General features: G+C 71.8%; 44 protein-coding genes and 2 pseudogenes (1 of these 46 only partly in view). 25 read left to right on the top strand and 21 right to left on the bottom strand.

Annotated features, from left to right (window positions below; translation table 11 throughout):
• Nucleotides 1-982 carry the 3' portion of an AfsR/SARP family transcriptional regulator gene (locus AC067M_RS33910; RefSeq protein ID WP_478700861.1) on the top strand. 923 nt of this gene lie to the left of the window's left edge, so only the last 982 of its 1,905 coding nucleotides appear in the window; its start codon lies beyond the left edge, outside the window; it ends in the stop codon at nucleotides 980-982.
• 124 nt (nucleotides 983-1,106) lie between these two features.
• Nucleotides 1,107-1,982 carry a helix-turn-helix domain-containing protein gene (locus AC067M_RS33905; protein WP_478700860.1) on the top strand — a complete coding sequence of 292 codons (876 nt, stop codon included), beginning with the start codon at nucleotides 1,107-1,109 and terminating at the stop codon, nucleotides 1,980-1,982.
• Between the two features lie 375 nt (nucleotides 1,983-2,357).
• Here AC067M_RS33905 and AC067M_RS33900 read toward each other — a convergent pair whose 3' ends face one another.
• Nucleotides 2,358-2,735 carry a hypothetical protein gene (locus tag AC067M_RS33900; RefSeq protein ID WP_478700859.1) on the bottom strand — a complete coding sequence of 126 codons (378 nt, stop codon included), beginning with the start codon at nucleotides 2,733-2,735 and terminating at the stop codon, nucleotides 2,358-2,360.
• A 243-nt stretch (nucleotides 2,736-2,978) separates the two neighbouring features.
• Between AC067M_RS33900 and AC067M_RS33895 the strand changes: the two genes are divergently transcribed.
• Nucleotides 2,979-5,831 carry a CHAT domain-containing tetratricopeptide repeat protein gene (locus AC067M_RS33895; RefSeq protein ID WP_478700858.1) on the top strand — a complete coding sequence of 951 codons (2,853 nt, stop codon included), beginning with the start codon at nucleotides 2,979-2,981 and terminating at the stop codon, nucleotides 5,829-5,831.
• 19 nt (nucleotides 5,832-5,850) lie between these two features.
• Here the strand turns inward: AC067M_RS33895 and AC067M_RS33890 are convergent, their stop codons facing one another.
• Nucleotides 5,851-6,585 (bottom strand): YoaK family protein, encoded by a 735-nt coding sequence (locus AC067M_RS33890; RefSeq protein ID WP_478700857.1) that lies wholly within the window; start codon nucleotides 6,583-6,585, stop codon nucleotides 5,851-5,853.
• Entirely contained in the window at nucleotides 6,570-7,589 is a 1,020-nt protein-coding gene (locus AC067M_RS33885) for an amidohydrolase (protein WP_478700856.1), read from the bottom strand. The genes AC067M_RS33890 and AC067M_RS33885 overlap by 16 nt, the downstream gene beginning before the upstream one ends.
• A 258-nt stretch (nucleotides 7,590-7,847) precedes the next feature.
• Between AC067M_RS33885 and AC067M_RS33880 the strand changes: the two genes are divergently transcribed.
• Nucleotides 7,848-8,828: an alpha/beta hydrolase gene (locus AC067M_RS33880; protein ID WP_478700855.1), complete on the top strand. Its 981-nt coding sequence runs from the start codon at nucleotides 7,848-7,850 to the stop codon at nucleotides 8,826-8,828.
• A gap of 36 nt (nucleotides 8,829-8,864) precedes the next feature.
• Entirely contained in the window at nucleotides 8,865-9,581 is a 717-nt protein-coding gene (locus AC067M_RS33875) for an alpha/beta fold hydrolase (protein ID WP_478700854.1), read from the top strand.
• 91 nt (nucleotides 9,582-9,672) lie between these two features.
• Here the strand turns inward: AC067M_RS33875 and AC067M_RS33870 are convergent, their stop codons facing one another.
• A complete protein-coding gene (locus AC067M_RS33870; protein WP_478700853.1) occupies nucleotides 9,673-11,193 on the bottom strand; it encodes a hypothetical protein in 1,521 nt (506 codons plus the stop codon).
• A gap of 191 nt (nucleotides 11,194-11,384) precedes the next feature.
• Here AC067M_RS33870 and AC067M_RS33865 point away from each other — a divergent pair, with 191 nt between their 5' ends.
• Nucleotides 11,385-12,884, top strand: coding sequence for a family 43 glycosylhydrolase (locus tag AC067M_RS33865; protein ID WP_478700852.1), 1,500 nt, complete (start codon nucleotides 11,385-11,387; stop codon nucleotides 12,882-12,884).
• 91 nt (nucleotides 12,885-12,975) lie between these two features.
• Nucleotides 12,976-14,424 (top strand): family 43 glycosylhydrolase, encoded by a 1,449-nt coding sequence (locus AC067M_RS33860; RefSeq protein WP_478700851.1) that lies wholly within the window; start codon nucleotides 12,976-12,978, stop codon nucleotides 14,422-14,424.
• Between the two features lie 42 nt (nucleotides 14,425-14,466).
• Here the strand turns inward: AC067M_RS33860 and AC067M_RS33855 are convergent, their stop codons facing one another.
• The 4 genes and pseudogenes from AC067M_RS33855 to AC067M_RS33840 form a co-directional block, all read right to left on the bottom strand.
• A complete protein-coding gene (locus AC067M_RS33855; protein ID WP_478700850.1) occupies nucleotides 14,467-15,684 on the bottom strand; it encodes a glycosyltransferase in 1,218 nt (405 codons plus the stop codon).
• 28 nt (nucleotides 15,685-15,712) lie between these two features.
• Complete coding sequence (locus tag AC067M_RS33850; protein ID WP_478700849.1) at nucleotides 15,713-16,327, bottom strand: D-glycero-alpha-D-manno-heptose-1,7-bisphosphate 7-phosphatase; 615 nt, start codon at nucleotides 16,325-16,327, stop codon at nucleotides 15,713-15,715.
• Nucleotides 16,324-17,325 (bottom strand): glycosyltransferase family 2 protein, encoded by a 1,002-nt coding sequence (locus AC067M_RS33845; RefSeq protein WP_478700848.1) that lies wholly within the window; start codon nucleotides 17,323-17,325, stop codon nucleotides 16,324-16,326. Before AC067M_RS33845 ends, AC067M_RS33850 begins: the two co-directional genes overlap by 4 nt.
• Nucleotides 17,322-17,555, bottom strand: a pseudogene (locus AC067M_RS33840) (carbamoyltransferase C-terminal domain-containing protein); the annotation flags it as partial. The gene AC067M_RS33845 and the pseudogene AC067M_RS33840, both read right to left, overlap by 4 nt.
• Before the next feature lie 375 nt (nucleotides 17,556-17,930).
• Here AC067M_RS33840 and AC067M_RS33835 point away from each other — a divergent pair.
• Genes AC067M_RS33835 through AC067M_RS33825 form a run of 3 tightly spaced genes read left to right on the top strand, consistent with a single transcriptional unit; the run spans nucleotide 17,931 to nucleotide 19,787 of the window.
• Complete coding sequence (locus AC067M_RS33835; protein WP_478700847.1) at nucleotides 17,931-18,710, top strand: polysaccharide deacetylase family protein; 780 nt, start codon at nucleotides 17,931-17,933, stop codon at nucleotides 18,708-18,710.
• 49 nt (nucleotides 18,711-18,759) lie between these two features.
• Entirely contained in the window at nucleotides 18,760-19,200 is a 441-nt protein-coding gene (locus tag AC067M_RS33830; RefSeq protein WP_478700846.1) for an SRPBCC family protein, read from the top strand.
• Nucleotides 19,200-19,787 (top strand): class I SAM-dependent methyltransferase, encoded by a 588-nt coding sequence (locus AC067M_RS33825; RefSeq protein ID WP_478700845.1) that lies wholly within the window; start codon nucleotides 19,200-19,202, stop codon nucleotides 19,785-19,787. The genes AC067M_RS33830 and AC067M_RS33825 overlap by 1 nt, the downstream gene beginning before the upstream one ends.
• 15 nt (nucleotides 19,788-19,802) lie before the next feature.
• Here the strand turns inward: AC067M_RS33825 and AC067M_RS33820 are convergent, their stop codons facing one another.
• The 4 genes from AC067M_RS33820 to AC067M_RS33805 form a co-directional block, all read right to left on the bottom strand.
• A complete protein-coding gene (locus tag AC067M_RS33820) occupies nucleotides 19,803-21,917 on the bottom strand; it encodes an MMPL family transporter (protein WP_478700844.1) in 2,115 nt (704 codons plus the stop codon).
• 14 nt (nucleotides 21,918-21,931) lie between these two features.
• Nucleotides 21,932-22,855, bottom strand: a complete 924-nt coding sequence (sigJ, locus tag AC067M_RS33815; RefSeq protein WP_478700843.1) for an RNA polymerase sigma factor SigJ — start codon at nucleotides 22,853-22,855, stop codon at nucleotides 21,932-21,934.
• Between the two features lie 121 nt (nucleotides 22,856-22,976).
• The gene (locus tag AC067M_RS33810; RefSeq protein WP_478700842.1) at nucleotides 22,977-23,750 is read right to left on the bottom strand and encodes a hypothetical protein; all 774 of its coding nucleotides are present in this window, start codon (nucleotides 23,748-23,750) and stop codon (nucleotides 22,977-22,979) included.
• A 126-nt stretch (nucleotides 23,751-23,876) separates the two neighbouring features.
• The gene (locus AC067M_RS33805; protein WP_478700841.1) at nucleotides 23,877-25,568 is read right to left on the bottom strand and encodes a PucR family transcriptional regulator; all 1,692 of its coding nucleotides are present in this window, start codon (nucleotides 25,566-25,568) and stop codon (nucleotides 23,877-23,879) included.
• A gap of 280 nt (nucleotides 25,569-25,848) precedes the next feature.
• Here AC067M_RS33805 and AC067M_RS33800 point away from each other — a divergent pair, with 280 nt between their 5' ends.
• From AC067M_RS33800 to AC067M_RS33785, 4 genes are all read left to right on the top strand, one after another.
• Nucleotides 25,849-26,748, top strand: coding sequence for an FAD binding domain-containing protein (locus AC067M_RS33800; RefSeq protein WP_478700840.1), 900 nt, complete (start codon nucleotides 25,849-25,851; stop codon nucleotides 26,746-26,748).
• A complete protein-coding gene (locus AC067M_RS33795; protein ID WP_478700839.1) occupies nucleotides 26,748-27,317 on the top strand; it encodes a (2Fe-2S)-binding protein in 570 nt (189 codons plus the stop codon). The genes AC067M_RS33800 and AC067M_RS33795 overlap by 1 nt, the downstream gene beginning before the upstream one ends.
• Nucleotides 27,318-27,321: 4 nt before the next feature.
• Nucleotides 27,322-29,742 (top strand): xanthine dehydrogenase family protein molybdopterin-binding subunit, encoded by a 2,421-nt coding sequence (locus AC067M_RS33790; protein WP_478700838.1) that lies wholly within the window; start codon nucleotides 27,322-27,324, stop codon nucleotides 29,740-29,742.
• Nucleotides 29,743-30,094: 352 nt separating this feature from the next.
• Nucleotides 30,095-31,246, top strand: coding sequence for an XdhC family protein (locus AC067M_RS33785; protein ID WP_478700837.1), 1,152 nt, complete (start codon nucleotides 30,095-30,097; stop codon nucleotides 31,244-31,246).
• Between the two features lie 123 nt (nucleotides 31,247-31,369).
• On the opposite strand, the gene AC067M_RS33780 is transcribed toward AC067M_RS33785, so the two are convergent.
• Nucleotides 31,370-32,191, bottom strand: a complete 822-nt coding sequence (locus tag AC067M_RS33780; protein ID WP_478700836.1) for a GntR family transcriptional regulator — start codon at nucleotides 32,189-32,191, stop codon at nucleotides 31,370-31,372.
• Between the two features lie 168 nt (nucleotides 32,192-32,359).
• Here AC067M_RS33780 and AC067M_RS33775 point away from each other — a divergent pair, with 168 nt between their 5' ends.
• Nucleotides 32,360-33,199, top strand: coding sequence for a (2Fe-2S)-binding protein (locus tag AC067M_RS33775; RefSeq protein WP_478700835.1), 840 nt, complete (start codon nucleotides 32,360-32,362; stop codon nucleotides 33,197-33,199).
• 302 nt (nucleotides 33,200-33,501) lie between these two features.
• Nucleotides 33,502-34,545, top strand: coding sequence for a DUF2637 domain-containing protein (locus AC067M_RS33770; protein WP_478700834.1), 1,044 nt, complete (start codon nucleotides 33,502-33,504; stop codon nucleotides 34,543-34,545).
• 75 nt (nucleotides 34,546-34,620) lie between these two features.
• Here the strand turns inward: AC067M_RS33770 and AC067M_RS33765 are convergent, their stop codons facing one another.
• The 3 genes from AC067M_RS33765 to AC067M_RS33755 form a co-directional block, all read right to left on the bottom strand.
• On the bottom strand, nucleotides 34,621-35,043 hold the full coding sequence (locus AC067M_RS33765; protein ID WP_478700934.1) for an ATP-binding protein: 423 nt from the start codon (nucleotides 35,041-35,043) through the stop codon (nucleotides 34,621-34,623).
• A 502-nt stretch (nucleotides 35,044-35,545) separates the two neighbouring features.
• Nucleotides 35,546-36,013 carry a hypothetical protein gene (locus AC067M_RS33760; RefSeq protein ID WP_478700833.1) on the bottom strand — a complete coding sequence of 156 codons (468 nt, stop codon included), beginning with the start codon at nucleotides 36,011-36,013 and terminating at the stop codon, nucleotides 35,546-35,548.
• 130 nt (nucleotides 36,014-36,143) lie between these two features.
• Nucleotides 36,144-36,764, bottom strand: coding sequence for a hypothetical protein (locus tag AC067M_RS33755; RefSeq protein ID WP_478700832.1), 621 nt, complete (start codon nucleotides 36,762-36,764; stop codon nucleotides 36,144-36,146).
• Nucleotides 36,765-37,018: 254 nt separating this feature from the next.
• On the opposite strand from AC067M_RS33755, the gene AC067M_RS33750 reads away from it, so the two are divergent.
• Nucleotides 37,019-38,395 carry a helix-turn-helix domain-containing protein gene (locus AC067M_RS33750; protein WP_478700831.1) on the top strand — a complete coding sequence of 459 codons (1,377 nt, stop codon included), beginning with the start codon at nucleotides 37,019-37,021 and terminating at the stop codon, nucleotides 38,393-38,395.
• Nucleotides 38,396-38,624: 229 nt separating this feature from the next.
• On the opposite strand, the gene AC067M_RS33745 is transcribed toward AC067M_RS33750, so the two are convergent.
• Nucleotides 38,625-39,776, bottom strand: coding sequence for a protein phosphatase 2C domain-containing protein (locus tag AC067M_RS33745; protein WP_478700830.1), 1,152 nt, complete (start codon nucleotides 39,774-39,776; stop codon nucleotides 38,625-38,627).
• Between the two features lie 964 nt (nucleotides 39,777-40,740).
• On the opposite strand from AC067M_RS33745, the pseudogene AC067M_RS33740 reads away from it, so the two are divergent.
• Together AC067M_RS33740 and AC067M_RS33735 are read left to right on the top strand one after the other, a co-directional pair.
• Nucleotides 40,741-41,418: pseudogene (locus tag AC067M_RS33740) on the top strand (helix-turn-helix transcriptional regulator); the annotation flags it as partial.
• Between the two features lie 138 nt (nucleotides 41,419-41,556).
• Nucleotides 41,557-42,039 carry a DUF456 domain-containing protein gene (locus tag AC067M_RS33735; protein ID WP_478700829.1) on the top strand — a complete coding sequence of 161 codons (483 nt, stop codon included), beginning with the start codon at nucleotides 41,557-41,559 and terminating at the stop codon, nucleotides 42,037-42,039.
• On the opposite strand, the gene AC067M_RS33730 is transcribed toward AC067M_RS33735, so the two are convergent.
• From AC067M_RS33730 to AC067M_RS33715, 4 genes are all read right to left on the bottom strand, one after another.
• Complete coding sequence (locus tag AC067M_RS33730) at nucleotides 41,987-43,459, bottom strand: DNA-3-methyladenine glycosylase 2 family protein (protein ID WP_478700828.1); 1,473 nt, start codon at nucleotides 43,457-43,459, stop codon at nucleotides 41,987-41,989. The genes AC067M_RS33735 and AC067M_RS33730 overlap by 53 nt on opposite strands.
• A gap of 250 nt (nucleotides 43,460-43,709) precedes the next feature.
• On the bottom strand, nucleotides 43,710-44,801 hold the full coding sequence (rsgA, locus tag AC067M_RS33725; RefSeq protein WP_478700827.1) for a ribosome small subunit-dependent GTPase A: 1,092 nt from the start codon (nucleotides 44,799-44,801) through the stop codon (nucleotides 43,710-43,712).
• Nucleotides 44,802-45,069: 268 nt separating this feature from the next.
• Nucleotides 45,070-46,593, bottom strand: coding sequence for a cellulose binding domain-containing protein (locus AC067M_RS33720; protein ID WP_478700826.1), 1,524 nt, complete (start codon nucleotides 46,591-46,593; stop codon nucleotides 45,070-45,072).
• Nucleotides 46,594-46,802: 209 nt separating this feature from the next.
• Nucleotides 46,803-48,122, bottom strand: coding sequence for a radical SAM protein (locus tag AC067M_RS33715; protein ID WP_478700825.1), 1,320 nt, complete (start codon nucleotides 48,120-48,122; stop codon nucleotides 46,803-46,805).
• Between the two features lie 166 nt (nucleotides 48,123-48,288).
• Between AC067M_RS33715 and AC067M_RS33710 the strand changes: the two genes are divergently transcribed.
• The 6 genes from AC067M_RS33710 to AC067M_RS33685 all read left to right on the top strand — a co-directional run bounded on the left by AC067M_RS33710 (nucleotide 48,289) and on the right by AC067M_RS33685 (nucleotide 57,344).
• Nucleotides 48,289-49,533: a D-arabinono-1,4-lactone oxidase gene (locus AC067M_RS33710; protein WP_478700824.1), complete on the top strand. Its 1,245-nt coding sequence runs from the start codon at nucleotides 48,289-48,291 to the stop codon at nucleotides 49,531-49,533.
• Nucleotides 49,534-49,688: 155 nt separating this feature from the next.
• Nucleotides 49,689-50,933, top strand: coding sequence for an ROK family transcriptional regulator (locus AC067M_RS33705; protein WP_478700823.1), 1,245 nt, complete (start codon nucleotides 49,689-49,691; stop codon nucleotides 50,931-50,933).
• 388 nt (nucleotides 50,934-51,321) lie between these two features.
• Nucleotides 51,322-52,578, top strand: a complete 1,257-nt coding sequence (locus AC067M_RS33700) for an ABC transporter substrate-binding protein (RefSeq protein WP_478700822.1) — start codon at nucleotides 51,322-51,324, stop codon at nucleotides 52,576-52,578.
• Between the two features lie 21 nt (nucleotides 52,579-52,599).
• Complete coding sequence (locus tag AC067M_RS33695; protein ID WP_478700821.1) at nucleotides 52,600-53,565, top strand: carbohydrate ABC transporter permease; 966 nt, start codon at nucleotides 52,600-52,602, stop codon at nucleotides 53,563-53,565.
• Nucleotides 53,562-54,449, top strand: a complete 888-nt coding sequence (locus AC067M_RS33690; protein ID WP_478700820.1) for a carbohydrate ABC transporter permease — start codon at nucleotides 53,562-53,564, stop codon at nucleotides 54,447-54,449. Before AC067M_RS33695 ends, AC067M_RS33690 begins: the two co-directional genes overlap by 4 nt.
• 12 nt (nucleotides 54,450-54,461) lie before the next feature.
• Nucleotides 54,462-57,344 (top strand): glycoside hydrolase family 2 TIM barrel-domain containing protein, encoded by a 2,883-nt coding sequence (locus AC067M_RS33685; RefSeq protein ID WP_478700819.1) that lies wholly within the window; start codon nucleotides 54,462-54,464, stop codon nucleotides 57,342-57,344.
• Nucleotides 57,345-57,537 lie beyond the last annotated feature (193 nt).

The raw sequence follows: 57,537 nt of genomic DNA, 5'->3' as shown, positions 1-57,537 counted from the left end.
CGGGGCGCCCGCGACGGCGCTGATCGGCGGGATGGCGGGCATCGGCAAGACCACGCTCGCGGTGCGCTGGGCGCACGAGGTCGCCGACCGGTTCCCGGACGGTCAGCTCTTCGTCGAGCTGCGGGGGTTCGCCCCGCCCCGGGCACCCTTGGAACCGGCCGAGGCGCTGCGCGGGATGCTCGCCGCGCTCGGGGTGCCCGCCGGTCGGCTCCCGGGGGGCCTGGACGCCCTGGCGGGGCTGTACCGGAGCGTGCTGTCCGGCCGCCGACTGCTCGTCCTGCTGGACGACGCCTGCGACACCGACCAGGTACGGCCGCTGCTGCCCGCGTCGCCGGGCTGTCTGACGCTGGTGACCAGCCGCAACGGCCTGCCCGGACTGGTCGCCTCCGGTGCCCGTCCGCTGCGTCTGGACCTGCCGTCGGCCGCGGACGCGCGGGCCATGCTGTCCCTGCGGACCGGGCCCGAGCGGCTGGCCGCCGAGCCCGCGGCGGCTGACGAGATCGTCGAGCGCTGCGGTCGGCTGCCGCTGGCCCTGGCCATCGTGGCCGCCCGTGTCACCGGCCCCCCGGGCTCTCCGCTCTCGGCGATCGCCGCGGAGCTGCGCGAGTCCCGGGGCAGTCTCGACGCGTTCGCGGGACCGGCGGGGACCGCCGACGCCCGTCTCGCGTTCGACTCCTCCTACCGGTGCCTGCCGCCCGAGAGCGCCCGGCTGTTCCGCCTGATGTCGCTGCATCCCGGCCCGGACCTCACCCCTGACACGGCCGCCGCCCTCGCCGCCGTGCCTGCGCGCACGGCACGGTTGATCCTCGACGACCTCGCCGAGGCCCACCTCGTCACCGAACACACGCCCGGCCGGTACGCGCCCCACGACCTGCTGCGCGTGTTCGCCGCCGAACTCAGCGACATACACGACTCTCTGATGGAGCGTCGGTCAGCCCGGCAGCGGTTGCTCGACCACTTCGCGGGCACGGACCGTGTGTAGTGCGGGCGTGCGGGCGCCGCTGTCACTTCGCCGTCACTTCTTTTGCACATCCGCCCTTCTACGCTCCGTTCGAAGTGAACGTCGATGTGACGGGCGGTTTGTTCGGGTGGCCTCGGAGGCGACGATGATGAACGAGACGGTGTGCCGGATGCCGATGGGTCTGGACGTCGTCGTCACCGGTGCGGATCGGGCACGGCTGCCCGGTGACGGGCCGTGGTTACCGGGCCGTCGGCTGATCGCCCACGCGAGAGGCGAGTACGTCTTCGTCGGCATACGCGGCGGCGGCCGGGCCGTGGACGGGCCGGAGCGCGCGACGGCTCTGCTGGAGCCCGGGGACATCTGCTTCTACGACGCGGACCGGCCGCCCGTGCTGGGCTTCCCCGAGCTCTGCCGACTGAAGGTCTTCCTCGTGTCGCGCGAGTCGCTGGGGCTTCAGGAACGTGACGTACGGCGGATCATGGCGGCCCCGGTGAGCCGGTCGTCCCGGCTGGGCTCGCTGCTGTCGCCGTTCCTGTCGGAGCTCGCGGACACGGTCTCATCGTCAGAGCCGTCGGTCGGCGAGATGCTCGCCTGGAACGCCGTGAACCTGCTCGCCACCCTGGCCGCGGACCAGCTGGGCCAGGACGCGGCGGGCATGCCCGAGGCCCGGTCGCCGCTGCTGTCACGCATCCTGCGGTTCATCGACCTGCATCTGGCCGACGCGGACCTCTCCCCCGAGGTGATCGCCGGGGCCCACCACATCTCGGTGCGCTACCTGCACAAGCTCTTCCAGGACGAGGGCACCACGGTCGGCCGCTGGATCCAGCGCCGCCGGCTGGAGGAGTGCCGTCGCGACCTCGTCAACCGGCTCCGCGGCCAGCAGACCATCGCCGCCGTCGCGGGCCGCTGGGGCTTCCTCAGCGCCACGCACTTCAGCCGCGTCTTCCGCGCCACCTACGGGATGTCCCCCAGCGAGTGGCGGGAGACCGCCGGGCAGGGGGTGCGGGCGCCCGGGCCGTAGCCGAAGTCCATCGATCGGAGACCAAAAAGGGAAACATGCCTCGTTTTACTGATTGTGCGACTAGCCTCACTTTGCGTGCATAGTCAATCAGGAGAGCGAGCACAGTGGCTCGCCGCAGTACAGGCGCGGCTACGACGCATCGCCGCTGGTGATCCCGGGGCGGCACTGGAGCTGCAGGCGTGGAGTGAGGCTCGACGGCTCGCCCCGTTCCTGGCCGACGGCCGGGACCTCGAAGTCGGGCACGCACTCGGCTGGTTGCACTGGTTCCGGTATCAAGCGCTCCCCGGAGGTGAAGGCGACGCGGACTTGGACACCGCGATCGAGTTGTTCGTGCCACCGTTCCTCGCCGGCTTCGACGCGCTCCCGCCGCAGTTGTTACCCCACATCGGCGAAGCCGTTGCGCCGCCGGGCGAGGACCCGCTTCGACAACCGTTTTCCTCTGGCGATCCGGCCCGGCTGTCCGCTGCCGTGGACGTGTGGCGGCGCGTTGTCGTCGGCACTCCCTCCGATCACCCTGACCGAGCGGTCGTTCTGTCCCGCTTGGGGTCCGCGCTGCAGGCTCGATACGAGGCTCTCGGGGATCGAGCGGACCTTGACGAAGCAGTCAGCGCCGACCGCGACGCCTTCCGCACCGCCCGTCCCGGCCACCGAGATCGAGAGACATTCCTCAACAACCTCGCGAACACACTGCGGTTGCGGTTCGAGCGCACCGCGGACCAGGCTGATCTGAACGAGGCCGTCGAGGCTCTGCATGAGGTGGTCCAGGCCACTCCTCCCGACGCGCCCAACCGAGCCGGCCGCCTGAACAACTTGAGTATCGCGCTGCGCCTGCGAGGCGAGCACAACGGGAACCGAGCAGATGCGGAAGCAGCGGTCGAACTCGGCCGGGAGGCAGTCCGGCTCGCTCCCGTCGGCTCTCCCCACCGGGCGCTTCTCCAATCCACCCTGGGGAACGCGCTGGAGGCACGATTCAAGCTCCTCGGCGACCAAAACGACGTGGACGAAGCCATCAGCGTCGGCCGGGAGGCGGTCCAGGGCACTCCCTGCGACTCCCCCAACCGAGCACGGCGCCTGAACCACTTGGCGAACGCGCTGCAGGCACGCTTCAAGCACACCGGCGACCTGGCCGATCTGGACGCAGCCATCGGTGTCCGCCGTGACGTGGTTCAGGCCGCCCTTGCCGACGCACCCAAACGAGCTGGTTACTTGGCGCATCTGGGGAACTCGCTGCAGAGTCGGTTCGACCTGCTCGGAGAACCGGCTGACCTGGACGAAGCCATCAGTCTCAGCCGCGAAGCTGTGCAGACTGCCGAGCCCGGTTACCGCGACCGGGAGACGTTCCTCAACAACCTGGGGAACGCACTGCGAGCTCGGTTCGAACGCACCGGGAACCAGGCAGATCTTGACGAAGCCATCAACTTCGGCCGCGAGGCGGTCCAGGCCACTCCCGCCGACAACCCGCACCGAGCGTGGTACCTGAACAACCTGAGCGGCAAGCTACAGACACGGTTCGAACGCACGGGAGACCAAGCAGACCTGGACGAAGCCATCAGCCTGGGCCGGCAGACGGTACAGGCCGTTCCCGCCGACTCCTCTGACCGGGCGTGGCATCTGAACAACTTGGGTAGCGCGCTGCAGAGACGGTCCCACCGAACCGGAGACCAAGCTGACCTGGACGAAGCCATCAGCATCGGCCGTGACGTCATCCGCGCCACGCCCACCGACGACCCGGACCGAGCAGGCTGCCTCTCCAATCTGGCGATCGCGCTGCGGAGCCGGTTCGAGCGCGGCAGAGACCGAGCTGACCTGGACGAAGCCATCAACGTCGGCCGTGACGTCATCCGGGCCACACCCACCGACTCCCCCAGCCGGGCGATGTTCCTGTGCAACTTGGGCATCACTCTGCTCAGTCGATTCGACCACACACCGGAACAGGCAGACCCAGCGGATATCGACGCCGCCGTGGACGCCCTCCAGGAAGCGGTCGACATCACCCCTGCCGACCATTCCGACCGAGCCGACTACCTGAACAACCTGGGCAACATGCTGCAGACGCAATTCCGGCACTCGGCAGACCCGGCAGACCTGCGCGACGCCGTGTCCGCCCACACCACCGCGTGCGAGTCTCCCTCGGCGCCGCCCTCAGCCCGCATCACCGGGGCCCAGGAGGCAGCCCGTCTGCTCGCGACGTCACAAGTGGGCCGGGCGGTGGACCTGTTGGAGACCGCGGTACGGCTGCTGCCCGAGGTCGCTTCGCGCCGACTGGGCCGCGATGACCAGCAGTTCGCACTCGGCCGCTTCGCGGGCCTGGCCGGTGACGCCGCGGCGCTGGCCCTCGCCGACACCAGGGGGACACGGAAAGAACGCGCCACCCGGGCTTTGAGGCTGTTGGAGTCAGGCCGGACGGTTCTGCTGAGCCAGGCGCTGGACACCCGCAGCGACCTCACCGATCTGCGCCAGGTGGCCCCGGAGTTGGCCGCGCGGTTCGTCGATCTGCGCGAGCAGCTCGACCAACCCGCGGGCACTTTCGCCAAGGCCCCGGAGTGGAGCGATCACTCGGAGACACCACCTCGGGAACAGAACGACCGCCCCGGGCCGGACCGTCATCGGCTCGCCCTCGACCTCGCCGCGACACTGGACGAGATCCGGGCACGCGACGGGTTCGGCTCCTTCGGGCTGCCGCCCGACACTGCCGACCTTCTCGCCCAGGCGGACCAAGGCCCGGTCGTGGTCTTCAACACCAGCCGACACGGCAGCCACGCTCTCCTGCTCACAGCGAAGGGGATCGACGCCCTCCCCCTGCCCGAACTCGGCCGTGACACTCTGATCGACCAGGTCAACGCCTTCCACCAGGCCCTCCACACCGCGGCGTCGTCGGGCAAGGACGGATCCGAGCAACGCGAAGCGCAGGCCACTCTCACGCAGATCCTCGAATGGCTGTGGGACGCCGCCATCGGGCCTGTCCTGTCCACGTTGGGCTACCACGGCGTGCCCGCGCCGGAGACGAGCTGGCCCCGGGTGTGGTGGGCTCCGGGCGGGCTGCTCGGCCTGCTGCCCGTCCACGCGGCCGGCTACCACACCGACTCGGCCGACACCCCGAAGCGGCGCACGGTCCTGGACCGGGTGGTGTCCTCCTACACCCCCACCGTGCGCGCGCTGCGCCACGCCCGTCAGCGTCCCCCGACGCCTGCCGCCCCCTCCCGAGCGCTCGTCGTGGCCATGCCCACCACTCCCCACCTGAGGAACGACGGACGGCTGTACTACGTCGGCGCGGAAGTCGCTCGCCTGCAGCACCACGCCTCGGAACTCGTCCTGCTCCAGGAGCCCGATCCGCCTCATGACGCGTCCGTCGACGCGTCGCCGCAGACACCGACCAGGGCCAACGTGCTGGACCATCTGCCCAGTTGCCCGATTGCGCACTTCGCCTGCCACGGCCGGAGCGACCCCACCGACCCGTCGAAAAGCAGGTTGTTGCTCCACGACCACCAGGACTCCCCCCTCACCGTCGCCAGCCTGTCCCCCGTCCTGCTCGACCAGGCCCAGTTGGCCTATCTGTCCGCATGCCGTACCGCGGCCATCGACACCGCCGACCTCGTCGACGAGGCCATCCACCTGACGTCGGCGTTCCAACTCGCCGGATACCCCCATGTCATCGGCACCCTGTGGGAGATCAACGACGGGATCGCGGTCATCGTCGCCGACACGTTCTACACCCATCTGCGCACCGGGCCGCACACACTCGACTCCCGCCGCGCCGCCCTGGCCCTGCACAAGGCGGTCCGAGCGATCCGGGACCAACGCCGTTGCACTCCCTCTCTGTGGGCCGCCTACCTTCACGCCGGCGCCTGATCGACCCGTACGGAGGCGGTCAGGCCTGCGGCCTCGTCCAGGCCGGGGCGGCGGTCGAGAGGCGGTACACCGTCGCCGACACCGCCGTGAGGAGCAGCGACGCCAGGGTCAGGGTGAGGGCGAGGGCGGAGTGGAGGAGGGCGGCGCCGGTGAGGGCGCCGAGGAGCATGGCGAGGACGGACAGGACGCGTCGGCCGGGGCGGGGGGCCGCTCCGCCGGCTGTGGTGGAGTCGGCGGCGAGGCCCGTGAGGGTGAGGGTCAGGACGGTGGTGGTCAGGTCGGGTACGCCGAGCCGCCGGGCGACCGCGTTCTGCAGGCCCATGGCGAGGCCGAGCAGCACGATGAGGGCGTACCGGACCCTGGTGGTCATCTCACCGTCCGAGACCAGCGCGATGACGACGGTCCCGGCGACCAGCGCCGCCTGAAGTGCCGTGGCCGCCGCCAGCAGCCGTCCCCGGTGCGCCGCGAACCGCGTGCCGAACCGGCCTCCCGCCAGCGCCCCGGCGAGGAACGCGGTCATCGCGACGACGGAGGCGGTCGCGGACAGCCCCTCCGCACCGGCCAGGGCGAAGCCGAGGAAGACCACGTTGCCGGTCATGTTGGCGACGAAGACGTGGCCGAGCGCCTGATAGCTCACGGCATCGACCAGACCGGTGACGACGGTCAGCGTCAGCAGGAGCGGCGGCAGCGGTCCGTGCGGGTCCTGCCGGGGCAGTGCGAGGGTGCGGGCCGCGTCAGTCAGCAGCTTGCGCATACGGGGTCCTCCTGCCGGGAGCCGGCGGGCGGCGCAGCACCACACGGGTGAGCACTCCGGCGGCCGCGGCCGCCCGCGCCATTGAGACGCAGCCATGCGTCGCCGTCGTCGGGGCTCGTCGTTTCGATCCAGCGGGCGAGGTCGGCTGTCTCCTGGCCCGGGGTCTGCGGAAAGAGGTGATAGGCGATGCGCAGGGAGAGTTGGCCGGCTTCGGCGAGTTCGACGACCGTGCTGTAGTTGTCGGGGAAGTTCTGGAATCCGCCGGCGGCGTCGATCGCCGATGTGAGCCCGAACCTGTTCAGTTCACGCAGGAAATGCCGGGTGGAGGTCTTCTTGTCCTCGCCCTGAAGGACCGGTGCCTTGGCGAGCGTCGAATAGAGGACGAGCGCGCTGGGCGCGGCCAGCAGCATTCCCGTTGGCCGGCCGTCGCGGCCGCGCACGATCTGGCCGCCCTTGGGGTCGGGGGTGTCCCTGGTGTATCCGGCGGCCTTGAGGGCGGCGCGGTTGAGGACCGCCGACTGGTACAGGTGCAGCACGAACACCGGGGTGTCGGGCGCGGCGGCGTTGAGTTCGGCGACGGTCGGCAGCCGGCGTTCGGCGAACTGCTCGGCCGACCAGCCGCCCACCACCCGCACCCACTGCCCCTGGGGCGTACGGGCCGCCTGTTCACGCAGCACCTCGAGGCCCTGGCGCAGGGTGGGTACGCCGTCCCAGCGCAACTCCAGTACGTAGTTGAGGCCGCCGCGGATGACGTGCAGGTGGGAGTCGTTGAGGCCGGGCACCACGCGGCGGCCGAGCGCGTCGACGACCTTCGTGCCGGGGCCGACGAGGGGGGCCATGTCCTTGTCGTCACCGACGGCCGTGACGACACCGGCGCGGACGGCGAGTGCTCCGGCGTGCGGGCGGGACGGGTCCGAGGTGTGGATCTTCGCGTTGCGGACGACCAGGTCCGCGGCGGTGTCGGTGGCGCGGGGAACCAGCCCGCCGACCGGCATCGTGGACACCGTGGGCCAACCTCCTCGGAGCGAACGGCTTTTCATCGGAGCCGTCACGCTATTGCCGGGGGGTTCGCCGCTGTGCCCTGTCGGCGCACCGAATGCGTACTGACAGCGCACTGGCGCTGTGCCGCCGGGGCGGGCACCCCATTCCGTGCGCTGTGAGAGCGGTCGCGGTGCGCTCGCGGACCATTCCCCCCGGCTTTCCGGATTTAGCGTGCCGCACGACGCACCCGCACTTCACCCGCGAGATCTCAGGAGAACCACATGTCAGAAATCGCCGAGCCCGTCCAGCCGGTCGTGCCGGTCCTGGAGCCGGCGGCCGCCGCGTTCGCCGAGGCCACCGCCAACCCGCCCTACCTGTTCGACCTGACGCCCGCCGAGGGCCGCAAGGCGGTCGACGAGGTGCAGTCCGGCGAGATCGACATGCCGCGGATCGACGAGGAGTGGATCACCGTCGAGGGCGGTCCCACGGGCAGCGTCCGGGCGCGCATCGTCAAGCCCGCCGGGGCCACGGGCACCCTGCCGGTGATCCTCTACATCCACGGCGCGGGCTGGGTGTTCGGCAACGCCCACACGCACGACCGGCTGGTGCGCGAGCTGGCCGTCGGCGCGAACGCCGCGGTGGTCTTCCCCGAGTACGACCTCTCCCCCGAGGCCCGCTACCCGGTCGCCATCGAGCAGAACTACGCCGTGGCCCGGTGGGTCGTCGAGCAGGGCGCGTCGAAGGACCTGGACGGCTCCCGGCTGGCGGTCGCGGGCGACTCGGTCGGCGGCAACATGACGGCCGCGCTGACGCTGATGGCGAAGCAGCGTGGTGATGTGCCCCTGGTCCAGCAGGTGTTGTTCTACCCGGTGACCGACGCCGCGTTCGACACCGGCTCGTACCACCAGTTCGCCACCGGCTACTTCCTGCGCCGGGACGGCATGCAGTGGTTCTGGGACCAGTACACGACGGACGAGGCGGAACGCGCCCAGATCACGGCCTCCCCGCTGCGCGCCACCACCGAGCAGCTCACGGGCCTGCCGCCGGCCCTCGTCATCACCGGCGAGGCGGACGTACTGCGCGACGAGGGGGAAGCGTACGCCAACAAGCTGCGCGAAGCCGGGGTTCCGGTGACCGCCGTCCGCTTCCAGGGCATCATCCACGACTTCGTGATGCTCAACGCGCTGCGCGAGACCCACGCCGCCGAGGCCGCGATCTCGATGGCCGTCGACACGCTGCGTACATCGCTGCACGGCCACTGACCCGGACGCGGACGGAACCGAAAGGAGAACCGAGCCATGCCCACCACCCCCACCGCACTTCTCGTGCACGGTGCCTTCGCGGACGCCGGCAGCTGGGCCGGTGTCATCGCGGAGCTGAGCAACGAGGGCGTCCCCGTCGTGGCACCGCCCAACCCGCTGCGCGGACTCGCCTCCGACGCCGCGTACATCGCCTCTGTGGCCGCCCAGATCGACGGCCCGGTCGTCCTGGTCGGCCACTCCTACGGCGGTGCGCTGATCTCCGTGGCCGGTACGGCCGAGAACGTCGTCGGGCTGGTCTACGTCGCTGCCTACGTCCCCGAAGAGGGCGAGAGCCTCGGCGAGTTGCAGGGCCGCTTCCCGCTGACGAAGCTCGTCGACAACTTGCAGGAGTGGACGTATCCGGTCGACGGCGCCGAGCCCGCCGTCGAGGTCACCATCGGCCCGGAGGCCTTCCCCGGCATCTTCGCCGCGGACCTCCCGGCCGCGGTCACCCAGGTACTCGCCGTGTCCCAACGCCCCCTTGCCGCCGCCGCGTTCACCGAGCCCGCGTCGACCGCCGCCTGGAAGGCGAAGCCCTCCTGGGTGATCGTGGCCGGCGCGGACCAGGCGATCAATCCGGAGGTACAGCGCTTCGGCGCGAAGCGGGCCGGTTCGACGGTCGTGGAGATCGAGGGCGCCTCGCACGCGGTGGCCCTCTCCCACTCCGAGGGGGTCGCCTCCGTCATCCTGGACGCGGTACGCGCGACAAGCTGACGCACACCACCTGAACCCCGCGCGGACGGACCCGAGCACGATGTCCGTCCGCGCTGCCGATTCCTCGTTTCCGCCCGAAGGAAGCCCGGCCTCACCCCTCGCGCGGCACGAGCGGCGCCACATACGCCGTCAGGTCGCCCGCCCGGCGTGCCGGCCAGGTGCGGGCGAAGGCGGGTGGGCGGGCGCCGGGCTTGGTCAGGGCGGCGACCGGGGTGGCGTGGGCCATCCGTGCCAGGTCGGTCTCGGTGATGGAGGTGTCGTGGCCGTGGGGCTGCCGGGAGGCGCAGCCGGTGTAGAAGGCGATCGGGACGGCCTCGTGGCCGGTGAGGACGCAGGGGGGCCGTACGCCGAGACTGTGCAGGTCGGTGGCGGTGCGGGCCCAGGCGCGGTGGGCGAGGGTGGTGCGGTGCACGGTGCGTTCCAGGACCGTGAACTGGACGGCCAGGTGCCCGGCGAGTCCCAGCACCACCGCGGTCACCATCACGGGTCGCCAGGCGCCGCGTGCCGCGGTGATCAGGTGGACCAGCGCGTCGGCGACCGGGAGGGCGAGCAGCGCGTAGGCGGGCAGGAGGAAGCGGGGGGCCGCGTAGCCGATCAGCAGGAGGTAGGGGACGGCGGCCGTGGCGGCGCAGGCGAGCGGCAGGAGGGTGCGCGCCGTGCGCCGGGCGCGGACTGCGACGACCAGGCCCAGGACGGCGAGGACGGGCAGGACGAACCACCAGAAGGTGAGTGCCGGGTGGGGCACCGAGCCCACGCAGGGCCGGCACAGGGTGCGTCCGCCCATGCTGCGCAGCTGGTCGTCGAAGGCGAAGTGCCAGCCGAGCCCGCCCTGGATGCGGGACGCGTCGGACAGCCGCTGCGCGAGGCCGCCGTAGTCGAGGTAGGCCTCGACGATCCACTGCGCCGCCCCGGCGGCCAGACCGACGAGGAGGGCCGCGAGCAGCCGGGGGCGCCGCCACCGCCGTACGGTGATCGAGAGGGCGAGCAGCGGGAGCGCGGTCCAGGCGGCGTCCATCGGCCGCATCAGCGCCATGAGGGCCGCGCCCGCGAAGACACCCCAGGGGGCCGCCCGGTCGCCCGGGTCGGCCCGGGCCCGCAGGTAGGAGCCGACGCAGATCAGGGCGCCGATCCCGACCCAGTAGTTGGGCATGGCCTGGGGGCCGTAGAAGAGGGTGATCCACAGGCTGGCGAACAGGGCGCCGCCGATCGCGACGACCCGGGTCGGGAACAGTCCCCGCCAGGCGCGCAGCGCCAGGAACAGGGCGAGGCCGGACAGGAGTGCCAGGTAGATCCGCAGCAGGGGGGTGGACGACGACCAGGCGGCCACCGGAGCCACCAGCAGCGGGACCCCTCGGGCGCGGGGCGCGCTGAAGAAGGCGGCCGGGGCGTGGTCGGCGACCTGGCTGACGTAGACCGACTCGTCCCAGCCGAGGCCCATGCCGGGGCGGACGAGCGCGAGCTGGGCGAGGGCGAAGCCGGCCGCGACCAGGGCGAGCCATCCGTCAGCCCAGGAGCGCCACGCGCGCCACGCGCGCCGGGGCGTGACGTCGACGGCAGATGTTCCGGGCGGCCGCCGGGTACCGGCCGCGGTGGTGCGGACGCCGTGGGGCATCTTCCCTCCTCGCCTCTTCACGCACCACGCTGAACGACGCCGTGAGCGAGGGCCCTGCGGACGGGTCCGAATGGCTCAGAAAGCACCTCCTGTCCAAACCATTGACGCGAACATGCGCGCCCCCTATCTTCTGGCCGAAGTTACGAACTGTGTTCGAAATCACGAACTTGCACGAACTAGGACGGTCATCTATGCCTCGGCTGCCTCGGCCGCGCGGAAGCAGATCCCTGCTCGTCTGCGTACTGGCCCTCCTCGTCGCCCTGATCGCGGCGACCCAGCCGGTGTCCGCGGCCGACGGCCGTCCCTACACCAACCCCCTGAAGTCGTCGAAGGGCGCCGACCCCTGGCTGGAGTACTACGACGGCAACTACTACCTGATCACCACCACGTTCACCGGCATCCTCGGCATGCGGAAGTCACCGACCCTCGCGGGTCTGGCCACCGCGCCCAACGTGCAGGTGTGGTCGGACACCACGTCCACGCGCAACACCAATATCTGGGCGCCGGAGATCCACCAGTTCAACGGCCACTGGTACCTGTACTACTCGGCCGGCCAGAGCGGCGTCGCCTGCTGCGACTCCCAGCGCACCCACGTCCTGGAGAGCGCCGGCACCGACCCGCTGGGCCCGTACACCTACAAGGGCTCGCTCACCGGTTCCAACCTCACGCCGGGCGGCTGGCTGATCGACGCGAGCGTGCTGCAGGCGAACAACAAGCTCTACCTCGTCGGCAGCGGGTTCGTGAACGGCAGCAAGCAGAGCCTGGTCATCGCGCCGATGAGCAACCCGTACACCCTCGCGAGCAACACCTTCACCGTCATCTCCAGCCCCACGCTGAGCTGGGAGACGTCCGGCGGCGCGGTCAACGAGGGGCCGGAACCGCTGTACCACGACGGCCGTACGTTCCTCACCTTCTCCGCCAGCTTCTGCGGCACCCCCGACTACAAGCTCGGCCAGCTGGAGCTCACCGGTTCCGATCCGCTCGACCCCGCGTCCTGGACCAAGAAGCAGACGCCCGTCTTCCAGCGCAGTGACGCCAACAGCGTCTACGGTCCGGGACACAACGGTTTCTTCACCTCGCCGGACGGCACCGAGAACTGGATCGTCTACCACGCCAACTCCGCCTCGAACGGCGGCTGCGGCAACGGACGCACCACCCGTGCGCAGAAGTTCACCTGGAACGCCGACGGCACCCCCGACTTCGGCACGCCCGTCGCGCTCGGTACGTCACTGCCCGGCCCGTCCGGCGAGACCGCTGCCACCCCGACCTCGTACACCCTCGTCAACCGCAACAGCGGCAAGTGCCTGGACCTCGAGGGCGGCAACACCGCCAACGGCACCAACATCTTCCAGTGGACCTGCACCGGCGGGGCCAACCAGAAGTGGAAGATCGAGGACCTGGCCGACGACACCAACCGGCTGGTGAACGTGGCCACCGGAGGCGTGATGGACACGGCGTCCTGCTCCACGGCCGACGGCGCCGACATCCAGCAGTGGTCCTGGCTCAACAACAAGTGCCAGCGCTACCGCCTGGTGTTCACCGCGAGCGGCGACTACGTGCGCATCGTCAACGAGAACAGCGGCAAGGTCGCCGACGTGGCCAACTGCGGCACCGCGAACGGCACCGACGTACGGCAGTGGACGTGGCTGAACAACAACTGCCAGCAGTGGCGCCTCGTGCCCACGACCTGATCGATCTGATCGAACCGATCATCCCGAAGACTCTGATCGCCCCGATCGCCCCGATCGCCCCGATCGACTCCCCGTGATCTGGAGAACCACCTTGAGACGCAACGCCGTACGCCTCCTCCTGGCCACGCTGGTCGCCCTGGCGGCCTGCCTGGTCGGGCCCGGCCCGGCCGCCCACGCGGCCGTGCCCGCCTCCCCCGCGGTGACCTACACCAACCCGATCGCCGAGAAGCGGGCCGACCCGCACATCTTCAAGCACACCGACGGCTACTACTACTTCACGGCGACCGTCCCCGAGTACGACCGCATCGTGCTGCGCCGGGCGACGACCATCCAGGGCCTGTCGACGGCCCCGGAGGTCACCATCTGGACCAAGCACGCCAGCGGCGTGATGGGCGCCCACATCTGGGCACCGGAGATCCACTTCATCGACGGCAAGTGGTACGTGTACTTCGCGGCCGGCGCCACCAACGACATCTGGGCGATCCGGATGTACGTCCTGGAGGGCACCGGCGCCAACCCGCTCACCGCCACCTGGACCGAGAAGGGCCAGATCAAGACCACGTGGGAGAGCTTCTCCCTCGACGCCACCACGTTCGCCGTGAACGGCGTCCGCTACCTGGCCTGGGCGCAGCGCAACCCGGCCGAGAACAACAACACGTCCCTGTTCATCGCGAAGATGGCCAACCCCTGGACGCTCACCGGAACTCCGGCGGAGATCTCGCAGCCCACGCTGTCCTGGGAGACGGTCGGCTTCAAGGTCAACGAGGGTCCGGCGGTCATCCAGCACGGCGGCAAGGTCTTCATGACCTACTCGGCCAGCGCGACCGACGCCAACTACTGCCTGGGCATGCTGACCGCGTCGGCGAGCGCCGACCTGACCAACCCGGCGTCCTGGACGAAGGGTTCGCAGCCCGTGTTCAAGACCAGCGACGCGACCTCGCAGTACGGTCCGGGCCACAACTCCTTCACCGTCTCCGAGGACGGCAAGTCGGACATCCTCGTCTACCACGACCGCAGCTACAAGGACATCACCGGCGACCCGCTGAACGACCCCAACCGCCGCACCCGCGTCCAGAAGGTGTACTGGAAGGCCGACGGCACGCCCGACTTCGGCATCCCGGTCGCCGACGGGGTCACCCCGCAGCGCTTCTCGTCGTACAACTTCGCCGACCGTTTCATCCGCCACTGGGAGTTCCGCGCCAAGATCGAGGCCGACGTCTCCCCGCTCGCCGACTCCCAGTTCCGCGTCGTGCCCGGTCTGACGGGCAGCGGCACGGTGTCCCTGGAGTCGGCCAACTTCCCCGGCTACTACCTGCGGAGCAAGAACAACGAGGTGTGGGTGGAGAAGAACGACGGGAGCACGCAGTTCGCGTCCGACGCCACCTTCTACAAGCGCGCCGGTCTGGCCGACTCCGCCGGGGTCTCCTATGAGTCGTACGGCACCGCCGGACGCTACATCCGCCACTACAACTACCTGCTGTACGTACAGACGTTGAGCACGACCCTCGACAGGGCGGACGCGACGTTCTACGCCCAGTGAGCCTCTGGTGAAAGCGGTGCCCCGGGACGCCCCGGGGCACCGTCACGCCACCTGCGAGGGTGGCGCGTGGCCCACGGTGACCTGCCGGTAGACGTGTTCCACCCCGTCCGCGACGCGCTGCCAGGTGAAGCGGGCGAGGACGCGTTCGCGGCCCGCCTCGCCGTATCGGTGGCGCAGTTCGTCGTCGCCGAGCAGGTCGCGGACGGCGGAGGCGATCGCCCGGGTGTCCCCGGGCGGCACCAGCCGGCCGGTGCGCCGGTCGGCCACGGTGTCCCGGTGGCCGCCCACGTCGGTGGCGACGACGGGCACCCCGCACGCCATCGCCTCCAAGGGCACGATGCCGAAGGGCTCGTACGACGGTGTGCACAGGACCGCGTCGGCGCTGCCGATCAGCGCGGGCATCCGGGCGGGATCCACGGCACCGAGCAGCCGCACCCGGTCGGCGACGCCCGCCCGGTCGGACAGCCACAGCAGGCGTTCCGCCTCGGGGTCGGTCTCCAGCAGGTCGCCGGGCGGCCCGCCCGCGACGAGGAGTTCGGCGTCGGGGATCTCGGTGAGGGCGCGAACGGCCCGGTCGAAGCCCTTGCGGCGAACCAGTCGGCCACAGGCGAGCAGCCGGTGCCGCCGCTGCCTTTCCGGCACGTCGGAGTGGCGCGCGCCGGGGCGGAAGTGCTCGACGTCCACGCCGCACGGCACGACGGACACCTGCCGGGGCGGTACGCCCATGTCGGCCAGCTCGTACACCTCGTCGGTGCAGGTCGCCAGGACGCGCCCGCAGCTACGGCCCGACTGGCGCTCGGAGCCCAGGCGTTCGTACGGGCTGGTGTCCCGTCGGCCCTGGTGGCGGCGCTCGACGGAGCCGAGGGCGTGGAAGGTCTGCACGACGGGGATGCCGTGCGGGTGCGCGCCGATCCGCGCGGCCACGCCGGACATCCAGTAGTGGGCGTGCACGACGTCGGGCCGTTCACGGTCCCAGACGCGCGCGAGGTGGGCGCCGAAGCCGGTCATGTACGGGTAGAGGTCGTCCTTGGGGAGGACGTCGGGCGGCCCGGCCGGCACATGGTCCACCTCGCCGCCGCCGGGCAGGGGCACCCGGTCGGGCAGGTCGGTGGAGTCGCGCCGGGTATGGACGACGACGTCGTGGCCGCGCCGGGACAGTTCCTCGGCGAGCCGGGCGACGTACACGTTCTGGCCGCCGGCGTCGGTGCCGCCGGGCGCGGCGAGCGGGCTCGCGTGCTCGGACACCATGGCGATCCTCATCGGGCCCTCTCCTCGTGGTTGTCGCTGTTCACCGCGGCCTTCCCGTGCCGCCCTGGTGTCCGGGTGTCCCGGTCTCGTACGCCTCCTCGATGGGCCGCTCGTCGACCAGGACGTGCCCGCGCGGCGGCCCCAGGAGCACCGCGCGGACGGCGGTCAGCAGGTCCGGCGCCACGCGCTCGGCGGCAGCCGTCTCCTGCGGGGGCGTGTGCGGTGCCGGTACGAGGATCCCGTGGGCGCCGGCCCGGCGTGCGGCCTCGACGTCGGCGCCCCGGCCGCTGATCACGACGATCCCCTCGGGTCCGGTACACACCCGGCCGGCGGCCCACAGCAGCAGGCCGGGTTCGGGGCTGCGGCAGTGGCAGCCGTCGTCGGGGCCGTGCGGGCAGACACCCCGCACGTCGAACGGGCCGAGGAGTTCGTCGACCCGGGCGTCGACGCGGCGCACGTCGGCCTCGGTGAGGGCCCCGCGCGCGACGCCCGGCTGGTGGGTGAGGAACCCGGTACTGAGGCCCCGGTGGCGCAGCAGTTCCAGGGCCTGGTGGGCACCCTCGACGGGGTGGACCCGCTCCGGGTCGGCGTTGTCGGGGACGCTCTCGACGAGGGTGCCGTCGCGGTCGAACAGCACGGCCCGCACCCGGGTCACGGCGCCACCTCCCGCCAGGGGGCGGTGCCGCGGTGCCGCCACCGCCCTCGCAGCCAGTGCCAGGTGGCCACGGGCGGGATGAGCACGCTGCTGGCGAGCATGGTGTCGACCTCGTAGCGGGTGCGCGGGCCGGGCTCGATGCGCGACCACGCGAACTCGGCGGTTCCCGCCACCCAGACCAGCCCGGCCGTCACGGCCTCGCGGCGGCGTCCGGCCGCGCCGAGCGCGCAGGCGGCCGCTCCCGCGGCGGTGATCGCGACGTGGCTGCGCAGCCGCCCGCGCGGGGCGAGCGCGCGGTGCCACCAGTCGGGGCCGTGCAGGCTCCGCATGAGCGCGTCGTCGGCCTTGCAGCGCTGGGCGCGCAGCGACACCCACCGGTCGGCGGGATGCACCGGGTGCAGGCTGGTCCGCCGTCCCTGCCGGATGCGCCAGCCGGCGTCGAGGACGCGCAGCGCGAGGTCGGCGTCCTCCCGGAAGGCGCGCTGGAAGCGTTCGTCGAAGCCGCCGACCTGTTTGAGGGCCTCCGTGCGGTAGGCCATGTCGGCGGTGATCCAGTGGGCCCGGGCGAGTCCGGCGGTGCCGCGTTCCCAGTCGGTGGGCCGGCGTTCACCGGGCAGCGGTACGGCGAGCACGCCCTGGACGCCCGCGGTGTCGGGGGACGCGTCGGCGAGGTCGTGGACGAGTTGCTCGTACCAGTGCGGGCCGCACTGCACCTCGTCGTCGAGGAACACCACCCACGGTGAAGTGGTCGCGCGCAGGCCGGTGTTGCGGGCCGCTGAGGGGCCGCGGCCGTCGCTGTGCAGCACGGTGGTGCGCTCGCGCAGGTCGCCGAGGACGCTCAACGGGTGCTCCAACGGGCCCGGTTCGGGGTCGGGCCGGTCGTCGACGAGGATGATCTCCTCCGGGGGCGGCCCGGTGGCCGCGGCGAGCGCGGCGAGGCAGTCGGCGAGCGTGTCCCGCGCGGAGGTCGGGATGACCACGGAGTAGGCCCTGTTCATGCGTACGCCCTTCCCCTGCGCACCGCGTACGGGCCGATGGCGAGCAGGTCCACGGGCGCGCAGCCGAAGCACTCGAGGGCGTCACGCGGATCGTCGGCCATGGGCCGTCCTGCGGTGTTGAGGCTGATGTTGACGACGACGGGCAGCCCGGTGCGCCGCTCGAAGGCGGCCGGCATCCGTGCCGCGAAGGGTTCTCGGCGCTCCTCGACGGTCTGGACGCGGGCGGTGCCGACGCCCCCGGCACCGCTCCCGCCGGAGTCGGCGACGCGGTCGAGGACGAGGACGTCGCTGTCCGGGTGTGGGTGGCCCATCGCGTGGGCGGGCCGGGCCGGCGCGGGGTCGGAGGAGTACGTCACGGTGTCCCGCTCCTCGGCCCGTGCACCGGTGTGTTCCAGGCACCTGCTGAAGCACTCCTCCTCGGCGGTGGCGCTCACACGTCCGTCGTCGACGAGGGCGGCGGTCGGGTCGTGGAACAGGGCGTTGATGCCGAGGTTGCGCATGGACTCGCGGGTGCCGCGCAGGGAGCTGTCTCAAACGCTTGCCGACAGTTTGGGACAAAACCCCCACTATACACCCCATACATACTCACTGTGTATAGTCCCGGCATGCTTTCTCCGACCAAGAAGACGAAGAAAACGGGGACCCCGTTCCGAGCCGCCCGGATGTTCTCGGCGGCCGTCGGCCTGGCGCTGGCGCTCACCGGCTGCGCAGGCCACGACACCACCGCGCCGAGCTCCGCCCGCGCCGCCACCGCACAGGCCCGTTTCGGGACCGCCGACTGTCGCCAGGCCAAGTGCATCGCGCTGACCTTCGACGCCGGACCGAGCGAGAACTCCGCCCGGCTGCTGGACATCCTGAAGGAGAGACAGGTCCCGGCGACCTTCTTCCTGCTGGGCAAACGCCACATCGAGAAGTACCCGGAGCTCGTCAAGCGCATGGCGGACGAGGGCCACGAGGTGGCCAGCCACACCTGGGACCACAAGATCCTCACGCGGCTGAAGCCCGCGGAGATACGCGAGGAGCTGGAACGCCCCAACAAGGAGATAGAGCGCCTCACCGGCCGCCGCCCGACGCTGATGCGCCCGCCGCAGGGCCGCACCGACGACACCGTGCACGACATCTGCCGCGAGCTGGGCCTCTCGGAGGTCCTGTGGAGCGTGACCGCCAAGGACTACAAGACAAACGACTCCACGCTGATCCAGAAGCGCGTCCTCGCACAGGCGTCCCGGGACGGGATCATCCTGCTGCACGACATCTACGACGGGACCGTGCCCGCGGTGCCCGGGATCATCGACGCGCTGAAGGAGCGCGGGTACGTGTTCGTGACCGTGCCGCAACTGCTGGCCCCCGGCAAGGCGGAGCCGGGGAAGGTGTACCGGCCCTGAGGCCCTGACGGTGGCGGCCCTGAGCGTTGGGGCCGCCTAAGATCCTCACGTGGTCACCTTCCTCCTGGAACGCACGGCACCGCTCCCCCTCGACGAGGCCTGGCGCAGGCTCACGGAGTGGCCCCGGCACGGCGACGTGGTCCCGCTGACCCGCGTCACCGTGGTCACTCCCCCGCCCACGCGCGAGGGCACGGTTTTCGTGGCCCGCTCCGGCGTCGGCCCGCTCTCCTTCGACGACCGGATGGAGGTCACGGTGTGGCGCCCTCCGGCGGACGGCGAGCCGGGCCTGTGCCGGCTGGAGAAGCGGGGCCGGGTCGTCCTGGGCTGGGCGGAGATCGAGGTCCGCCCGGGCCCGGGCGGCCGTACCCGCGTGGTGTGGCGCGAGGAGCTACGGGTCCGTTTCCTGCCCGGGTTCGCTGACCCGGTCCTCAAGGCGGCCGCGCGCTCGATGTTCGGCCGGGCGGCCAACGCCCTCCTCAGGCGCCCCTGATGCCGGCCGAACAGGCCCACTGGGAGGACCACTTCGCCGCAGGACACGGCTTCCTCGGCACGGATGACCACGAACTCCGCCTGCTCACCGAGGCCGTGGGTCCGCCCGGCCCCGACGCCCGGGCCCTGGACGTCGGTTGCGGCCTGGGCACGCACGCCGCCGCCCTGGCGGGTCTCGGCTACCACACCCTCGCCGTCGACTGGGCCGGCTCGGCGGTCGCCGCGACCCGCGACCGCTACGCCGACCTCCAACCCCGACTGCGCACCCGCCATCTGGACTTCACGGACCCCGCCGAGGTCGAGTCCCTCCCACCAGGGGCCTTCGACCTCGTGACGATGCGCCTGGTCCTCGCCTTCCTGCCCGACAAGACGGCGATCGCGGACCGCGTACGACGCCTGCTGGCACCGGACGGCGTCTGGCTGGTGACGTCCTCCCTGACGGACCGCCTGCCCGAGCAGCGCCGGCACATCGGCCTGACCCCGAAGGACGTGGCCGCGCTGACGGGCGGCTGGGGACGGGGCCACTGGTACGACCTGGAGCCGGGCGGCGTGCGCTGCTTCGTACTGCCCGGCCAGGCCGTGTGCTAGGAGGCGTTGCCCTCATCACGACAACCGCGCGAACCCCCGCTCGGTGTCGGGCCGGCCCGTCGGCGGCTCGGGCGCGTCGGGGTGCCTGAACAGTGCGCTGGGCCACCACATCCAGCGGCCCACGTCCAGGGTCAGCGCGGTGACCAGGACCGAGCGGACGATCATGGTGTCCAGCAGGACGCCGAACGCCACCGCGAACCCCAGTTCGGCCGCGAACACCAGGGGCAGCGAGGCCATCGCCGCGAAGGTGCCGGCCAGCACCAGACCCGCCGAGGTGATCACACCGCCGGTGGCGGACAGGCCTGTCAGCGCGCCGCGCCGGGTGCCGTGCAGCAGTGCCTCCTCACGCACCCGGGTGACCAGGAAGATGTTGTAGTCGATGCCGAGGGCGACCAGGAACACGAACGTCAGGAGCGGGAAGGACGCTTCCGCGCCGGCGAAGTGGAAGACGTGGTTGAACATCAGACTGCTCACGCCGAGGGCCGCCCCGAACGACAGCACCACCGTCGCCATCAGCAGCAGGGGTGCGACGATCGCCCGCAGCAGCAGCGCGAGGACGAGGAACACCACGACCAGCACGATGGGGATGATCACCTCGGAGTCGCGGGCGGCGGCCTCCTGCGTGTCGAGAACGATCGCCGTGTTGCCGCCGACCTGCGCGTCCGCCCCGGCGACCGCGTGGACCGCGGTTCTGGCCCGCTCGACGGTGCGCATCGCGGCCGTGCTGCTGGGATCGTCCCTGAGCTCCCCGAGCACCATGGCCTCCCCGTCCTTGACCATCGGCGCGGAGACGGCGGCGACTCCCGGGACGGCGGACAGCGCGGTCCTCACCTGCTCCGCCGAGTCGGCCCCGGCCACGACGTAGACGGGGTCGCCCGACCCGGCCGGGAAGTGGCGGGACTGGATCTGCTCGCCGACGGCCATCTGCGGCTCATTGGTGAACTGGTCCTTGTTGGCGAGCCCGTCGGCCCTGAGCCCGAACACCGCGATCGCCAGGGCGCCGAGGACCAGCGCGGTGCCGATCCACACGATCCGCGGCCGACCGGAGACGGCGGTGCCGACCCGGGCCCAGATGCCCTCCTTGGCCGTCTCGGCCGATCCGTACGACGGCTTCACCGGCCAGAAGACCCAGCGGCCGCAGATGACCAGCAGGGCCGGCATCAGAGTGACCATGGCGAGCAGTCCGACGAGGACGCCGACGGCACAGGCCGGCCCCAGCCCCTTCGTGGAGTTGAGGCTGGCCAGCGTCAGCAGCATCAGGCTGACCGCGACGGTCGCGGCGCTGGCGATGATCGCGGGACCGGAGCGGTGCAGGGCCTCCGCCATCGCCTCGTGCCGGTCCTCGTGCCGCCGCAACTCCTCCCGGTAGCGCGAGATGAGCAGGAGGGCGTAGTCGGTGGCGGCGCCGAACACCAGCACCGTCAGGATGAAGCTGGTCTGCTTGTTGACGGTGAGTCCGGCGTTCTTCGCCAGCAGGTAGATCACCGCTTCCGACGTGACCAGGGCACCGCCCACGGTCAGCAGGGAGAGCAGCGGCAGCAACGGGCTGCGGTAGGTGAGCAGCAGGATCACGACCACCACCGCCGCGGTGATCGTCGTCAGGCCGCCTCCCCCGCTGAAGGCCTTGATCGAGTCGGACGCGTAACCGGCCGGGCCGGTGACGTGGAACCCGAGACCGTCCGCGTTCTCCTCGCCTACGTCGGTCATCGCGTCGACGACCTTGCCGATCCCCTCCCAGCCCGTCCTGTCCTTGTGCACCTGGACGACGGTCTGGATGGCCTTGCCGTCCTGGGACCTCAGCGGGCCCTGGGGCTGCCCCACGACACCGTCGACGCCTTTGAAGGCCTCGGCGTCGGCCTTGGCCTTGGTCAGGTCGGCGACGGTGACGCCTGCGGGCCGGTCGTAGACCACGATCGCGGGCAGGGTGTCGGCGGGCTGGAACCTCTCGGCCCGCTCGACGACGCGGGTCGACTCCGCGTTGCCAGGCAGCCAGGCGGAGTTGTCGTTCTCCTCGACGTCGCCGAGCTTGCCGGCCAGCAGGAGGGCCGGGACCAGCAGGGCGGCCCAGAGGGCGAGGACGAGCCATTTCGTCACCCGGCCACCGGGCAGGGACGCAAGTTTTCGCACCATGCGGATTTCTCCGGTCAGTTGACGTGGGAGAGCTTGTCGGGATTGGCGACGGCGTAGATGCCGCACACCTGGTCGCCGTCCGGAGTGAGGTCCAGGACGAGGACGGCGAAGGGGGAGCCGCCGGCGAAAAGCAGGGCCGACGGGGCGCCGTTGACGCTGCGGTAGGCGATGTCGAGGCCCTTGCCGGAGGGGGGGACGAGACCGGCGAACAGGCGGACGACCTTGTCCCGGCCGTGGATCGGCCGCAGGCCGGCCCGGGCCTTGCCTCCGCCGTCGCTCCACAGGGTCACGTCCGGCGCCAGGATCGACAGGAGGGCGTCCAGGTCACCGCCGAGCGCGGCGGCCATGAACCGTTCGGTCACCTGCTGCCGGACGTGCGGCTCGGGCTCGTAGCGGGGGCGCCGGGCGTGGACGTGCTCGCGGGCGCGATGGGCGAGCTGGCGAATCGCCGAGGGGGTGCGGCCGAGGATCTCCGCGATCTCGGTGTGGGCGTAGCCGAACACCTCGTGCAGGACGAACACCCCGCGTTCCAGTGGGGTGAGGGTCTCTAAGACGACCAGCAGCGCCATCGACACCGACTCGGCGCGCACCGCCGCGTCGGCGGCGTCGTCGGGGGCGGGGGTGTCGGTGAGGGGGCCGACGAGCGGTTCGGGCAGCCACGGGCCGACGTAGGTCTCACGGCGGCGGCTGATCGTGGCCTGGTGGGCGAGGGCCCGGTTGACCGCGATCCGCACCAGGTAGGCGCGCGGGTTGTCGATCGGCTCAGCGCTCGGTGCCTGGTTCCTGGTCGTCCACGACAGCCAGGTCTCCTGCAGCACGTCCTCGGTGTCGGCGACGGTGCCGAGCATGTTGTAGACGATGGAGAACAGCAGCTCACGGTTGTCGTGGAACACCTGTGTCGTGGTGTTCGTCGGTGGGTCTGGCGGGGTGTCGGACATCGCGGGGCCTCTCGTCACCGATGCGTTCGGAACTGAGAGCGCCCCGGGCACCGAGGTGTGACATCCGCACCCCGAAATGTGGTCTACGTCTCTCCAAGGGGGCGTGAGTCCGCGCGGCCCCTCACGCCGTGGCCGCCGGTGGAGCCAACTGGCGGGCCAGCCAGGTCGGTACGCCCCCCAGGAGGCGGAACAGGCGGCGGGCCTCCTCGCGCAGGCGTGAGGCCTCGGGTTCCACCTCCGCGTCCGCCAGGGACGCCAGAGCGGGGGCCGTGCCGACCAGGTAGCCCAACTCCTCGCGGATACGGAGGGATTCGGCGAAGCCGTGCCGGGCCTCCGTCAACTCGCCGTCGCGCAGGGCGAGTCCGGCGAGGTGACGCCAGGTGAAGGAGAGGAGCAGGGCGTCGGAGTGCGCGGCGGCGCCCGTGTGGGCGCGGCGGTAGGCGGCGCGGGCCGCCTGCGGGGAGTCGGCCAGGTTCTCGGCGAGCAGGCCCCGCCGGAAGTCGAGGAGCGCCCGTCCGGCCGCCCCGGGAGCGATCAGCGCGGCCGCCCGACCCAGCGCGGCCCGTGCCTCGTCCGCCCGGTCGCGCACCCCGTGCAGCGTGGCGGCGTAGGCGAGTTGGCCGCGCTCACAGGCCGCGGCGCCCCGTTCCTCGTCGGTGTGGGCCAGCGCCTCCGCCGTACGCAGCGCGTCCTCGGCCTCCTCCCAGCCCTGCTCGGTGTACAGGCACCGTTCGACGAGCAGCGCGGTCCGCTGCACCGCGGCCGCCGCGGTGACCGGTTGGAGCAGAGCCGCCGCGTCGGCCCAGCAGGCCCGCGAGCGCAACCGCCATACCGCGGTCTGGAGGGGATCGTCACCTGCGGTCGTTCCGATACCAGACACGGCAGGATGCGCCACATTGCCCTCCCGAGCACGCCATCGAGCTTTGAGTGGTGGCGGCATCTCAACACGGATCGACCAGCCCGGCCAAGAGGGTGGGTGAAGGATTTCACAAAGTCGTGGGACTCACCGGCGCCAAAGGTTTCAACTCATGCGCAGTGCCAGGAAGAAATCCAGCTTGTCCTCCAGCCGCGACAGGTCCCGACTCGTCAACTGCTCGATCCGTCCCACCCGGTAGCGCAGCGTGTTGACGTGCAGGTGGAGACGGGACGCGCAGCGCGTCCAGGAGCCGTCGCAGTCGAGGAACGCCTCCAGGGTGGGGATCAGTTCGGCGCGGTGGCGGCGGTCGTACTCGCGCAGCGGATCCAGGAGCCGGGCCGTGAAGGCGCGGCGGACGTCGTCCGGGACGAACGGGAGCAGCAGCACGTGCGACGCCAGTTCCTGGTGGCCCGCCGCGCACACCCGGCCGGAGCGCGCCGCGGCGACCCGCCGCGCGTGCCGTGCCTCCTCCAGCGCCCCGCGCAGCCCCTCCGCGGAGTGCACGGCCGCGCTGACGCCGAGGGTGAGCCGGCCGTCGTCGTCCAGCCCGGCCGCCAGCGGGTCGCGTACGGCCTCCAGGAGCGCGTCGGCGAGGATGCCCGTCTCGGAGCCGTCGTGCTCGGTGGACACGGCGGGCAGCGGGACGAGAGCGATCGCCTCGTCGCCGGTGTGGGCCACGGCGATGCGGTCGGAGGGCTCGGGGCCGGTGGCGAGCGGGTCGACGAGGATCTCCTCCAGGAGGGACTGGGCGACCGGTCCGCCCGCGATCCCCCCGCCGTCCCCACCGTCCCCGGCGTTCCACTCCACGCGGGCCACGACCACCTGCCAGTGCGGGGCGGATCCGAGGCCGGGCAGCAGGACGGGAGCGGCGACCCGCAGGCGCGCGGCGATCTCGGCGGGCGCGGCGCCCGTCTGCACCAGCTCCAGGACCTCCTGGGCGAGCCGCCGCCGGACCGTGCGTGCCGCGTCCCTTCGGTCCCGTTCGACCGCGATCAGCTGGGTGACGCCCTGGAGGAGATCCAGACGCTCCTCGGGCCAGTCACCGGCGTCCGCCTCGACGGCCAGCAGCCAGTCCGACAGCACCGTCTCGCGCACCTCCCGGGCGGCCTGCGGGGAGCGGCCGCTGCTGCGGATCGGGAAGAGGCTGTACGTCGTCGGGCCCAGCGTCAGCCGGTGCGGTGCGCGTCGGCCCGTGCGGGCGGCGGACAGGTGCTCGGCGGCGAGCCGGGCGCACACGTCGGCGGGCAGGCCGGGCCCCGCCCCCTTGGGCCCTGCGATGAGGCGGCCGGCGGGCGAGAGGACCCAGGCCCGCAGGTCCAGGTCGGAGCCGAGCAGGTCCAGGACGACGTCGGGGCCGCCGCCCGCCGGGCCCGAGGTCATCATCCGCCGGTGCCGGTCGACGACGGCCGCGAGGTCCCCGGCGCGCTCGCCGGACACCTGCCGTACGACGTGCTCGGTGATCGTCGCGAACGCCACCGACTCGTGCACCGCGAACAGCGGCAGCCGGTGCCGGGCGCACGCCACGACCAGGTCGTCCGGCACGTCCCCGAGCTCCGCCTCGCCGGCGGCCAGCGCGGCGACTCCGGCCTGCACCAGGAGCCGTACGAAGGACTCGGAGTCCGCGTCGTCCCGGCGCCAGGCCAGACCGGTCAGGACCAGTTCCCCGCCCGAGAGGTAGCGGCTGGGGTCCCTGAGGTCGGTGGTCATCACACCCCGCACGGTGCGATCCAGCTCGTCCTCGCCACCGAGCAGCCGCAGGCCCAGCGCATCGGTGTCCAGCAGTGCGCGCAGCCGCATTCTCTTCGCCGCCGTTCTGTGTCTCGAAATCTACGATGAAGCGTGAGGGTGCTGTTTCCGCGGGAAAACAGTGGGGTTACCGATGACCTCCGTTCATACGAATCTACAAGATGCCCGCCCTGGCCAGCCAACTCCTTCATGGTTTCCGTGACTGACCCGGTCGGAGCACCGCGCTGTGTACTGGCCTCACTCCACGTGAACAGTGCAGGAACGAGCTGGGCCCGCCGCACCCGATCTGGCTCGATCCCTACGACCCACACGACGAAGAAGAGAGCCGGTCATGGACTTCCTTCGCCCCGCCAGCTGGGAGGAGGCGCTCGCCGCCAAGGCAGCGCACCCCACCGCTGTGCCGATCGCGGGTGGCACCGACGTGATGGTCGAGATCAACTTCGACCACCGGCGGCCCGAGTACCTCCTCGACCTGAACCGCGTCGATGACCTCTACGAGTGGGAGGTCGGCGAGGACAGCGTGCGGCTCGGAGCCTCCGTTCCCTACACGCGGATCATGGAGAACCTGCGCACCGAACTGCCGGGCCTGGCCATCGCCTCGCACACCGTGGCCTCCCCGCAGATCCGCAACCGCGGTGGCGTCGGCGGCAACCTCGGCACCGCCTCCCCGGCCGGCGACGCCCACCCCGCCCTCCTCGCCGCGGGCGCCGAGGTCGAGGCGGAGTCCGTACGGGGCTCACGGCGCATCCCGATCGACGCGTTCTACACCGGCGTGAAGCGCAACGCGCTGGCGCCCGACGAGCTGATCCGCGCCGTCCACATCAAGAAGGCCGACGGCCCGCAACAGTTCTCCAAGGTGGGTACCCGCAACGCCATGGTCATCGCCGTGTGCGCCTTCGGTCTCGCCCTGCACCCCGAGACCCGCTCGGTCCGTACCGGCATCGGCTCGGCCGCCCCCACCCCCGTGCGGGCGAAGGCCGCCGAGGACTTCCTGAACGCCGCGCTCGACGAGGGCGGCTTCTGGGACAACGCGAGGATCATCACCCCGTCGGTCGCCAAGCAGTTCGCGGACCTGTGCTCCGCCGCCTGCAACCCGATCGACGACGTCCGGGGCACCGCGAGCTACCGCCGCCACGCGGTCGGCGTCATGGCCCGCCGCACACTGACCTGGACCTGGGAGTCGTACCGCGGCTCCGGCCGTGCCACCTACCCGAAGGGGGGCGCTGCGTAATGCGCGTCAACTTCACTGTCAACGGACGCCCCCAGGAAGCCGACGACGTGTGGGAGGGCGAGTCGCTGCTGTACGTGCTGCGGGAGCGGCTCGGGCTGCCGGGTTCGAAGAACGCCTGTGAACAGGGCGAATGCGGGTCGTGCACGGTTCGGCTCGACGGCGTGCCGGTGTGTTCCTGCCTGGTGGCCGCCGGTCAGGTCGAGGGCCGCGAGGTCGTCACGGTCGAGGGGCTCGCCGAGTACGCCAAGCAGCGGTCCTGCGGCGACTCCACCGGCACCTCGCTCGACGAGGCCCAGCGGTGGGAAGCCGGGCCCGCCGACTCCCAGACCGGCGCAGGCACCGACCTCTCCCCCGTCCAGCAGGCGTTCATCGACGCCGGCGCCGTCCAGTGCGGCTTCTGCACCCCGGGTCTGCTCGTCGCCGCCGACGAGATGCTGGAGCACAACCCGAACCCGACCGACGCGGACATCCGCGAGGCCCTCTCGGGGAACCTGTGCCGCTGCACCGGCTACGAGAAGATCATGGACGCGGTCCGCCTGGCGGCCGCGCGACAGGGAGAGGCGGTCTGACCCGATGCCCTCCCCCACTCTCGGCTTCGCTCGAGCGGGAGGCGCCCCCACCGGCGCTCCCACCAAGATCACCCAAGGTTCCCGGACGAAGGGCGGCATCGGCGAGTCCACGCTCCGCCCGGACGGCACCCTCAAGGTCACCGGCGAGTTCGCGTACTCCTCCGACATGTGGCACGAGGACATGCTCTGGGGCCAGATCCTGCGCTCCACGGTCGCCCACGCCGAGATCGTCTCCATCGACACCGGCGAGGCCCTCGCCACGCCCGGCGTGTACGCCGTCCTGACCTACGACGACCTGCCGACCGAGGTGAAGAACTACGGCCTGGAGATCCAGGACACGCCGGTCCTCGCCCACGGCAAGGTCCGCCACCACGGCGAGCCGGTGGCCGTCGTCGCCGCCGACCACCCGGAGACCGCGCGCCGAGCCGCCGCCAAGATCAAGGTGGAGTACCGCGAGCTGCCCGTCATCACCGACGAGGCCTCCGCGACCGCCCCGGACGCGGTCCTCGTCCACGAGAACCGCACCGACCACCACATCGGCCACGTCCCGCACCCGAACATCCTCCACCGCCAGCCGATCGTGCGCGGCGACATCGCCGCGGCCCGGGAACGCGCGGACGTGATCGTCGAGGGCGAGTACACCTTCGGCATGCAGGACCAGGCCTTCCTCGGCCCCGAGTCCGGCCTCGCCGTGCCCGAGGAGGACGGCGGTGTCCACCTCTACATCGCCACCCAGTGGCTGCACAGTGACCTGCGGCAGATCGCCCCCGTGCTCGGCCTCCCGCCGGAGAAGGTGCGCATGACGCTGTCCGGCGTCGGCGGCGCTTTCGGCGGCCGCGAGGACCTGTCCATGCAGATCCACGCCTGCCTGCTCGCCCTGCGCACCGGCAAGCCCGTGAAGATCGTCTACAACCGCTTCGAGTCCTTCTTCGGCCACGTCCACCGCCACCCCGCGAAGCTCTCCTACGAGCACGGCGCCACGCGTGACGGCAAGCTGACCCACGTGAAGTGCCGCATCGTCCTGGACGGCGGCGCGTATGCCTCCGCCAGCCCGGCCGTGGTCGGCAACGCCTCCTCGCTCGGTGTCGGCCCGTACGTCGTCGACGACGTCGACATCGAGGCCGTCGCCCTCTACACCAACAACCCGCCCTGCGGCGCGATGCGCGGCTTCGGCGCGGTCCAGGCGTGCTTCGCGTACGAGGCGCAGATGGACAAGGTGGCGAAGCGACTCGGCATGGACCCGGTGGAGTTCCGGCAGCTCAACGCCATGGAACAGGGCACCCTCATGCCGACCGGGCAGCCGGTCGACTCCCCCGCGCCGGTCGCCGAACTCCTGCGCCGGGTCAAGGCGATGCCGATGCCGCCGGAGCGCCAGTGGGAGAGCAGCGAGGGTGCGGACGTACGACAGCTGCCCGGCGGTCTGTCCAACACCACGCACGGCGAGGGCGTCGTACGCGGGGTGGGCTACGCGGTCGGCATCAAGAACGTCGGCTTCTCCGAGGGCTTCGACGACTACTCCACCGCGCGGGTGCGCCTGGAGGTCGTCGCCGGTGAGCCGGCCGCCACCGTGCACACGGCCATGGCGGAGGTCGGCCAGGGCGGTGTCACTGTCCACGCGCAGATCGCCCGGACGGAGCTGGGCGTCGCCCAGGTGACGATCCGTCCGGCCAACACACAGGTGGGATCGGCGGGTTCGACCTCGGCCTCCCGGCAGACGTACGTCACCGGCGGCGCCGTGAAGAACGCCTGCGAGCTGGTGCGGGAGAAGGTGCTGGAGATCGGCCGCCGCCGGTTCGGCTCGTACCACCCGGCCTGGGCGACGGCCGAACTCCTCCTGGAGGGTGGCAAGGTCGTCACCGACGGCGGGGAGGTGCTCGCCGCCCTGGTGGACGTCCTCGGTGACGAGGCCGTGGAGGTCGAGGAGGAGTGGCGGCACCGCCCGACCGAGCCCTTCGACCTGCGCACCGGCCAGGGCAACGGCCACGTCCAGTACTCCTTCGCCGCGCACCGGGCCGTCGTCGAGGTGGACACCGAGCTGGGCCTGGTCAAGGTCATCGAGCTGGCCTGCGCCCAGGACGTCGGCAAGGCACTCAACCCGCTGTCCGTGCTCGGCCAGATCCAGGGCGGTACGACGCAGGGCCTGGGCGTGGCGGTCATGGAGGAGATCGTCGTCGACCCGAAGACCGCGAAGGTGAAGAACCCCTCCTTCACGGACTACCTCATCCCCACCATCCTCGACACCCCCACCATCCCCGTCGACGTCCTCGAACTCGCCGACACCCACGCCCCCTACGGCCTCCGCGGCGTCGGCGAGGCGCCCACCCTGTCGTCGACTCCGGCAGTCCTGGCGGCCATCCGCAACGCGACAGGCCTGGAGCTGACCAGAACCCCGGTCCGCCCGGAACACCTGACGGGCACCGCGTAGCAGCTGGACTCCGTTGCCGTCGCGGCCGCCTCATGACGCCGCTGCCGTCGCGGGCAGTGGTGCCGCAGGGCGGCAGGGGTGGGCGCGACGGCACCCCGGCGCCGGGCAACAGCTCAATCCACGCGGGAACTGATCCCCGCGTCCACGCCGACCGGCCTCGGCTCGACCGCTGTTCGCATCGGCGGGGTTCCATGGTCGCCCAGGGCCGGGCACGGGAGATCGGGGCGTTCATGGGCCGGCACAGGCATCTTCCTGGTCCATTTCGCCCTCAGTCCCATTGAGGGCCGGCTGGGCGAGCACCAGCCACCCGCCGAACCGCCTTCCGCGCAACCGTCGTCAAGGAGACCGAGAGATGCTGGACATCGCCGAAGAACTGCACCGGTGGGTCGAGCGGGGCCGTGACTTCGCCGTCGCCACCGTGGTGGCCGTCGGCGGCAGCGCGCCCCGCAGGCCCGGCGCCGCCCTCGCGGTGGACGCCGACGGCACGGCGATCGGCTCGGTATCCGGCGGGTGCGTGGAGGGCGCGGTCTACGACCTGTGCCAACAGGCTCTTCAGGACGGGGAGTCGGTCGTCGAGCGGTTCGGCTACAGCGACGACGACGCCTTCGCCGTCGGTCTGACCTGCGGCGGCGTCATCGACATCCTGGTCACCCCGGTGCGGGTGTGCGACCCGGTCCGCCCGGTGGTCGCCGCCGCGCTGGCCGCCGCCGCACAAGGGGGGACGGCGGCGGTGGCGCGGATCGTGACGGGCCCGGCGGACCTCATCGGGCGGGCGTTGCTGCTCCGTTGCGACGGCTCCTACGACGGCGGCTTCGGCGCCCATCCCGAACTGGACCGCACGGTCGCCGCCGAGGCCGGCGCCTTCCTGGACGCCGGCCGCACCGGCACCCTGGAGATCGGCGAGCAGGGCTCGCGCTGCGGAGCCCCGCTCACGGTGCTGGTCGAGTCCTCCGTGCCCCCGCCCCGGATGATCGTCTTCGGCGCGATCGACTTCGCGTCGGCGCTGGTCCGCGTCGGCAAGTTCCTCGACTATCGCGTGACGGTGTGCGACGCGCGCCCGGTGTTCGCGACGAAGGCCCGCTTCCCTGAGGCCGACGAGGTCGTCGTGGAGTGGCCGCACCGCTACCTGGAGCGCACGCGGGTGGACGCCCGCACGGTCCTGTGCGTCCTCACCCACGACGCCAAGTTCGACGTACCCCTGCTGAAGCTGGCGCTGCGGCTGCCAGTGGCGTACGTCGGCGCGATGGGCTCCCGGCGCACGCACCTCGACCGCAACGCGAGGCTGCGCGAAGTAGGGGTCACCGAGCTGGAGTTGGCCCGCCTGCGCTCCCCCATCGGCCTCGACCTCGGTGCCCGCACCCCGGAGGAGACGGCCCTGTCGATCGCCGCGGAGATCGTCGCCAACCGCCGTGGCGGCAGCGGGGTTTCACTGACCGGCGCGCACACCCCGATCCACCACGACACGGAGCCGGGCCCCGTGGGGCGGATCGGGTCGGTGGCCTGAGCGGCGAGCCGGGGCCGGCCCCGCGATACGCCCGGAAACCGCCCGCCCCAGCCTCCCGGCGCAGCCGATCGCCCGCCCTGGCCCGATCGGCCGGACACCCGCGCGCGGTCGCCGGTGATCCGCTCAGCGCGCCCCGGTGAAGTGCTCCCCCACCAGCGCCCGCACCACGTCCAGCTCCCCCGCGCCCAGCGCCTCCAGCAACGCCAGGTGTTCGGCCGCGTCCGCCACCAGGTCCGCGCGCCCTCGTGCGACCGGCCCGCCCGCCAGGGGCCACTGGGCCCGGCGGTGCAGGTCCTCCGCGATCCGCACCAACTGCTCGTTGCCCGAGAGGTCCAGCACCGCGCGGTGGAAGGCCCGGTCGGACTCCGCGTAGGTGGCCCGGCACCCGATGGACGCCGCGCGGACGGTCGCCTCGGCCAGGGGGCGCAGTTCGGCCCAGCGCTCGGCCGGCACCGTCCGCGCCAGCCGCAGCATCACCGGCACCTCGATCAGTGCCCGCACCTCCGCCAGTTCCGCCAGCTCCCGCGTCCCGCGCTCGACCACCCGGAAGCCCCGGTTGGGGACGACCTCGACGGCGCCCTCCAGCGCGAGCTGCTGCATCGCCTCACGTACGGGCGTGGCGGAGACGCCGAAGCGCTCGCCCAGCACCGGCGCCGAGTACACCTCGCCCGGCTTGAGCTCTCCCCCGACCAGCGCGGAACGCAGCGCGTCGAGGATCTGGCCGCGCACGGAGGAACGCTGCACCACGGGGGGACGGGGGCGCGGCAGGGGCGGCTCGCTGTGCGTGTGCTCGCCCCGAACGGTGCCCTCCACGTCCCGGCGCCCGACATCGATGTCCGCCGCCGTTGCCTGCGCAGGCACCCGGACTGCCCCCATCTCGCGCGCGCCCGGTATGCCCGCCGTGCCCGGTCCCGCGCCGGCGGAGCCCTGCGCACCGTGCTTCACGGGTCCTCCTGACGGGGTTGTCAGCACTTGGGGTCATTACGGGCGGTTGTTACTCACCCGTCAAGCACCTTAGGCGTATCGAGCGCCAGTTCAAATCCCACACCCTCCAGGTAAGGTAAGCCTTGCCTTTCGTTATCGTGAAAGTCACCCGAGAACCGGTGGTCCCGCATGCCTCTGCCCGGCTCGCCCCTCGCGGACGCGTACGCACGCCTGACCAGGGCGTATCCCGGACTCACGGTCACCGAGCTGAGCCCGCGCGCTGCGGCTCCGGCCGGCCCCGGCTGGGTCGGTGCCGCCGCGCTCGCGCAGGGCGGGGCCGCTCTGGAGGCGTTCCTGGCCTGGGACGACGCCCAGGTGCTGCGGGATTACGGCCTGCAGGCCCGCCCCGACGTGATCGCGAGTTTCGGTCTGCACCGGTACGCCTGGCCCGCCTGTCTGCTGATCACCGTCCCCTGGTTCACGCTCCGCCGGGTCCCCCGCTTCCCCGTGACGCATGTCTCGTACGACCGGAGCACCCCGGGCGAGACGCGCCTGGCCGTACGACCCACCGCGTTCGCCTGCCTGCCGGACGATCCGGCGGCCGCGCTGCCCGGCGCGCGGGTGGTCCCGGACGAGGAGGCGCTGCGGGACGAGGTGCGGGCTGCGGTGGCCGAGCACCTGGAGCCGGTCCTCGCCGGGTTCGGGCCCCGGATGCGGCGGCGCGGCCGGGCACTGTGGGGCATGGCCACCGACGAGGTCGTGGAGGGGCTCTGGTACGTCGCCCACCTCCTCGGCGAGGAGGCGCGGGCCCAGCGCGAGCTGGAGGCGCTGCTGCCGGGCGCGACCAAGCCGTACGTCGGCTCGGCGGCCTTCCGCGAGCTGACGGGCCCGGACGGCGAGTCGCTGCCCACCCGGGACCGGGCCAGCTGCTGCATGTTCTACACGGTGCGCCCCGAGGACACCTGCGCCACCTGCCCCCGCACCTGCGACGCCGACAGGGTCACCAGGCTGCTGGCCGCAACGAGTTGAGGACCCCTCACGCAGGATCACCCGGACGGTCCCGTAGGATCACCCGCGAGTGGGACTCCCCGTCAGCCACCAGCGATTCACAACTTTCTCACCTGCCACGGGAACTTTCCGTGGAACCACCCGTACGGGTAGTCTTATTCGAACTCAACTCCCGCCCCTCAAGCGGCAGTTCGAGCAGAACGTCGCCCTGAACATTCCCTTGCACTTCCTTGGCGGCCTCTTGCCCCGAAAACCCCTGAGGGCCGAGGGGATTGGGCCACTATGGCGGGCGTTACGCCCTATCCCAATGCAAGGGACCCCAGATGAGACTGACCGACATATCGCTGAACTGGCTGCTTCCCGGCGCCGTACTGTTCCTGGGCATGCTGGCGGCGGTAGCGGTGCTCGCGCGCGGCAAGCGCACCACGGGGAAGGACACGAGCGCGGACGACTCGTGGGAGCGCAGCGAGGAGCGCCGCAGGCGCAAGGAAGCCATCTACGGCACGGCCTCCTACGTCCTCCTCTTCTGCTGTGCCGCGGTCGCGGCCGCGCTCTCCTTCCACGGCCTGGTCGGCTTCGGCGAGCAGAACCTCGGCCTCACCGGCGGCTGGCAGTACCTGGTGCCGTTCGGCCTGGACGGCGCGGCGATGTTCTGCTCCGTACTCGCCGTGCGCGAGGCCAGCCACGGTGACGCGGCGCTCGGCTCCCGGATACTGGTGTGGACGTTCGCGCTCGCCGCTGCCTGGTTCAACTGGGTGCACGCCCCCCGCGGGGCGGGCCACGACGGCGCCCCGCACTTCTTCGCCGGCATGTCGCTCTCCGCGGCCGTGCTCTTCGACCGCGCGCTGAAGCAGACCCGCCGGGCCGCCCTGCGCGAGCAGGGTCTGGTGCCCAGGCCGCTGCCGCAGATCCGCATCGTCCGCTGGCTGCGGGCGCCGCGTGAGACGTACGGCGCCTGGTCGCTGATGCTCCTCGAGGGTGTCCGCAGCCTCGACGAGGCGGTCGAGGAGGTCCGCGAGGACAAGCGCCAGAAGGAGGAGACCCGGCAGCGGCGGCGTGGCCAGCAGCGGGTCGAGCGCGCGCAGCTCAAGGCCATCAGCCGGGGCCACCGCGGCTTCGTCGGCCGCGGCTCCGGACGCCAGGTCGAGGCGGCCGCCCTGGAGCGGGCCTCCACTCCGGCCTCCGCGGAGCCTGCCATATCCGGCGCGGAGGAGCTGCCCGTACGCACCCGGCCCTCGTTGCAGCCCGTCCGCCACGGCACTGAGGCGCGCTCCGTCGACCTCACCGCGGAGGACGACACCATGGCCCTGCCGCGGCTCGACTCCCTCGAGCGCAAGCTCAAGGACCTGGAGCAGCAGTTCGGCTGACCGCGCGAACGAGCACATCGGGAAGGGGCGTGACCCGCGGGGTCACGCCCCTTCCCGTCTCCGGTGACTCATGCTTCACGCCGCCTCGGCGTCCAGGTCGAACCACACCGCCTTGCCCACCCCGTGCGCGCGTACGCCCCACGCGTCGGCGAGGGAGTCGACCAGGACCATGCCCCTGCCGTTCGTGCCGTCGTCGGCGATCGGCGCGCACACGCGGGGCCTGCGGCCCACGAAGTCCCGCACCTCCACATGGAGGCCACGGGGTCCGACGGTCGCCGTGAGGACCGCGGCATGGTCGGTGTGGAGGAGTGCGTTGGTGACGAGCTCGCTGGTGAGCAGTTCCGCGATGTCGGACCGCCCGGGCTTCCCCCACTGCCGCAGCAGCTCGCGCAGTGCCCGGCGTGCCTCGGGCACCGCCCGCAGGTCCGCCCGCCCCAGTTCACGCCTGAGTTGAGGCGTCTGCGCCTGATCCCCGGCGCCCTCGGTCTCGTCCTCCATCGTCCCCGTCCCCGCCGAGGTGTTCGCGATCGCCATGGAACCGCTGCCTCGTGCCTGCCTCTTCATGACCCCCGCCCGCGTGCCGATGTCGGTTCCCCTCCTGCTCGAACACGTTCACGGGGATCCTTGCCCGATGGGCACGCGGCCAGTCATGTCCAATCGTTAACGACCAGGTGTTCGGCCATTCCTGCGACGCTCTCCGCAGGTGCGGCAGGCGTCCGGGCGGGTCCCGGGACAGGTGGGGCCCTTTCTGCACGCCGCCGTCCGACCACCGGAAGAGAGCCGCCGCACCGTACGGACCACGGGTGCCGCTGAACCTTTCCGTGTGGCGTGTGCCAGGTGGTTCCGACTGGTGGGCCGGGTTCTGGACGTACCCGGCCCGCACACCGTCCCCGGCACGACGGCCGGGGTCCGGGGCCGCGAGCGCCCGCCGCGTCGGTGCGACGGGCCTCGCGCACACCGCGAAGTTGGCCGGAATCCGTTCGTTGCGACCGACGGAGGGTTACGACGAGCTTTCGATGCCCTTCGTGCCGATGTGGATGATCCGGTGACTGCGGCTCATGTCGACGACCAGCTTGGTCGTGGAGCCGTCACCCCAGGTCAGCGTGATGCCTGCCTCGGTGTAGTCGGCGGTGCCGTTGTCGGTGACCTTCCACTGGACGGGCACGTTCTGGGCGTGCAGGACGCCGTCGACGCCGTTCTTCTCCTCCCAGGCCGTCAGCTCCTTCAGGTAGGCGGCGTGGACGTAGTACTTGCGCAGCTCCGCCGCCAGCCTGCCGCCGTTGTCCGGGTCGCTCTTGGCGTCGATGTAGGCACCGTAGAAGTCCGCGATGCGGGTGACCGAGTCGGACGGCTTGCCGCTCACCGAGCGCGGTGCGCCGGCGGACGCCTGGGCCGACAGTCCGACGCCGAGGGCCAGGGCGAGACCGGAGGCGAGGGCGGCGCGACGCGTGGCGTTCCTGCTGTACATGTGTGGTGTTCCCCGTTTCTGCTGGCCTGGTTCTGCTTCTGCTGGGTGTTGTGGTCGGGCGGGCGCGGAGCCGCCGCCCTCCCGACCCCCGTGGCGGGAGGGCGGCGGTCCGGCTCTCGTGTGCCGTCGGTCAGTGGAGCTTGTTGACGGCTGTGGTGGTCGTCTTCTTGAACGCCTTCACCGGAGCGTCGGCGAAGTCGCCCATCTGCCCCCAGTCCACGACCGTCACGGTCGTGCCGTCCCGGCCGACCGAGAGGAGGCGGATGCCGGTCGCGCCCCAGGAGGTCTCGGTGTGCAGGCCGTAGACGTGGGCGCCCTCCTCGACGGGCAGCGTGCCGTAGTCCTTGAGCGTGACCTCGATCTCCGGGTCGGCCTCCTCGACCCTGGCCGGGCAGGACTTGATGTCCTGGTTCAGCCGTGAGAACCGGCCCTTCGCCGCGCTGAGGTTCGACAGTTCGACGCTGACCTGACGGGCGCTCGTCTCGAGTTCGGTCCGGAACTCGCGGTACCAGGTGTCCTGGCCACCGCCGAGCGCCATGCTCAGGCAGGTGTCCAGCTCCACCACCTCCGGTACGCCGGCCGTGACCGGGTCGGCGGTCCAGGACGAGGTGGCGTGCGGCGGGAGATCCTTGGCCGAGAGGAATCCGGGCGCCTGTGTGGCGGCCCCCGCAGGTGCGGAGAGCGCGGTTCCGACGACGAGGCCCGCGGCGGCGAGTGCGGTGAGCGCGCCTGCTCGGGTGCGCTTGGGCATGGGTGTCCCCCGTGAGTGAGTGCGGTGAGTGCGTGGGTGTGGAAGGTCGCCGCGACGCCGGTGGGTCGGTCCGGCCCTGGTCGGTGCGACACCAGAAGCATCAGCCGTCACGGCCGACGGGTGCAACGCTCCTCGCCCGATCCGCCGGCCTGGAACCATCCCAGCCCATCTGACGTGCAGATATACGAGAGCCTGGGATGCCGGTCCCGGGTCGGGGGGACACCGGGGCAACGGTGTCGACGGGACATGGGGGAATGGTGTCGGAGAGACACGGGACAACGGTGTCGAGCGGGGACGACGTCGCGGAGTTCGCGGCGCTGCTGACGGAACTGAAGGCGCGCACGGACCGCAGCTACAGTTCCCTCGCACGCCGGCTCAGCATGAACACGTCCACGCTGCACCGGTACTGCGCCGGAGAGGCCGTACCCCAGGACTTCGCCCCCGTCGAACGACTGGCCGTGTTCTGCGGGGCGTCGCCGGAGGAACGCCTGGAACTGCACCGCCGGTGGCTGTTGGCGGTGGCGGCACGGCAACGGACCCGGGGCGCAGGCGCGGGTTTGGGACTCCCTGCTGCGCAAGCCCCGGACGGCCCGGTCGAGCCGGCCGACCTGGTGACGCCAGAGGAGCCGGCGGAGCCGACAGGAGACTTGGAACCGGCGACCGGCCATCGGCCCACGCCGACCGCGCGCCCTTGGTACCGCAGACGGCAGGTCGTCGTCAGTGCGGCTGTCGCCTGTGCGTTACTCGCCACGCTGGGCAGTCTGTCCGCCCTGCCGTCAGACCGCCCCTCCACGTCCGACACCGCGCGGCCGCCCGGCGCGTCCAGCGCACCGCCCACCCCCGCGGGCTCACCGCGCCACCGCTCGGCCGAACCCAGCCCGAGCTCGTCCCCCTCCGCCACCGCCTCCACGAGCCCCACCCCCACACCCGGCACCCGAAAGAAGCCACTCACCTCACCCACCCCCAGCTCCGGCCCCACCGCAGGTGAAAAAGCACCGGCGGCCGTTCCGCTCGCGTGGGCCGTCGACTCCCAGGTGTGGCAGCTCGGGTGCGGCCACGACTACGTCATCGACAAGCCACCCGCCCAGGTCCCGCCGCCCCCCGCCGCGCAGGACGCCGGAACCTGGGCGGCCACGCAGGCCGCGGTGCACGGCCGGGACACGAACGTACGGATCTCGGTGCAGGGGCGCAGCTCGACGGCCGTCGTCCTGGAGGCGCTCCGGGTCCGGGTCGTCGGGCGCGCGCAGCCCGCGCCGGGCAACTCCTACGCCATGGACCAGGGTTGCGGCGGCTCGATCAGCCCCCGCTACTTCGCCGTGAACCTGGACGCCGACCGCCCCATCGCCCGCTCCGTCGCCGGCAGCGACGAGGGCACGCCGATCCCAGCGGTGCAACTGCCGTACCGCGTCTCCTCCGAGGACCCCGAGGTGCTGCTGGTCACCGCCCGGACGCAAGCCTGCGACTGCCGCTGGTACCTGGAGCTCGACTGGTCCTCCCAGGGCCGCACCGGCACCGTCCGCATCGACGACCACGGCCGCCCGTTCCGCACGAGCGGCATCGAGGGACTGCCCCGCTATTGGTACGGCATGAACGGCGCCGGCGAGCGCGCCTGGGTGGCCTACGACGGCTAGGGTCTTTCGTTTGGATCAGGCCGGATCAGGGAGCGGGGTCCGGTGCCGTGCATCGCAAGGCCGAGGAGGGCGGCAGGGCGGAGCCCTGCCAACCGACGACAACGCGGCCAGGCGCGGTGCCGGACCCCGCGAGCCCGGCATGATCCAAACGAGAGGCCCTGGGGACGCGGCACGTTACGGAGGTTGGAGCGGGCCCTCTGGAGCATGCTTGGAGAGCCTGGGAACGCCGTCACGCCTCCCAAACGGCCGCGGCCGTACGGTCGTCCGCGTACCCCTTGACCCGCACCCCGACGTCGGCGAGGAACGTGGCCAGGCCCGGTGCGTTGGGCCCCGCCCATCGCCGGGTGAGGTGCGCGGACAGCTCCGGCTCGCCGCGCAGCGGGTCGGCCAGGCCGGCGGTGCACATCAGCAGGGTGTCGCCCGGGCGGGCGACGGAGGCACGGAAGCGGAAGGGCTCGCGGGGCGGGCCGGGGTCCTCCTCGTAGGGGCCGGAGGGTGTGGTGATGCCCAGGTCCATGGTGAGCCGGTCGCCCTCGGGGGTCTCGGAGGGCAGTGAGCCGAAGCCGACCACGGGCTCGCCGGTGGCGTCGGTCCCCCGGGGCTCTATGTCCTGCCACTCTCCGTCCCTGAGGCGGAACAGTCCGCCCGGGCCGACACCGAAGAAGACGCGCGTACGGCAGTCGGGGTCGACGGGCAGCAGGAGGCAGCGCAGGGTGGCCGCGTACTCCTCCGGTTCGACGCCCTGCTCGACGGCGCTCGCCCGGAGTTTGCCGAGGCTGCGGTCGGTCAGTCGGTGCAGCCCCGACTTCAGGTCGCCGCGCCGGCCGGCCCGGATGTCCTCGGCGAGCCGTGCGTGGCTGCGTCCCACGGCCCGCCCGATCCACTGGCAGACCTCGGCGGCCGCCCGGTGCGCGCCGGCGGTGGCACGGGCTCCGGTCGCCATCGCGACCAGGATCAGCGCGTGTTCGCCGCTGCCGAACCGGGCGGTGAGCAGGGAGTCACGGCGCGGCTCTCCCCGGTACCGGGCGGAGTCCCCGCGTACCGAGACGGCCCGCAGCGTGCTGGTGCCGTAACGGGCGCCGTCGAGGACGGTGTCCGGGACCAGGTCGTCCAGGTCGTCGGGGTCGGCGGGCGGCAGCGCGGTGGGCTCGGCGTCGTAGGTGGGCGGGCCGGAGCCTACGTAGTCCTTGGAGGACGGGGCAGGAATGGGGAGATCGAGGGCGGTGTCGGTGCGGGCGCCGGTCGGCGGGGCGGGTGGTGGCGCTGTCGGGCGGCCGTCCGGGTCGGCGGCTCCCGGGGGGAACGCGGGGCGTTCTGGGATCAGGGAGGCGCGGGCGGTGGCGTCGGCGGCTGCGGCTGCGGCTGCGGGGGGTGCCCCCATGGGCGTGCGATCACCGGTCGGGGCGGGGGCGCGCGGGGCCCTGTTCGGCGCGCGACCGTCGGGTGGGTCGGCTGCGGGTCCGGGTGGCGTATCCGTCGGCGTACGGCCGCCCGGCTGGGTGGGCACGGCGACGGGGGGCGGCGGTTGCGTCGGCGTAGGGCCTTCGGGTGCGGTCGGTGTGAGGTCGTGGGGTGTTCGCTCGTCGAAGCCCGGGGGCAGGGGGCCGGGTGGGAAGGTCGCGGGGCCCGGGGGTGGGTCGGGTGGGGGTTCCCAGGGGGCGCGTCGGCGCGGGGACGTTCCGGCGCTCGGCGCGGGGCCGGTCTCGGCGGTGGTCCGGGACCGTGGCGCGGGGACCCGGGGTTCCGCGTGCGGCGGTGGCGGTGGCGGTGGCGGTGGTTGCGAGGGCCGCGGTGGGACGTCCGCGGCGGACCGGCCGCCAGGGGGGCCCGTGTCGTCCGCGCCTCGCCCCTCGACGGCCAGCGTCCCCGCCGCGGAGGCGAAACGGTCGTCCAGCGAGTCGGCCCCGGCCGTGGGGCCCGTGTCCTCTACGGAGTCGTCGTACAGCTGCCCCCACCAGTCGTCCTCATGACCGGTGGGCCTTCCCCCCTGCTGGCTCATGCCCCCAATTGTCCACCGCACGGGCCGGATGAAAACGGGGCATCGAGAAAATCCGGCGCGCCTCGGCGCATCGAACGGTGATGCGAAGGGTGAGCGGAGGAGAGCCCTCGGGTGAGCCGGCCGGTGCGCACCGCTTTCCTGATAATCCGCTGTGACTGACGATCACGTGGTTCCCCCTGGGGAGATGCCTTGTCAGAGTGACCGGTGGTACGGCGATGATGTGCCGAGGCGGCTCACGCCGTGGCCGGTTTCCGTCACGGACGGCGTCCGCGCGGTCGTTCGCCGGGGAGGGACGTCACAGCCGATGCAGGGAGTGACAGGTCTGTACGACACGCACGAGCCGGCCCACCGGGCCACGGCCGCCGAGCCTGCCGTGCCCGGCCTGGTCGAGGTGGTGACCGGCACGGACGCGATCACGCGGCGCCTCCGGCAGCTCCGACTCGCGGCGAGCGAGGAGGTGTGCACGCTGGTCGCGGACGGTTCGGTCGTCGCGTCCGGCGTGACGGAGGACGGGACGGCCGGCTGCCGGGTCCGGCACCGGGTGGTGATCGAACGGGCGGTACGGGGGCGACCGCACGGCATCACGTCGCTGGACGGGGCGCCGGGGCGGGACGCACAGGTGCGGGTCGTGGACAGGGTGCCGACGCCGATGGTGATCGCCGACCGGGCGCTCGCGCTGGTGCCGCTCGTCGGCGTCGGCGCGCAGAGCGCCGCGCTCGTGGTGCACGCAGGTGGACTGCTGGAGCCGCTGTCGGCGCTCTTCGAGTCCGTGTGGCAGGACGCCCAGCCCCTGCGGCCCGCGGCGGCCGACATGGAGGACCAGGCCCCCGACCCCACCGACCTGGACATCCTCTCCCTGCTCCTCGCCGGCCTCACCGACGCGAGCGTCGCCAAGCAGCTCGACCTCGGCCTGCGGACCGTACAGCGCCGGGTGAAGCGGCTGATGGAGCTGGCCGGGGTGACGACACGGCTGCAACTGGGCTGGCACGCGTACGAGCGAGGGTGGGTGACGCGCGGGCGCTAGGGTCTTTCGTTCGGATCAGGCCGGACCCCGCGAGCCCCGGCATGATCCGAACGAGAGGCCCTGGGCGCAACACGCCCCAGGCCCGGGGGTCACCGTGCTTGACCTGCGAGGTCTCTCGCCCTCGGGCACGCTGAACAGATGGGAGTGTGGGAACTCCTGCTGGTCGGTCTGGTCATCCTGCTCGGCCTGTGCGGAGTGCTGGTGCCCGGCGTGCCGGGCTCCTGGCTGGTGTGGTCCGCGGTCCTGTGGTGGGCGTTGAAGGATCCCCAGCCGGTCGCCTGGGGTGTCCTGGTGGGGGCCACCGTCGCCCTGCTCCTCTCCCAGGTGGCCCGCTGGACCCTGCCGCCCCGACGGCTGCGCCCGGGCGACATCCCCCGGCGGACGGCGGTGTACGCCGGAGCCGGCTCGCTCCTCGGCTTCTTCCTGATCCCGGTGCTGGGCGCGATCCCCGGCTTCGTGGGCGGCATCTACCTGGCCGAGTGGCTGCGCCTGGGCCGCCCCGGCGCGGCACGTGCGGCCCTGCGCACGGTGATGCGCTCGGGCGGCTGGAGCATTCTGGCGGAGCTGTTCACCTGCCAGCTGATCGCGGCGGCGTGGCTGGCGGCGGTGCTGTGGGGGTGAACGGGTCGCCCCCGGCCGTCCAGCGCGCCTCCCCCGCCGCGCGCAGATGGTGCAGGGCGTACGTGCGCCAGGGGCGCCAGCTGTCAGGGGCGTCCACGTCCGGTGGGGCTACGTCGGGGTCGCCGAGCGCGCGGGCACGGACTACGGCGACGGTGTGGGCGTCCAGGCCAGGCAGCGCGCACAGCGCCTCCTGCGCGGCGTCCCGGTCGGCGCCCGCGTCCAGCCGTACGGTGCCGTCGGCGAGGGCGGCGGCGAGTGTGCCGAGGGGGCCGTGCGGGTCGGCCTCGGCGAGTGCGGCCGGCTCGGGGAAGACATGGGTGAGGGTGCCGCAGGGGGCGTCGAGTACCTTGCCGTAGGCGTACACCAGCCGTGCGGCCTCTTCGGCCCCCACCAGCGCCCGTACGGCCACTTCCTCCGGGTCGGCGGCGCCCGGTGACCGCAGCCCGGGCCGTGCGGCGACCAGCGGGGCGAGGTGTGGGTCGGCGCCGAGCCGCTCGTCGACGGCGTACGGGTCGGCGTCGAGGTCGAACAGCCGCCGCAGCCGCTGCACGGCGGTGGTGAGGTCCCGTGGATCGGTGAGGTGCAGCCGGGCGTCGAGCCAGCCGCCGGGGTGGGCGGCGAGCCCCTCCTTCGCCGTGCCCGGGCGCTCGTCGACGGCGACGATGCCGGTGCCGTACGGCAGTCGGAGCGTACGGCGGTAGGTGCGGTCCCCCGGCGCCCCGCTCACCTCCTCGACGCCGGTGACGGCCTCCCGCTGGAGCAGGTCGAAGACGGCGGCGGTGTGGTACGGGCCCCGGTGGGCGAGCCGCAGCGGGATCCCGGCGGTCGGTGTGGCCGCACGGCGGACCCTGCGGCCGTCCCGGGGCGCGGCGGCTCGCAGCGCGCTCGGCGTCACGGCGTACACCGCCCGGATCGTGTCGTTGAACTGCCGCACGCTGGCGAACCCGGACGCGAAGGCGATCTCCGTGACCTGCAGGTCCGTCGTCTGCAGCAGGACCCGAGCGGTGTGCGCCCGCTGTGCCCGGGCGAGGGCGACGGGCCCAGCGCCCAGCTCGGCGGTGAGCTGCCGCTGCACCTGCCGGGCGCTGTACCCCAGCCGCACGGCGAGCCCGGCGACGCCCTCCCGGTCGACGACGCCGTCCCCGATGAGCCGCATGGCCCGCCCGACGACGTCGGCGCGCACGTTCCACTCCGCGGAGCCGGGCGCGGCATCCGGACGGCACCGCCGGCAGGCCCGGAACCCCGAGCCCTGCGCGGCGGCGGCCGTCGCGAAGAACCGCACGTTGCACCGCTTCGGCGTCACCGCCGGGCAGCTGGGCCGACAGTAGATCCCGGTCGTCGCGACAGCGAAGAAGAACTCCCCGTCGAACCGGGCATCCCGGCTCCGCACGGCTTCGTACCTGCTGTCTTCGTCCGTCATGCCCTCCAGTCTGGGCGAGCGGAGTGGACGGGTCTCGCGGAAATCGGACACGACGCTGCCCCGTACGGGCCGTACGGCCCGTACGCACGTTGCTGCGAGCTGTCGTGCCGCTGGGGCGATGGGGGTCCCTCCCGCTCGAGCGAAGCCGAGCGGGAGGGAGGGTGTGGGCGCAGCGGCACCCGGCCCGCGCCGGTGAGCGCACCCGGCCCGCGCCGGTGAGCGCACCCACCCCGCCCCCGCTGACGACCCCCTACCGCCAACGCCCCCGCTTCGCCTCCATCGCCGCCTTGCCCTGCGCCCCCTTCCGCTTCCAGTCCCGTCGGATCTCCGCCCGCACCCGCGCGTCCGTCTTCGCGACGATGCGCTGGTTCTCCCGCATGAGCTTGCGGTAGCTGTCCAGCCGTCGTTCGGGCAGTTCGCCGGTGTCGATGGCGGCGAGCACCGCGCAGCCGGGCTCGCTCTCGTGGGCGCAGTCGTGGAAGCGGCACCGGGCGGCCAGTTCCTCGATCTCCGAGAAGACCTGGCCGACGCCGGTCTCGGCGTCCCACAGTCCGACACCGCGCAGCCCGGGGGTGTCGATCAGCACGCCGCCGCCGGGCAGCTCGAGCAGGTTGCGGGTGGTGGTCGTGTGGCGTCCCTTGCCGTCGACGTCTCGGGCGGCCTGTACGTCCATCACGTCCTCGCCGACCAGCGCGTTGGCGAGCGTCGACTTGCCCGCTCCGGACTGCCCGAGCAGCACGGACGTTCCGCCCGCGACCACGGCGGCCAGGACGTCGAGCCCCTCCCCGGCCGCCGCGCTGACGGCCAGCACCGCGACCCCGGGCGCGCTGGTCTCCACGTCCTGGACGAGGTGGGCGAGGGTGACCGCGTCCGGGACCAGGTCGGCCTTGGTGAGCGCGACCACGGGCTGTGCCCCGGACTCCCAGGCGAGTGCCAGGAACCGTTCGATGCGGGCGAGGTCGAGTTCGACGGCCAGCGACACGGCGACGATCGCGTGGTCGACGTTGGCCGCGAGGATCTGCCCCTCGGACCGCTTGGAGGAGGTGGAGCGCACGAAGGCGGTACGGCGCGGCAGATACGTCCGTACGTAGCGGGGGTTCCCGGAGGGTTCGAGGGCGACCCAGTCGCCGGTGCAGACGACCCGCAGCGGGTCGTGCGGCGTGACGAACGCGGTGTCGGCCCGCACGGTCCCATCGGCGGTGACCACGTCGCACTGCCCGCGGTCGACCCGTACCACGCGCCCGGGCAGCAGCCCCTCGGCGTCGTGCGGGGTGAACGCGTCGGCCCAGTCCTGGTCCCAGCCGTAGGCGGCCAACGCGGAGAAAGCAGAGGTGGAAGTCAAGGGTGACCCTTCACAAGGGCGGCCCCGGCGAGCGCGCTGTGGTGCGCGCGAAGGAGTGAGGTCAGCCGGTGGCCACGGAGGTGGACTTGATGAACTCCTGGATGCGGGCAGCGCCCATCTCAGTGACAGCCATCGGTCGACACCTCCTGGTACTCACTCGTGCGGCGACGGCGGCGCGAGGCCGCTGTCGAAGTCGTCGCAACTCTATCCGGACCCCACGGTGGTGGGTCAACGCATTTAAGCGCTTGTGGGATTCACCTTGTGCGCCTCAAGAGGCCCCGCAGGACCGGCCGTTCAACGCGAAGTCGACCGGTGCCGAGTTCTTGCCGTGCCACGACGCGAGGAAGCCGAGGGAGACGGAGCCGTCGGCGGGGACCGTCTTGTTGTAGTCGGCGGCGGTGGCGGTGACGCGGGAGCCGTTCTGGGAGGAGCTCGCGTCCCACATCTGGCTGACCTTCTGGCCGTCGCGGAAGGACCAGGCGAGGCGCCAGGAGTCGAGTGGCTCGGTGGTGGTGACGGTGACGGTGGCCTGGAAGCCGTCGGGCCACTCGTTGACGAGGTCGTACGCCACCCGGCAGGTCACCGGCGCCGGCTCGTGCTCCGTGGGTGCGGGGGCCGCGGGGGTGTCCTCGCCGTGGGCGGTGGCGGACGAGGTGCCCTGGGGCTCCGGCTCGGAGTGCTTGTCGTCGGCCTTGGTCGAGGCGCCGCCGCTCGGCGTGCGGCTGGGGCTCGGGGAGGGGGAGGGAGAGGGAGACGTGGTCGCCGACGGGGGCGTCTTGGCCAGGGACAGCGAGGGGCCCGGGTCGGCGACTGGCTGCCGGTCGGCGTCGGTGCCGCCCGCCACGTCGTCGCCGGTGCTGCCGAAGGGCATCATCGACACGGCCAGGGCCAGCAGGGACACCAGGACGGCGGCGACGAGGAGTCCGTTGCGCGCGACCCGCGCCTTGGTCGCCGCGGCATGGCTCGCCTCGCCCTCCGGGTCCGGCCCGTCGGGGCGGCCGCCCAGGCGCACCTCGGCGGCCCTGCGGCGGCGCTCCAGGTAGGCGAGGCCGCCCCAGCCGATGACCCCGCCGGCGAGGGCGGCGGGCAGGCCGCCGCCGTGCAGTCGCAGGCAGGCGGCGGCCTCCGCGCACTCCACGCAGGTGGCGAGGTGCCGGGAGAGGTCCTCGGGGATGTCCGCGCCGGGCGAGCGGGTCACCGCGTCGAGCAGGCGGACGTAGCCGCGGCACTCCGCGTCGAGCGGGGTGTCGAGGTGGTTGCGGTGGCAGCGGCCCCGGAACAGGCCGCGCACCTGTTCGAGTTCGTCGGCCGCGACGGCCGGGTCGATGCCGAGTCGGCGGGCCACCCCGGACAGCGGCAGCGCCTCCACCTCGGCCAGCCAGAGCAGGGCCGCGTCGGGCTCCTGCATGTCGCGCAGGCCGCGCAGGGCGATGGGGCGGCTCAGGGGCGGGCCGATGTAGCGGGCGGCCTTGTCGGAGTTGAGCCACAGACGCAGGTCGGGGTCGAGCTTGTGCCCGTGGCCCTCGCTCTCCCAGGTGGCCGCCGTGGTGCGTACGGCGGTCAGCAGCAGGGGGATGCGGGGCAGGACGGGAGAGCGGCGGCCGGCGCTCCTTCGCGTCCCGGCCTCGGCCTCGCGGGCCTCGCGGATGCCCAGCGCGAACGCCTCGCGGGCCAGCTGCTGGGCAGCACTCGAGCCGGAGGTGCAGAGGTCCGCGTAGGAGAGGACGGCGTCCCAGCACTCGGAGAACAGCGAGGCCTCGGTGGCGTCCTGAGGGGTCGGCAGGTCGGGCATGAGTCTCCTGCATCCACAAGCGAGGTCAACTCGCCACATCGCAATGGAGTTGGGGGGAACCTCGCGGCCGGGCCAGAGCCTTTCACGTCTCCGACACAACTGACAAGCGGAGTATTCGAATCCCGCGGTCGCCGAAACGGCCGGCGGTCGGAGTGTACGACCGTCGGCCCGGACCCGACACCCTCCCGTGCCCTGTGGGTCGTGGCGGACTACACCTCGACCGGCTCCTGTGCCGGGAGGCTGTCCATGAAGGAGCTGACGGAGAAGACGGCGCGGCCGGGGCCGGGCGGGCCGTAGCCGGGCGGGGAGGACAGGCCGAAGTCGTCCATGGTGGCCCGATAGGCCTCCAGGAGGCGGATGTGGTACTCCAGCGGGGCGCCCTGCGGGTTGGCCTTGCCGAGCGGGGTCGTGGGCTCGGGGCACCAGGTGGTGAAGCGGGGTGTGATGCCGTGCGACATGAAGAAGCGCAGGCCCTCGGTCGTCGACGCGATCGCCTCGTCGACCGTGGTGAAGCCGAACGGCTCGGCCATCTCCACACCCGCCACGAAGTTGGGGATGACGTTGCGGGCGCCGAAGATCTCGGCGGAGTCGAGGATGCGCTTGTGCCACTCGTCGCGGCCGACGTAGCGCTCCTTGCCGGGGCAGTACAGCTCGAACAGGCGGCGGTCCCACACCTCGTAGTTGGGGTGGTAGATCTGCACGCCGTAGTCCTTGAACCGCTGCACGTCGTCGCGCGGCAGCGCCTGGGCGACGACCTTGCCGATCCAGCGGCCGGGGAAGCGCTCCTCGATGGCCTTGGCGTAGTGCCCGTAGAAGTCGGCCTCGTCCCGCCCGGCGACCGTCTTGGTGATGGCGCCGCCGGTGAGGGTGTAGGCGGTGGAGGCCTTGGCGGTGTCGTAGCGGTCGATGATCTCGAGGGCCTCCAGCACCTCTTCGACGTCCTTCACTCCGGTGTACGGGCGCCCGGCCGCCTTGTGCTGGCGCCAGTTGTGGTTGATGTCGCAGTACTGGCACTCCTCCTTGGCGCCGAAGTACTGGCAGACCCGGAAGACGGTCAGGTAGATCAGGTAGCCCCACTGGATGGTGGGGGCCACCTCCATGACGGACTTTCCGTTGGAGAGGGTGTGCCGGTAGTACTCCGGCATGGGCGGCACGCCGACGTCGGAGATCCGCTTCCCGTCGAGGTACAGCCCGAGCATGCCGTCCTGGTCGGCGGCCACGCGGTAGGGCGAGGACGGGTTGACCCGCACGGAGACGACGGTGCGCCGCAGGTCGTAGGGGCCGCCGGTGAGGATGATCTCCTCCGGCGGGCGCCTGAGGGCGGCCTCGCCGAGTTCGGGCAGGGTGCCGTGGTCGAAGGAGAAGATGAAGTACGACTTCGGCTTCACCTCGCCGCTCTCGTTGTCACTGAGGGCCGACGCGTCGAAGGCGACACCGCCGCGCAGCAGGTCCTCCTTGAAGACGGCTTCCCGCGGTACGTGCGGAAAGCGCTCCATCAGATCCTCGACCAGCTCGGTGCGGCTGCCCATCCGTCTCTCCTCCTGGCGTCAGACGTACGACTCCTCACGGTATGCCCCCGCGTGTGCGGGGGCGCGGGCGGGGCCCGCATGGCGGACGCGCCCGTGAGAGCCCTGCCGCCGGCGGGATAGGTTCCGGCAGGAAGAGCCGGAACCCTATGCCCCTGGAGGCGACCGCATGGCCGAGACCGTGACGAACTGGGCGGGCAACATCACGTTCGCGGCCAAGGAACTGCTGCGGCCGCGCTCCCTCGACGCGCTGCGCCCGCTCGTCGCGGAGAGCGGGCGGGTGCGGGTGCTGGGCAGCGGACACTCGTTCAACGAGATCGCCGAGCCGGGCCCAGAGGGGGTGCTGCTGTCGCTGGACGCCCTGCCGGCCGAGGTCGACGTCGACACGGCGGCCCGTACGGTACGGGTGGGCGGCGGCGTCCGGTACGCGGAGCTGGCCCGGCGAGTCCACGGGCACGGTCTCGCCCTGCCCAACATGGCGTCGCTTCCGCACATCTCGGTGGCCGGTTCGGTGGCGACCGGCACACACGGGTCGGGCGTCGGCAACGGCCCGCTCGCGTCCGCCGTGCGCGAGGTGGAGTTCGTCACGGCGGACGGTTCGACGGTCACCGTCGGCCGGGGCGATACGCGTTTCGGCGGTGCCGTGACCTCCCTGGGCGCCCTCGGGGTCGTATCCGCGCTCACCCTGGACCTGGAGCCGGCCTTCGAGGTCGAGCAGCACCTGTTCACCGAACTTCCCCTGGACGGGCTGGACTTCGAGACCGTGGCGGCGGCGGCGTACAGCGTGAGCCTGTTCACCGACTGGCGTGCGCCAGGCTTCCGGCAGGTGTGGCTGAAGCGGCGCACCGACCAGCCCCTGCCCGCCTTCCCCTGGGCCGCGCCCGCGGCCGAGGCGCTGCACCCGGTGCCGGGGATGCCCGCGGTCAACTGCACGGAGCAGTTCGGGGTGCCGGGGCCGTGGCACGAGCGGCTGCCGCACTTCCGGGCGGAGTTCACCCCGAGCAGCGGCGCCGAGCTGCAGTCGGAGTACCTGCTGCCGCGCCGGTACGCCGTCGACGCGCTGCAAGCGATCGACGGCATCCGGGAGACGGTCGCCCCCGTACTGCAGACCTGCGAGGTCCGCACGGTCGCCGCCGACCAGCAGTGGCTCAGCCCCTCCTACGGGCGGGACACCGTGGCACTGCACTTCACCTGGGTGGAGGACACCGCGACGGTGCTGCCCGTGGTGCGGCGACTGGAGGAGGCGCTGGACGCCTTCGAGGCACGGCCGCACTGGGGGAAGGTGTTCACCGTGCCCGCCGAGGTCCTGCGGCGGCGCTATCCGCGGCTCGTCGACTTCGGTGCGCTGGCGCGGGAGCTGGATCCTGCCGGTAAGTTCACCAACGCGTTCGTCGCGGACATCCTCGGCCACTGACAGAAGCCTGGGCGAGCCAGCGAGGACGACTTTATAAAGCCCCTTTCCTAACCCCTTGTCGAAAGTCCGGCAGCGCCATAGCCTGGCCGCGCGCCGGTGCCGCCGTAAGCCCCGGCCGGACCCGTCATGGGAATGGAAGGGATGGGGCAACTCCGGTGAAGCGCACATCACGCGACATCCGCACCGCGAACCGCTATGAGGTGCTGCGCCAGATAATCGCCACGTCCCCCACGTCGCGGCAGGAGCTGGCGGCCGCCACCGGCCTCAGCCTCGCCACGGTCGCCACCCTCGTCGGCGAGCTGCTCGACCTGCGCATGATCACGGAGGTCGGGTTCGAGGACTCGGCGGGCGGCCGCCCCCGGGGCCTCGTGGCCGTCAACGCGTCGGGGGGCGCGTTGATCGGCGTCGACATCGCGGAGACGTACGTCCATGTGGAGCTGTTCGACCTGGGGCTGAACGTGCTGGCCCGGGCCGAGGAGGACATGCGGCCCGGCGAGAGCCGCCCGGAGCAGGTCGTCGGCCACGTCGCCGCCGCCGTCGGCTCGGTGGTCGCGCAGGCCGGGGTCGAGGCGGCCCGTGTCCTCGGCGTCGGCGTGAGCGTGCCGGGCCAGGTCGACCGCACCACCGGCATCGCGGAGTACGCCCCCAACTGGGACTGGCACGACGTGCCGCTGCTCGACCTGCTCTCCGAGCACATCGCCTACCCCCTCTACCTGGACAACCCGCTGCGCGCCTGCGCCGTCGCCGAGCTGTGGTTCGGGGCCGCGCGCGGACACGGCGACGCGGTGGTGGTCAACCTCGGCACCGGAGTGGGCGCCGGGCTCGTCCTGGGCAGCGGGCTGCACCGGGGCGTCAGCAACAGCGCCGGTGAGTGGGGCCACACCACGCTCGTGCTGGACGGGCGCCTGTGCCACTGCGGCAACCACGGCTGTGTGGAGACGTACGTCGGAGCGCCCGGGATCATGCTGAACCTGCGGGAGCTCAGCCCCCAGAGCCCGCTGCTGCACCCCGAGGACCAGACGGCCACCATCGACGCCCTGGCCCGTGGGGTCGCCGCGCACGACCCGGTGGCGGTCAAGGTGGTCCGTGACACCGCCCGCTACCTCGGCGCCGGCATCTCCGACCTGGTGAACCTGCTCAATCCCGAGGTGGTCGTGCTCAGCAGCTGGGTCGCCGGCCGCCTGGGTGAACCCCTGCTGAACGACGTGCGCGAGGCCGTCGCCCGGCACGCGCTGAGACGGCCGCTGGCCGCCACCGAGATCGTCCTCTCCCCGATCCCCACCGACCCGGTGTGCCTCGGCGCGGCCACGTTCGCGCTGGAGGGCTCGCTGCAGTCCGTCGGGCAGAGGTCCGCGAAACGCACCACCCCCGCGAGGAGCCGTACCGCACCAGCCTCATGACGACGGAAGGGACACACGTTGACGCGCACGGAAAGCCCCGTCCTCGCGACAGCCGCAGCCGCGCCGACCGTCACGGGCCCCTGACCTCCGCCCCAACCGCCTCGGCGACCACCCCCACGGCCGCCGAGGCCTCCCCCCGCGCAGAGGCCCCCTGACCGAGGGCCGCCGGCCCCCTGACCCGGCGGCCCTCATCCCCCGCACCGCCCCCTGACGAACCCCGTGTTCGTCATACCGAACCGGACACAACGTTTCGCGCAGGCTTCGTCCAACCCCTTGCCGAAGCCTTAGCCGAAGGTTAACGTCCCGCACCGCAACGCTTTTTGAGCCAACGGCCGCAGTGCCGTGGAGCCGCAGCCGTACTCGAGACAAGGACGTCACCATGTCGGCAATGAGCAACAACAACTGGTCCCGCCGGTCCCTCTTCCGGGCCGCCGCGGGCATGGCCGCCGCCGGCACGCTCGCCGCCTGCGGCGGCAACAACGGGCGCGGTGGGGGGTCGGGGTCGGGCGTCAACCTGACGCAGTACTTCCACGCGTACGGCGAGGCGGGTACCGAGCAGGCCATCAAGAAGTACGCGAAGGCCTACGACAAGGCCGACGTGACCACGCAGTGGATCACCGGCTCCAACTTCGAGAGCAAGCTCTTCGCCGCCCTGCTCACCAAGCAGGCGCCCGACCTCTTCGAGTTCCACCCTCAGATCCAGCTCATCAAGAGCGGTCAGGTGGCCGACCTGACCGACATCATCGAGCCGGTCAAGGACGACTTCAACCAGGCGGACATCGAGTCGCACACAGTGGACGGCAAGATATACGGCGTCCGCATGATCGACGACCCGCAGTTCTTCTTCTACCGCAAGTCGATGCTGGAGAAGGCGGGCGTCAAGCCGCCGACGACGATGGACGAGCTGATCGAGGCCGCCGCCAAGCTCACCACCAACAAGGTCAAGGGCCTGTTCCTCGGCAACGACCTGCACGCGGTCATCCAGCCGCTGATCTACGCGGCCGGCGCCGACACCCTCGACGACAAGAACCAGATCGCCTACCACACGGACGGCTTCGTCGAGGGCCTGAAGTCGATGCGCAAGCTCTTCACCAGCGGCGACCTGCTGCTGGACGCCCCGGCCGACTTCTGGGACCCGTCCGCGCTCAACCAGGGTCTCACCGCCATCCAGTGGTGCGGCATGTGGGCCATGCCGGCGTTCCAGCAGGCTCTCGGCGACGACCTCGGCATCATGCCGTTCCCGAAGATCGGCGACGCCGGCAAGCCGGCCGTCTACAACGGCGGCTGGTCGATGTTCGTCAACGCCAAGAGCGAGAACGTCGACGCGGCCAAGGAGTACGTCAAGTGGCTGTGGATCGACCAGAAGGAGTACCAGGAGGACTGGGCCCTGTCCTACGGCTTCCACATCCCGCCGCGCACCTCGATCGCCAAGTCCGCCGAGAAGCTCAAGTCGGGTCTGTCGGCCGAGGGCGTCAAGCTGTTCAACGAGTACGGCAAGTTCGACAGGATCGGCTGGACGCAGGCGATGATCACTGCCACGGAGGACGTCTTCGCCAACGTCGTCCGCAAGGGCGGCAACCCTGAGGCCGCGCTCGACCAGTGCGACAAGAAGGTCAACGCCGAGCTCAAGAAGCTCTTCGGATAGACCCCCCGGACGGATCACGTCATGTCGACGACCACCAAGCTCGACCTCGAGCACCCCACCCCGGCGACGGCCCCCAAGGCCAAGCCGCGGCGGGGGCTGCGGGGCAGCCGCACCTTCAACTTCTGGCTCTTCACCGGCCCGTTCCTCGCGGGTCTGCTGTTCTTCGTCTACATCCCCATCGTCTGGAGCATCTACCTCAGCTTCTTCGAGGCCCGGTTCACCGTCACGCCGAGCGAGTTCGTCGGCTTCGCCAACTACGCGGAGATGTTCGGCAACGACGACTTCATGGGGTCGCTCGTCACCTTCACCCTCTTCGCCGCGATCATCGTGCCCACCACATGGGCGATGTCGCTGGGCCTGGCGCTGCTGGTGAACCGGCTGCGCTTCATGCGCGCCTTCTTCCGGTCGGTGTTCTTCCTGCCGACCGCGGTCTCCTACGTCGCCGCCTCGCTGGTGTGGAAGATGTCCATCTTCAACGGTGTGCGCTTCGGCCTGGCGAACACCGTGCTCGACCTGTTCGGCGTGGAGAACATCGCCTGGCTCGCCAACCCGGACCCGCCGTGGTACTGGCTGGTCATCGTCACCGCACGCCTGTGGCTGCAGTCCGGCTTCTTCATGATCCTTTTCCTGGCCGCGCTGCAGAACATCCCGCAGGAGCTGTACGAGGCCGCCGCCATCGACGGCGCCAAGCCGGGGTGGCAGACCTTCCGTCACATCACGCTGCCTCAGCTGCGGGCCACCTCGACGGCCGTGATCCTCCTGCTGCTCGTCGCCGCCTACCAGGCCTTCGACGAGTTCTTCAACCTGCTGGCACGCACCACCTGGGGCCGGCCGCCCCTCGTCGAGCTGTACTACATCGCCCTCGGACAGGAGCAGGACTACGGCCGGGGCAGCGCCGGTGCCGTGATCCTCACCCTGTTGATCTGCATCGTGACCCTCCTCCAGGGCAAGATCATGGGCTTCGGAAGGGGTGAGGAGTCCAAGTGACCACGACCGTACCCGAGGTGAAGGACGCAGCGCCCCCGGTCGCCGGCCGGCCACGCCGCGGCTCAGTGATGAGCTCCACCGGCCTCTACATCGCCACCGGTGTCGCCGCGCTGCTCTTCTTGATCCCCTTCTACCTGCTGATCCGCAACTCCCTGTCCACCGACCCCGAGATCACCGGCGAGAACTGGAAGTTCTTCCCCACGGACATCCAGTGGGGCAACATCACGGAGCCGTTCGACGACCCCACCGTCGACTTCGCCCGTTCGATGTGGAACTCACTGGTCGTCGGCGTACTGCACACGGTCGGCATCCTGTTCGTCTGCTCGCTGGCCGGCTACGGCCTCGCCCGCATCCCCTACAAGCACGCCAACAAGATCTTCTACGCCGTCCTGGTGACCCTGATGGTCCCGGCCGCCGTGACCTTCGTCCCCAGCTTCGTCCTGGTCTCGTCCCTCGGCTGGGTGGACTCCTACCGCGGTCTGATCATTCCGGGCCTGTTCAGTGGTTTCACCTGTTTCCTGTTCCGGCAGTACTTCCTGGGCTTCCCCAAGGAGCTGGAGGAGGCGGCGCGCGTCGACGGACTGGGCTACTGGGGCGCGTACTGGCGCATCGTGGTGCCCAACTCGCTGAACTTCTTCGCGGCGATCGCCACCATCACGTTCATCAACGGCTGGAACGCCTTCCTGTGGCCGCTGGTCATCGGCCAGGACCCCAGCGCCTGGACGGTCCAGGTCGCACTGTCGTCGTACATGACGAACCAGACCGTCAACTTCCACCTGATCTTCATGGCGACCACCATTTCCATCCTGCCCCTGTTGTTCGTGTTCCTCTTCCTCCAGCGCTGGCTGGTGCAGGGAATCGCCCAGACCGGCATCAAGGGCTGACCTAGGAGACCGATGTCTTTCCGCACCCCGGCCACCGACTACGTAGAGGACGTCTCGCCCGGCAGCGGGGCCCTTCCGCCCCGCTCCTGGTATGCCACGTCAGACGCGAAGTCCCTTTCGCTGAACGGTAGTTGGCTGTTCCGCCTGTCGGCCACGGCCGATGCCGAGGACGACTCGTTCGCCGAGCCCGGCTTCGACGCCGCGCAGTGGGCGGAGGTCACCGTCCCCGGCCACTGGGTCCTCCAGGGGCACGGCGCGCCGATCTACACCAACCACCTCTACCCCTTCCCGGTCGACCCGCCCCACGTGCCGACCGAGAACCCGACCGGAGACCACCTGCGCGTCTTCGACCTGCCGGAGGAGTGGCCGGCCGAGGGTGGTGCGGTACTGCGCTTCGACGGTGTGGAGTCCTGCGCCCGGGTGTGGCTGAACGGCACGGACATCGGTGAGTTCAAGGGATCCCGGCTGCCGCACGAGTTCGCGGTCGGGCACCTGCTGAAGCCCAGCGGCAACGTGCTCGCCGTGCGTGTCCACCAGTGGTCGGCGGGCTCGTACCTGGAGGACCAGGACCAGTGGTGGCTGCCCGGCATCTTCCGTGACGTCACTTTGCTGCACCGCCCGGCGGGCAGCGCCCTCGACTTCTTCGTGCACGCCTCCTACGACCACGTCACCGGCGAGGGCACCCTGCGCGTCGACTCCGACGTGGACGGCCGGGTCACCGTGCCGGAGCTGGGCATCGAGGTGGTGACCGGCGAACCGGTGACGGTCGCCGTCCAGCCGTGGACCGCGGAGACGCCCCGCCTCTACGACGGCGTCCTCACCACCGAGGGCGAGCGCGTGCCGCTGAGGATCGGCTTCCGTACGGTCGTCCTGGAGGACGGCCTGATCAAGGTCAACGGCAAGGCGGTCCTGTTCAAGGGCGTCAACCGGCACGAGTGGCACCCCGAGAAGGGCCGCGCCCTCGACCTGGAGACCATGCGCGCGGACGTGCTGCTGATGAAGCGGCACAACGTCAACGCCGTGCGCACCTCGCACTACCCGCCGCACCCGGCCTTCCTCGACCTGTGCGACGAGTACGGCCTGTGGGTGATCGACGAGTGCGACCTGGAGACCCACGGTTTCACCGAGCAGGCCTGGCGGGACAACCCCGTCGACGACGACCGCTGGACCCCGGCCCTCCTCGACCGCGCCGCCCGCATGGTCGAGCGGGACAAGAACCACCCGTCGGTCGTCATCTGGTCCCTGGGCAACGAGGCCGGCACCGGCCGCGGTCTGACCGCGATGGCCGAGTGGATCCACGGCCGGGACGCCTCGCGGCTCGTGCACTACGAGGGCGACATCGACTGCCGTGACACGGACATGTACTCGCGGATGTACGCGAGCCACGCCGAGGTCGAGCAGATCGGCAAGGAGCTGGACGGCGGCACCCACAAGCGGCGCGAGCTCCCCTTCATCCTCTGCGAGTACGCGCACGCCATGGGCAACGGCCCCGGCGGCCTCGCCGACTACCAGCGGCTGTTCGAGACGTACGACCGGCTCCAGGGCGCCTTCGTCTGGGAGTGGATCGACCACGGCATCAAGCACCCCGAGCTGGGATTCGCCTACGGCGGCGACTTCGGCGAGGAGCTGCACGACGGCAACTTCGTCTGCGACGGGCTGCTGTTCCCGGACCGCACCCCCTCCCCCGGCCTGGTCGAGTTCAAGAAGGTGATCGAGCCGGTCGCCTTCGAGGGCGACGGCTCCGACGGCACGGTACGGGTCCGCAACAAGCAGGACTTCGCCGACCTGTCCGCGCTGGCCTTCGAGTGGTCGTACCAGGTGGACGGCGAGACCGTCGAGGCGGGCAGCCTGTCCGTGCCGGCGCTCGCGGCCGGCGAGTCGGTCGACGTGAAGCTGCCCGAGCCGCCCGCGAACCCGCGGGGTGGCGAGGCGTACTGGACGGTGCGGGCCGTGCTCGCTCAGGACACCGCGTGGGCGGCGAAGGACCACCCGGTGGCCTGGGGCCAGTTCGCGGTGGCCGCGCGACCGCTGCCGGCGGTCCCGGCGACCGACGGGCCCGTCCCCGGCGACGGCGTGATCACCCTCGGCCCGGCCTCCTTCGACGCCCGCACGGGCGCGCTCAGGAGCATCGGCGGGGTCGAGGTGAGCGCCCCTCGCCTGGACGTGTGGCGGGCGACCACCGACAACGACGACGGCGCGGCCTGGCAGACCGACATCCGCTACGGCGAGCTGTGGCGCAAGTTCGGTCTGCACCGCATGCGTCACCGCATCGGCGCGGTCGAGCTCGCCGACGACGCGCTGATCGTGCGGACCCGGGTGGCACCCGCCGCCTGGGAGTTCGGTCTGGCGACGACCTATCGCTGGACCTCGGACGGCACCCGGCTGAAGCTGACGGTGTCCGTGGCGCCCGACGGCGACTGGACGGTGCCTCTGCCGCGGCTCGGCGTCCGGCTCGGCCTTCCCGCGGCCGACCGGGTGCGCTGGTTCGGCGGCGGCCCCGGCGAGGCCTACCCCGACACCAGGCAGGCGGCCCAGCTGGGCCGTTGGGAGTCGACCGTCGACGGCCTCCAGACGCCGTACGTGCGCCCGCAGGAGAACGGCGCCCGCGCCGACGTCCGCTGGGTGGAGGTCGGCGGCCTGAGGATCGAGGGCGACCCGGAGTTCTTCTTCAGCGCGCGCCGCTGGACGACCGAGCAGCTGGACGCGGCGCAGCACCGCAGTGACCTCGCGGCCGGCGAGACGGTGTGGGTCAACCTCGACCACGGCCAGCACGGCATCGGCTCCCAGTCGTGCGGCCCGGGCCCGCTGCCGCAGTACTACCTGCGCGCCGAGCCCGCGGAGTTCTCGTTCGTGTTCTCCGCGATCGATGCGGAGACCCCCTCGGAGGCCCGTTGACGGACACGGTCCTGAGCACGTCCGCGGGGGGGGGGGGGGGGGGGGGGGGGGGGGGGGGGGGGGGGGTGGTGGGGGGGGTGGGGGGGGGGGGGGGGGGGGGGGGGGGACAGGGGGGGGGGGGGGGGGAGTGGGGGGGGGGGGGGGGGGGGGGGGTGGCGCTCTTTGGTGTTTTGTGTGTGGCTCTTGTCCCCCG

The sequence above is a fragment of the Streptomyces sp. NPDC043427 genome (genome assembly GCF_056436655.1).
Note: the sequence above shows the minus strand (reverse complement) of the source record. Positions and strands in the feature narration are given on the sequence as shown.

What these genes read in the sequence shown, in the direction of transcription:
- AC067M_RS33905 (WP_478700860.1), top strand. Translation starts at nt 1,107, where the DNA reads ATGATGAACGAGACGGTGTGCCGGATGCCGATGGGTCTGGACGTCGTC.
- AC067M_RS33900 (WP_478700859.1), bottom strand. Translation starts at nt 2,735, where the DNA reads ATGCAGAGCCTCGACGGCCTCGTTCAGATCAGCCTGGTCCGCGGTGCG.
- AC067M_RS33890 (WP_478700857.1), bottom strand. Translation starts at nt 6,585, where the DNA reads ATGCGCAAGCTGCTGACTGACGCGGCCCGCACCCTCGCACTGCCCCGG.
- AC067M_RS33880 (WP_478700855.1), top strand. Translation starts at nt 7,848, where the DNA reads ATGTCAGAAATCGCCGAGCCCGTCCAGCCGGTCGTGCCGGTCCTGGAG.
- AC067M_RS33875 (WP_478700854.1), top strand. Translation starts at nt 8,865, where the DNA reads ATGCCCACCACCCCCACCGCACTTCTCGTGCACGGTGCCTTCGCGGAC.
- AC067M_RS33870 (WP_478700853.1), bottom strand. Translation starts at nt 11,193, where the DNA reads ATGCCCCACGGCGTCCGCACCACCGCGGCCGGTACCCGGCGGCCGCCC.
- AC067M_RS33865 (WP_478700852.1), top strand. Translation starts at nt 11,385, where the DNA reads ATGCCTCGGCTGCCTCGGCCGCGCGGAAGCAGATCCCTGCTCGTCTGC.
- AC067M_RS33855 (WP_478700850.1), bottom strand. Translation starts at nt 15,684, where the DNA reads ATGAGGATCGCCATGGTGTCCGAGCACGCGAGCCCGCTCGCCGCGCCC.
- AC067M_RS33845 (WP_478700848.1), bottom strand. Translation starts at nt 17,325, where the DNA reads ATGAACAGGGCCTACTCCGTGGTCATCCCGACCTCCGCGCGGGACACG.
- AC067M_RS33835 (WP_478700847.1), top strand. Translation starts at nt 17,931, where the DNA reads ATGCTTTCTCCGACCAAGAAGACGAAGAAAACGGGGACCCCGTTCCGA.
- AC067M_RS33825 (WP_478700845.1), top strand. Translation starts at nt 19,200, where the DNA reads ATGCCGGCCGAACAGGCCCACTGGGAGGACCACTTCGCCGCAGGACAC.
- AC067M_RS33820 (WP_478700844.1), bottom strand. Translation starts at nt 21,917, where the DNA reads ATGGTGCGAAAACTTGCGTCCCTGCCCGGTGGCCGGGTGACGAAATGG.
- sigJ (WP_478700843.1), bottom strand. Translation starts at nt 22,855, where the DNA reads ATGTCCGACACCCCGCCAGACCCACCGACGAACACCACGACACAGGTG.
- AC067M_RS33805 (WP_478700841.1), bottom strand. Translation starts at nt 25,568, where the DNA reads ATGCGGCTGCGCGCACTGCTGGACACCGATGCGCTGGGCCTGCGGCTG.
- AC067M_RS33800 (WP_478700840.1), top strand. Translation starts at nt 25,849, where the DNA reads ATGGACTTCCTTCGCCCCGCCAGCTGGGAGGAGGCGCTCGCCGCCAAG.
- AC067M_RS33795 (WP_478700839.1), top strand. Translation starts at nt 26,748, where the DNA reads ATGCGCGTCAACTTCACTGTCAACGGACGCCCCCAGGAAGCCGACGAC.
- AC067M_RS33790 (WP_478700838.1), top strand. Translation starts at nt 27,322, where the DNA reads ATGCCCTCCCCCACTCTCGGCTTCGCTCGAGCGGGAGGCGCCCCCACC.
- AC067M_RS33785 (WP_478700837.1), top strand. Translation starts at nt 30,095, where the DNA reads ATGCTGGACATCGCCGAAGAACTGCACCGGTGGGTCGAGCGGGGCCGT.
- AC067M_RS33775 (WP_478700835.1), top strand. Translation starts at nt 32,360, where the DNA reads ATGCCTCTGCCCGGCTCGCCCCTCGCGGACGCGTACGCACGCCTGACC.
- AC067M_RS33770 (WP_478700834.1), top strand. Translation starts at nt 33,502, where the DNA reads ATGAGACTGACCGACATATCGCTGAACTGGCTGCTTCCCGGCGCCGTA.
- AC067M_RS33765 (WP_478700934.1), bottom strand. Translation starts at nt 35,043, where the DNA reads ATGGAGGACGAGACCGAGGGCGCCGGGGATCAGGCGCAGACGCCTCAA.
- AC067M_RS33760 (WP_478700833.1), bottom strand. Translation starts at nt 36,013, where the DNA reads ATGTACAGCAGGAACGCCACGCGTCGCGCCGCCCTCGCCTCCGGTCTC.
- AC067M_RS33755 (WP_478700832.1), bottom strand. Translation starts at nt 36,764, where the DNA reads ATGCCCAAGCGCACCCGAGCAGGCGCGCTCACCGCACTCGCCGCCGCG.
- AC067M_RS33750 (WP_478700831.1), top strand. Translation starts at nt 37,019, where the DNA reads ATGGTGTCGGAGAGACACGGGACAACGGTGTCGAGCGGGGACGACGTC.
- AC067M_RS33745 (WP_478700830.1), bottom strand. Translation starts at nt 39,776, where the DNA reads ATGGGGGCACCCCCCGCAGCCGCAGCCGCAGCCGCCGACGCCACCGCC.
- AC067M_RS33735 (WP_478700829.1), top strand. Translation starts at nt 41,557, where the DNA reads ATGGGAGTGTGGGAACTCCTGCTGGTCGGTCTGGTCATCCTGCTCGGC.
- AC067M_RS33730 (WP_478700828.1), bottom strand. Translation starts at nt 43,459, where the DNA reads ATGACGGACGAAGACAGCAGGTACGAAGCCGTGCGGAGCCGGGATGCC.
- AC067M_RS33720 (WP_478700826.1), bottom strand. Translation starts at nt 46,593, where the DNA reads ATGCCCGACCTGCCGACCCCTCAGGACGCCACCGAGGCCTCGCTGTTC.
- AC067M_RS33715 (WP_478700825.1), bottom strand. Translation starts at nt 48,122, where the DNA reads ATGGGCAGCCGCACCGAGCTGGTCGAGGATCTGATGGAGCGCTTTCCG.
- AC067M_RS33710 (WP_478700824.1), top strand. Translation starts at nt 48,289, where the DNA reads ATGGCCGAGACCGTGACGAACTGGGCGGGCAACATCACGTTCGCGGCC.
- AC067M_RS33700 (WP_478700822.1), top strand. Translation starts at nt 51,322, where the DNA reads ATGAGCAACAACAACTGGTCCCGCCGGTCCCTCTTCCGGGCCGCCGCG.
- AC067M_RS33695 (WP_478700821.1), top strand. Translation starts at nt 52,600, where the DNA reads ATGTCGACGACCACCAAGCTCGACCTCGAGCACCCCACCCCGGCGACG.
- AC067M_RS33685 (WP_478700819.1), top strand. Translation starts at nt 54,462, where the DNA reads ATGTCTTTCCGCACCCCGGCCACCGACTACGTAGAGGACGTCTCGCCC.